This window comes from Aliidiomarina shirensis, assembly GCF_003987345.1.
In the GTDB taxonomy this organism is placed as follows: Bacteria; Pseudomonadota; Gammaproteobacteria; order Enterobacterales; family Alteromonadaceae; genus Aliidiomarina; species Aliidiomarina shirensis.
Genome location: NZ_PIPP01000001.1, coordinates 57,672 through 115,342, shown reverse-complemented (window position 1 = coordinate 115,342; position 57,671 = coordinate 57,672). Strand labels below are relative to the sequence as shown.

Annotated in this window: 50 protein-coding genes, 1 other RNA gene and 2 pseudogenes (1 of these 53 only partly in view); 27 read left to right on the top strand and 26 right to left on the bottom strand. The window is 46.4% G+C overall.

Features of this window, described 5'->3' with window-relative positions:
* The 3 genes in view from lpxK to CWE13_RS00480 are tightly spaced (at most 57 nt apart) and all read right to left on the bottom strand, a layout consistent with a single transcriptional unit that may run on beyond the window.
* A protein-coding gene (gene lpxK, locus CWE13_RS00490) for a tetraacyldisaccharide 4'-kinase (protein WP_126805390.1) crosses the window boundary here: on the bottom strand, positions 1–869 show its 5' portion. It extends 346 nt beyond the left edge of the window; only the first 869 of its 1,215 coding nucleotides appear in the window; the start codon lies at positions 867–869; the stop codon falls past the left edge of the window.
* Between the two features lie 25 nt (positions 870–894).
* Positions 895–2,637, bottom strand: a complete 1,743-nt coding sequence (gene msbA, locus CWE13_RS00485; RefSeq protein ID WP_126805389.1) for a lipid A export permease/ATP-binding protein MsbA — start codon at positions 2,635–2,637, stop codon at positions 895–897.
* A gap of 57 nt (positions 2,638–2,694) precedes the next feature.
* Positions 2,695–5,319, bottom strand: coding sequence for a DNA internalization-related competence protein ComEC/Rec2 (locus CWE13_RS00480; protein ID WP_126805388.1), 2,625 nt, complete (start codon positions 5,317–5,319; stop codon positions 2,695–2,697).
* Positions 5,320–5,401: 82 nt separating this feature from the next.
* Between CWE13_RS00480 and CWE13_RS00475 the strand changes: the two genes are divergently transcribed.
* Entirely contained in the window at positions 5,402–5,956 is a 555-nt protein-coding gene (locus CWE13_RS00475) for a DUF2062 domain-containing protein (RefSeq protein WP_241973607.1), read from the top strand.
* Between the two features lie 29 nt (positions 5,957–5,985).
* Here the strand turns inward: CWE13_RS00475 and CWE13_RS00470 are convergent, their stop codons facing one another.
* The 3 genes from CWE13_RS00470 to CWE13_RS00460 are packed head-to-tail and all read right to left on the bottom strand — an operon-like array spanning position 5,986 to position 9,165.
* Positions 5,986–7,224 (bottom strand): lipoprotein-releasing ABC transporter permease subunit, encoded by a 1,239-nt coding sequence (locus CWE13_RS00470; RefSeq protein WP_126805386.1) that lies wholly within the window; start codon positions 7,222–7,224, stop codon positions 5,986–5,988.
* Complete coding sequence (gene lolD / locus CWE13_RS00465; RefSeq protein ID WP_126805385.1) at positions 7,221–7,925, bottom strand: lipoprotein-releasing ABC transporter ATP-binding protein LolD; 705 nt, start codon at positions 7,923–7,925, stop codon at positions 7,221–7,223. Before lolD ends, CWE13_RS00470 begins: the two co-directional genes overlap by 4 nt.
* Positions 7,918–9,165: a lipoprotein-releasing ABC transporter permease subunit gene (locus CWE13_RS00460; RefSeq protein ID WP_126805384.1), complete on the bottom strand. Its 1,248-nt coding sequence runs from the start codon at positions 9,163–9,165 to the stop codon at positions 7,918–7,920. The genes lolD and CWE13_RS00460 overlap by 8 nt, the downstream gene beginning before the upstream one ends.
* 173 nt (positions 9,166–9,338) lie before the next feature.
* Between CWE13_RS00460 and mfd the strand changes: the two genes are divergently transcribed.
* Both mfd and CWE13_RS00450 read left to right on the top strand, forming a co-directional pair.
* The gene (mfd, locus tag CWE13_RS00455; RefSeq protein WP_126805383.1) at positions 9,339–12,815 is read left to right on the top strand and encodes a transcription-repair coupling factor; all 3,477 of its coding nucleotides are present in this window, start codon (positions 9,339–9,341) and stop codon (positions 12,813–12,815) included.
* Positions 12,816–12,834: 19 nt separating this feature from the next.
* Positions 12,835–14,031: a CsiV family protein gene (locus tag CWE13_RS00450; RefSeq protein WP_126805382.1), complete on the top strand. Its 1,197-nt coding sequence runs from the start codon at positions 12,835–12,837 to the stop codon at positions 14,029–14,031.
* Between the two features lie 95 nt (positions 14,032–14,126).
* Here the strand turns inward: CWE13_RS00450 and acnA are convergent, their stop codons facing one another.
* Positions 14,127–16,844 (bottom strand): aconitate hydratase AcnA, encoded by a 2,718-nt coding sequence (acnA, locus tag CWE13_RS00445; protein ID WP_126805381.1) that lies wholly within the window; start codon positions 16,842–16,844, stop codon positions 14,127–14,129.
* Between the two features lie 228 nt (positions 16,845–17,072).
* Here acnA and CWE13_RS00440 point away from each other — a divergent pair, with 228 nt between their 5' ends.
* Genes CWE13_RS00440 through CWE13_RS00430 form a run of 3 tightly spaced genes read left to right on the top strand, consistent with a single transcriptional unit; the run spans position 17,073 to position 20,193 of the window.
* Positions 17,073–18,440: an alkaline phosphatase family protein gene (locus tag CWE13_RS00440; RefSeq protein ID WP_241973606.1), complete on the top strand. Its 1,368-nt coding sequence runs from the start codon at positions 17,073–17,075 to the stop codon at positions 18,438–18,440.
* A 13-nt stretch (positions 18,441–18,453) separates the two neighbouring features.
* A complete protein-coding gene (gene tesB, locus CWE13_RS00435) occupies positions 18,454–19,314 on the top strand; it encodes an acyl-CoA thioesterase II (RefSeq protein ID WP_126805380.1) in 861 nt (286 codons plus the stop codon).
* A 3-nt stretch (positions 19,315–19,317) separates the two neighbouring features.
* Positions 19,318–20,193 carry a DUF1028 domain-containing protein gene (locus CWE13_RS00430; protein ID WP_126805379.1) on the top strand — a complete coding sequence of 292 codons (876 nt, stop codon included), beginning with the start codon at positions 19,318–19,320 and terminating at the stop codon, positions 20,191–20,193.
* On the opposite strand, the gene CWE13_RS00425 is transcribed toward CWE13_RS00430, so the two are convergent.
* Positions 20,149–21,144, bottom strand: a complete 996-nt coding sequence (locus tag CWE13_RS00425; RefSeq protein ID WP_126805378.1) for a hypothetical protein — start codon at positions 21,142–21,144, stop codon at positions 20,149–20,151. The genes CWE13_RS00430 and CWE13_RS00425 overlap by 45 nt on opposite strands.
* 107 nt (positions 21,145–21,251) lie before the next feature.
* On the opposite strand from CWE13_RS00425, the gene CWE13_RS00420 reads away from it, so the two are divergent.
* Entirely contained in the window at positions 21,252–22,235 is a 984-nt protein-coding gene (locus tag CWE13_RS00420; protein ID WP_126805377.1) for a phospholipase A, read from the top strand.
* Positions 22,236–22,269: 34 nt separating this feature from the next.
* On the opposite strand, the gene CWE13_RS00415 is transcribed toward CWE13_RS00420, so the two are convergent.
* From CWE13_RS00415 to ppiC, 3 genes are all read right to left on the bottom strand, one after another.
* The gene (locus tag CWE13_RS00415; protein ID WP_126805376.1) at positions 22,270–23,322 is read right to left on the bottom strand and encodes a threonine aldolase family protein; all 1,053 of its coding nucleotides are present in this window, start codon (positions 23,320–23,322) and stop codon (positions 22,270–22,272) included.
* A gap of 39 nt (positions 23,323–23,361) precedes the next feature.
* Positions 23,362–24,297, bottom strand: coding sequence for a M14 family metallopeptidase (locus CWE13_RS00410; RefSeq protein WP_126805375.1), 936 nt, complete (start codon positions 24,295–24,297; stop codon positions 23,362–23,364).
* 82 nt (positions 24,298–24,379) lie between these two features.
* Entirely contained in the window at positions 24,380–24,658 is a 279-nt protein-coding gene (gene ppiC / locus CWE13_RS00405; RefSeq protein WP_126805374.1) for a peptidylprolyl isomerase PpiC, read from the bottom strand.
* A 263-nt stretch (positions 24,659–24,921) separates the two neighbouring features.
* Here ppiC and CWE13_RS00400 point away from each other — a divergent pair, with 263 nt between their 5' ends.
* Positions 24,922–25,299, top strand: a complete 378-nt coding sequence (locus CWE13_RS00400) for a YebG family protein (protein WP_126805373.1) — start codon at positions 24,922–24,924, stop codon at positions 25,297–25,299.
* A gap of 20 nt (positions 25,300–25,319) precedes the next feature.
* Here CWE13_RS00400 and CWE13_RS00395 read toward each other — a convergent pair whose 3' ends face one another.
* The 3 genes from CWE13_RS00395 to CWE13_RS00385 form a co-directional block, all read right to left on the bottom strand.
* Positions 25,320–25,703, bottom strand: a complete 384-nt coding sequence (locus tag CWE13_RS00395) for a hypothetical protein (protein ID WP_126805372.1) — start codon at positions 25,701–25,703, stop codon at positions 25,320–25,322.
* Positions 25,693–25,923: a type II toxin-antitoxin system prevent-host-death family antitoxin gene (locus tag CWE13_RS00390; protein WP_007419624.1), complete on the bottom strand. Its 231-nt coding sequence runs from the start codon at positions 25,921–25,923 to the stop codon at positions 25,693–25,695. Before CWE13_RS00390 ends, CWE13_RS00395 begins: the two co-directional genes overlap by 11 nt.
* A 259-nt stretch (positions 25,924–26,182) precedes the next feature.
* Complete coding sequence (locus tag CWE13_RS00385) at positions 26,183–26,611, bottom strand: organic hydroperoxide resistance protein (protein WP_126805371.1); 429 nt, start codon at positions 26,609–26,611, stop codon at positions 26,183–26,185.
* A gap of 285 nt (positions 26,612–26,896) precedes the next feature.
* Here CWE13_RS00385 and elbB point away from each other — a divergent pair, with 285 nt between their 5' ends.
* Positions 26,897–27,547: an isoprenoid biosynthesis glyoxalase ElbB gene (gene elbB, locus CWE13_RS00380; RefSeq protein ID WP_126805370.1), complete on the top strand. Its 651-nt coding sequence runs from the start codon at positions 26,897–26,899 to the stop codon at positions 27,545–27,547.
* Between the two features lie 90 nt (positions 27,548–27,637).
* Positions 27,638–28,939: a GGDEF domain-containing protein gene (locus tag CWE13_RS00375; protein ID WP_126805369.1), complete on the top strand. Its 1,302-nt coding sequence runs from the start codon at positions 27,638–27,640 to the stop codon at positions 28,937–28,939.
* A gap of 9 nt (positions 28,940–28,948) precedes the next feature.
* Here CWE13_RS00375 and CWE13_RS00370 read toward each other — a convergent pair whose 3' ends face one another.
* Complete coding sequence (locus CWE13_RS00370; RefSeq protein ID WP_241973605.1) at positions 28,949–29,602, bottom strand: LysE/ArgO family amino acid transporter; 654 nt, start codon at positions 29,600–29,602, stop codon at positions 28,949–28,951.
* 53 nt (positions 29,603–29,655) lie between these two features.
* On the opposite strand from CWE13_RS00370, the gene CWE13_RS00365 reads away from it, so the two are divergent.
* Positions 29,656–30,276: a helix-turn-helix domain-containing protein gene (locus tag CWE13_RS00365; RefSeq protein ID WP_241973604.1), complete on the top strand. Its 621-nt coding sequence runs from the start codon at positions 29,656–29,658 to the stop codon at positions 30,274–30,276.
* 230 nt (positions 30,277–30,506) lie between these two features.
* Positions 30,507–31,490, top strand: a complete 984-nt coding sequence (locus CWE13_RS00360; RefSeq protein WP_126805368.1) for an ATP-grasp domain-containing protein — start codon at positions 30,507–30,509, stop codon at positions 31,488–31,490.
* Between the two features lie 7 nt (positions 31,491–31,497).
* On the opposite strand, the gene CWE13_RS00355 is transcribed toward CWE13_RS00360, so the two are convergent.
* The gene (locus tag CWE13_RS00355) at positions 31,498–32,391 is read right to left on the bottom strand and encodes a LysR family transcriptional regulator (RefSeq protein WP_126805367.1); all 894 of its coding nucleotides are present in this window, start codon (positions 32,389–32,391) and stop codon (positions 31,498–31,500) included.
* 157 nt (positions 32,392–32,548) lie between these two features.
* Here CWE13_RS00355 and CWE13_RS00350 point away from each other — a divergent pair, with 157 nt between their 5' ends.
* On the top strand, positions 32,549–33,529 hold the full coding sequence (locus CWE13_RS00350; RefSeq protein WP_126805366.1) for a sodium-dependent bicarbonate transport family permease: 981 nt from the start codon (positions 32,549–32,551) through the stop codon (positions 33,527–33,529).
* Between the two features lie 10 nt (positions 33,530–33,539).
* Here the strand turns inward: CWE13_RS00350 and CWE13_RS00345 are convergent, their stop codons facing one another.
* Positions 33,540–34,229: an aspartate/glutamate racemase family protein gene (locus CWE13_RS00345; RefSeq protein ID WP_126805365.1), complete on the bottom strand. Its 690-nt coding sequence runs from the start codon at positions 34,227–34,229 to the stop codon at positions 33,540–33,542.
* Positions 34,230–34,398: 169 nt separating this feature from the next.
* Between CWE13_RS00345 and CWE13_RS00340 the strand changes: the two genes are divergently transcribed.
* From CWE13_RS00340 to CWE13_RS00295, 10 genes are all read left to right on the top strand, one after another.
* On the top strand, positions 34,399–34,779 hold the full coding sequence (locus CWE13_RS00340; RefSeq protein ID WP_126805364.1) for a LexA family protein: 381 nt from the start codon (positions 34,399–34,401) through the stop codon (positions 34,777–34,779).
* Positions 34,780–34,990: 211 nt separating this feature from the next.
* Complete coding sequence (locus CWE13_RS00335; RefSeq protein WP_126805363.1) at positions 34,991–36,952, top strand: BbrUII/HgiDII family restriction enzyme; 1,962 nt, start codon at positions 34,991–34,993, stop codon at positions 36,950–36,952.
* 26 nt (positions 36,953–36,978) lie between these two features.
* On the top strand, positions 36,979–38,052 hold the full coding sequence (locus tag CWE13_RS00330; RefSeq protein ID WP_126805362.1) for a DNA cytosine methyltransferase: 1,074 nt from the start codon (positions 36,979–36,981) through the stop codon (positions 38,050–38,052).
* Positions 38,053–38,542: 490 nt separating this feature from the next.
* On the top strand, positions 38,543–38,728 hold the full coding sequence (locus CWE13_RS00325; RefSeq protein ID WP_126805361.1) for a hypothetical protein: 186 nt from the start codon (positions 38,543–38,545) through the stop codon (positions 38,726–38,728).
* Positions 38,729–38,813: 85 nt separating this feature from the next.
* Positions 38,814–39,278: a hypothetical protein gene (locus CWE13_RS00320; protein WP_126805360.1), complete on the top strand. Its 465-nt coding sequence runs from the start codon at positions 38,814–38,816 to the stop codon at positions 39,276–39,278.
* Positions 39,279–39,326: 48 nt separating this feature from the next.
* Complete coding sequence (locus tag CWE13_RS00315) at positions 39,327–39,899, top strand: Panacea domain-containing protein (RefSeq protein ID WP_126805359.1); 573 nt, start codon at positions 39,327–39,329, stop codon at positions 39,897–39,899.
* Positions 39,874–40,266, top strand: a complete 393-nt coding sequence (locus CWE13_RS00310) for a hypothetical protein (RefSeq protein ID WP_126805358.1) — start codon at positions 39,874–39,876, stop codon at positions 40,264–40,266. Before CWE13_RS00315 ends, CWE13_RS00310 begins: the two co-directional genes overlap by 26 nt.
* 391 nt (positions 40,267–40,657) lie before the next feature.
* A complete protein-coding gene (locus CWE13_RS00305; RefSeq protein WP_126805357.1) occupies positions 40,658–40,876 on the top strand; it encodes a helix-turn-helix transcriptional regulator in 219 nt (72 codons plus the stop codon).
* 105 nt (positions 40,877–40,981) lie between these two features.
* Complete coding sequence (locus tag CWE13_RS00300; RefSeq protein WP_126805356.1) at positions 40,982–41,770, top strand: hypothetical protein; 789 nt, start codon at positions 40,982–40,984, stop codon at positions 41,768–41,770.
* Positions 41,771–41,776: 6 nt separating this feature from the next.
* Positions 41,777–42,169: a HEPN domain-containing protein gene (locus CWE13_RS00295; RefSeq protein ID WP_126805355.1), complete on the top strand. Its 393-nt coding sequence runs from the start codon at positions 41,777–41,779 to the stop codon at positions 42,167–42,169.
* 9 nt (positions 42,170–42,178) lie between these two features.
* On the opposite strand, the gene CWE13_RS12545 is transcribed toward CWE13_RS00295, so the two are convergent.
* From CWE13_RS12545 to CWE13_RS00275, 6 genes and pseudogenes are all read right to left on the bottom strand, one after another.
* Positions 42,179–42,715, bottom strand: coding sequence for a tyrosine-type recombinase/integrase (locus CWE13_RS12545; protein WP_420837029.1), 537 nt, complete (start codon positions 42,713–42,715; stop codon positions 42,179–42,181).
* Positions 42,716–42,760: 45 nt separating this feature from the next.
* Positions 42,761–42,946 (bottom strand): annotated as a pseudogene (locus tag CWE13_RS12730) (phage integrase central domain-containing protein); the annotation flags it as partial.
* A 185-nt stretch (positions 42,947–43,131) separates the two neighbouring features.
* Positions 43,132–43,333 (bottom strand): annotated as a pseudogene (locus CWE13_RS12725) (Arm DNA-binding domain-containing protein); the annotation flags it as partial.
* Positions 43,334–43,684: 351 nt separating this feature from the next.
* Positions 43,685–44,043: a transfer-messenger RNA gene (gene ssrA, locus CWE13_RS00285) on the bottom strand.
* A gap of 165 nt (positions 44,044–44,208) precedes the next feature.
* Entirely contained in the window at positions 44,209–44,808 is a 600-nt protein-coding gene (gene wrbA, locus CWE13_RS00280; RefSeq protein WP_126805354.1) for an NAD(P)H:quinone oxidoreductase, read from the bottom strand.
* Between the two features lie 23 nt (positions 44,809–44,831).
* Complete coding sequence (locus CWE13_RS00275; protein ID WP_126805353.1) at positions 44,832–46,046, bottom strand: GNAT family N-acetyltransferase/peptidase C39 family protein; 1,215 nt, start codon at positions 46,044–46,046, stop codon at positions 44,832–44,834.
* Between the two features lie 190 nt (positions 46,047–46,236).
* On the opposite strand from CWE13_RS00275, the gene purM reads away from it, so the two are divergent.
* Positions 46,237–47,277, top strand: coding sequence for a phosphoribosylformylglycinamidine cyclo-ligase (purM, locus tag CWE13_RS00270; RefSeq protein ID WP_126805352.1), 1,041 nt, complete (start codon positions 46,237–46,239; stop codon positions 47,275–47,277).
* The gene (gene purN / locus CWE13_RS00265) at positions 47,277–47,942 is read left to right on the top strand and encodes a phosphoribosylglycinamide formyltransferase (RefSeq protein WP_126805351.1); all 666 of its coding nucleotides are present in this window, start codon (positions 47,277–47,279) and stop codon (positions 47,940–47,942) included. The genes purM and purN overlap by 1 nt, the downstream gene beginning before the upstream one ends.
* Before the next feature lie 93 nt (positions 47,943–48,035).
* Here purN and CWE13_RS00260 read toward each other — a convergent pair whose 3' ends face one another.
* Positions 48,036–49,058: a DUF3108 domain-containing protein gene (locus tag CWE13_RS00260; protein WP_126805350.1), complete on the bottom strand. Its 1,023-nt coding sequence runs from the start codon at positions 49,056–49,058 to the stop codon at positions 48,036–48,038.
* Positions 49,059–49,238: 180 nt separating this feature from the next.
* Between CWE13_RS00260 and fadE the strand changes: the two genes are divergently transcribed.
* On the top strand, positions 49,239–51,674 hold the full coding sequence (gene fadE, locus CWE13_RS00255) for an acyl-CoA dehydrogenase FadE (protein ID WP_126805349.1): 2,436 nt from the start codon (positions 49,239–49,241) through the stop codon (positions 51,672–51,674).
* Positions 51,675–51,996: 322 nt separating this feature from the next.
* On the opposite strand, the gene CWE13_RS00250 is transcribed toward fadE, so the two are convergent.
* Complete coding sequence (locus CWE13_RS00250) at positions 51,997–52,581, bottom strand: acyl-CoA thioesterase (protein ID WP_126805348.1); 585 nt, start codon at positions 52,579–52,581, stop codon at positions 51,997–51,999.
* On the bottom strand, positions 52,578–53,510 hold the full coding sequence (locus CWE13_RS00245) for an isopenicillin N synthase family dioxygenase (protein WP_126805347.1): 933 nt from the start codon (positions 53,508–53,510) through the stop codon (positions 52,578–52,580). The genes CWE13_RS00250 and CWE13_RS00245 overlap by 4 nt, the downstream gene beginning before the upstream one ends.
* 192 nt (positions 53,511–53,702) lie before the next feature.
* Here CWE13_RS00245 and CWE13_RS12670 point away from each other — a divergent pair, with 192 nt between their 5' ends.
* Positions 53,703–57,635, top strand: coding sequence for a S8 family serine peptidase (locus CWE13_RS12670; protein ID WP_126805346.1), 3,933 nt, complete (start codon positions 53,703–53,705; stop codon positions 57,633–57,635).
* Positions 57,636–57,671 lie beyond the last annotated feature (36 nt).

The following is a 57,671-nucleotide window of genomic DNA, read 5'->3' as shown; positions in this document are numbered from 1 at the left end:
TCAATTTCTTTATTATCGCTTACCCGGAACCAGCCGCTAGGTATAAGTTTCATCGCCACAATGTGTTCAGCACTTTTCGCAGCGGAAAGATGCAAACGTTTCCCGTAAGCTTTTACGTCACTGGCCTCAGCACCGTTCACAATCACCCAATCTACTTTGCGCAAACGCCGTGCACTTTCGCGCAAGGGGCCGGCCGGTAAACGCCAGCCATTACCTAACCCACGTTCACCATCAACTACAGCTAGCTCGATATCACGACCTAAAGCGTAGTGTTGTAAACCATCATCAGCAAGCAGAACATCACAATCATGTTGCTCTAATAAAAGCTTAGCGGCTTCTGTGCGCTTTGGCGCAACCGCTACCGGCACACCACTCAAACTAGCCAACATGACCGGTTCATCACCACATGCCTGCGGGTTACTATCGGCATTTACCAGCATCGGAAATGGGCCTTCGCCGCCATAGCCACGGCTAATAATTCCAGGCCGATATCCGGCTTTTTGCAATAAAGCCACTAACCCTAAAACGGTTGGCGTTTTCCCGGTGCCTCCCACCGTTACATTGCCAACAATAATAACTGGCACCGGCGGTTGCCAAGTGCGCTTTATTTTTAACCAAAACAATAAACGCCGCACACTAGCTAAAAAGCGAAACAACACGCTGAACGGAGTTAAAAACCACAACGGAAACGCCAATCGGTTTTTATACCAATAGCGCACTATTCGTTGTTCCGTTTTACTTTGCTTTTCTGTGTTTTTCTTCACGGGCTGCTTGGTAAATGTTGGTATTTTTTGTTGTTTGCCAGTTTGTCGTTTTTCAGAAGAACCCGCACCGTTCGATTCTGGCACGGGTTTAGCTTTACTGCTCATTCTTGGTGGTTTCCTTGCACTCTATCTAATCACCAAATTGCATATTATAAAGCTGCGCATACGCGCCTTCTTTATCGAGCAAATCAGCATGGGTACCGCGCTCCACAATCTTACCGTGGTCGAGCACAAGAATTTCATCGGCTTTTTCAATTGTTGATAAACGATGAGCAATCACCAGCGATGTGCGATCTTGTTGTAAGTTATCCAAAGCCTTTTGAATATGGCGCTCCGATTCGGTATCGAGCGCTGAAGTGGCTTCATCTAAAATCAACAATGGCGCATCTCGAAGTAACGCGCGGGCAATGGCAATTCGTTGCCGTTGGCCGCCTGAAAGCATTACTCCATTCTCACCAACAATAGTTTCTAAACCTTGCGGTAGTTCATTAATAAACTCTTCCGCATAGGCTAATTTTATCGCGCGCTGAATGTCGTCTTTACTCACTTCGCCGCGCCCGCCATAAGCGATGTTATTGGCAATAGTATCGTTAAATAACGTTACATTCTGCGAAACTACGGCAAATTGCCGGCGCAATGATTTTAATTCATATTCACGAATATCAACGCCATCGAGCTCAATCGATCCGGTTTCATAATCGTAAAAACGGGTTAGCAAATTTGAAATTGTTGATTTACCACTCCCCGAACGCCCAACGAGCGCTATGGTATTACCCGCTGGCACGGTGAAGCTTATGTTATTCAATGCCGGTGCATCGGCACTACCATATTTGAAAGTCAGATCTTTAATGGCTAATTCACCACGAACGCGGTCTGTTTTTAAAGTACCAGTATCTTTTTCCTGCTCTTCATCAAGCACTTTAAAAATACTGGCCGCAGCCGCTAAGCCCCGTTGAAAATCAGAATTCACGTTGGTGAGCTGCTTCAATGGCCGTAACAGCATAATCATGGCAGTGAGCAAACTAGTAAATGCGCCAGGCGTTAACTGCTCGATCATCGTTGGAAAGCTTGCGATAAATAACACCGCAGCCAAACTTAGCGAAGCAATAAACTGAATCACTGATGTACTCACTGTGCGAATATTTATCAATTTCATATTCTGCTGGCGAGTTGCATTGTTCACTGCCTGAAAACGCTTGGCTTCGTGCTCCTGCCCTTCAAACATTACAACAACTTGATGGCCATTAATCATTTGCTCTGAGGTCGTTGTAACATTACCCATAGCGGTTTGAATTTTACCGCTCACTTCTCGGAATTTTCGTGAAACAACCGATACAACCTTGCCAATTACGGGCCCAATTAAAAAGAATACCAACGAAAGCTGCCAGCTGTGATAAATCATTAAGCTCAGCAAGCCAATAACAAATGCACCTTCACGGATCATAGTGAGAATCGCGCGGCTTGTTGCTTCCGCAAGTTGTTGCGAATCGTAAGTAATTTTGGATATTAGATCGCCGGTAGACACTTTATCGTGATAAGAAACCGGCACACGCATCAAATGCTCGAATAGCTGCTGCCGCATTGTGGTTACAATATGAAAGCCCACGTAACTCAAAAAATACGTGGAAATAAAATTAAATACTCCGCGCAGAATAAAAATAAACGGCACGAAAATCGCAGCATAAACCAACACCGTTGAGTTACTAGCACCCAAGCCCTGATCAATTAAGGTTTTAATATGAGCAAGAAATAAGGTATCTACCCCTGCATAGCCAAGCATACCGATGATGGCAACAACAAAAGGCAACCGGTATGGCTTCAGGTAGGTGAGTAGCCTGCGAAAGTTCTTTTTGCGATTAATTTGCGAATCCATTGGAATCCATTTATTTACAAAGACGCCAGCATTGTAACCGGAATTTTATTCATTTTCCTAGTAATCCACTTCGTTCAGCAGCGTTGAGTACCAACGGGACCGTATTTGCTCACGAAATGTACGAATATTAAGGATTTTACCATTAAACGTGATGGAAATTTGACCAGCATAACCGGTATCGAGTAACGGAATATCCGCCGTGGCTAAACGTTCGATGACATCCGGATGTGGCATTTTGAAATGATTTCGGTAGCCTCGGCTTACGATTGCCACCTCCGGGTTCACGGCCGCTAGAAACTCCGACTGGCTTGATGTACGGGAACCATGGTGCGGTAACACCAATACATCACTTTTTAAGCTATCACCATAACGCCCCACCATCCGCAGCTCGGTTTGCCGTTGAATATCGCCGGTTAGCAAGATACTTTGCCCCTGATATTGCAGCTGCAACACACAGCTATCGTTGTTTGGCCCAAAAGATGGCCCGGGTAATGGCGCCAGGGCTTTTACCCGCACGCCTTGCCACAGCCATTGCTGCCCCCAAGCACAAGGCCAACTATCACCTTGCTGATATTGCTCAGGAAATTGCTGTGGCAACCATCCCCAATTTTCACCTTCCACCGTATGAAAACGCGAACGTTGAACAAATAGCTGTGGCCAGCTTGCACGTAAACTATTCACACCCCCGGTATGATCTTGGTGATCATGAGAGATAACCAACCATGCCGGCGTAAGCTGATGAAAGTTTAAAAATGGAATAAGCGTGGTTTCGCCAATATCACTGCCAAACCGAAAGCCGGGCCCCGCGTCAAAAATAAGCGCTTGCCGCTCGCGTTGCACAACAATAGCAGTACCCTGACCAACATCTAATACATGCACCGCAAACTCCTGTGCCGGCGCTGGTTTGAAAAACACATGAACCAAAGGCCAAGAGAACAATACAACCGCTATTCGTTGCATTAACGCTGCGGGCCAAAACCAAAGCAGTAGAAGTAGAATAAAAAGCCAACCAAAGCGTTGATCTAAGCTACTCCACCAGTGGTTTGGTAATTGCCTGCTGATATCTAATGCATAGAAAACCACGTGTAAAATCACATCGGTAATGTGCAGTAAGTTGGGCAACAGCTGATGCGTAACCCACTCCGTAGGAATCAATAAAAGCAACGCAACTATAACTAGGCATAGCGGTAAAATAAGTGCACTAAATATGGGGAGCACCACTATATTGGTAATTGGCGCTATCCAAGGAAAGCCTTGAAAATAGAGCACGGCGAACGGTGCCAGAGCCAGTGTAAGCACCATCTCTAACGCGAATAGCTGCGAAAAATAGTAGCCAAATTTCGAACTACGCTTGGGTCTAGCAATATGCTCTGCACTGTTCTCAAGTTTAGTGCTTGCTGGGCCCCGCCATTGCCAAACAAATATAGCCGTTACGGCGCCAACGCTGAGCCAAAATCCGGCATCTAACCATGCAAGCGGATCAAGTACGAGCACAACACCTATACAACGCAGCAATAGGCGCAACGGCGGTAACCGCCAAGCGAACCAGCGGCTCAAGCTAAAAATAGATACCAACAGAAATGCCCGTAACGTAGAAACAGCAAAACCCGCAAGCGCAGCATAGAACAAAGCTAATGCCAAAGCGATTAGTAGTGCATGTTTATCAATCGTGGGTTGCGGTGGCAGATGATAGTTCCCGCTGTTCGTGCGCGCATTCTGCTCTTGCTTGCGTCTATTGAGCACAGTGTAAATGCGAACAACACTCTCGGTTACGCGCCCATAAACCACGAACAAACTACCGAGCAATAGTCTGCCGAGCCACCACGATGTAGCAAACACCAAGGTAAGATGTAGCCCGGAAATAGCCATCACGTGAGCCAATCCAGTTTCTTGCAATAAACGCCAACGCCCGGTTTGAATCCATTGCCGCTCACCAATCATCAACGCCAGCATAATATCGCGGTAAAAAAGCGGTTGAGTGCTCAAAAATTGATATATTTGAAAGCGCACGCCGCCATTGGATTCATGTATCCTTTCGGCACTTTGCACTGAGCCTGTAAAATAAATGCCCTGGCGTAATAAATGGGCTTGAAAGTTATAGCCGCCCTGGTTTAAGCGCCCCGATATCGGCTTCATTCGTGCAGATATTTGCCAAATATCGTTCGGTTTTGGTAAATCGCCTTCTGGGTGATACCAATTTAGGCGCACTTTAATGCTATCACCAAGGCCATGTTGTGCACCCGAGATAACACCATCAAACCGCCAACGCCAGCCCTCATCTTGCGCTAACCCTATAATTTTTAATTGAAATTCTACCGGCTGCTCTGGCGCTATTAATGAATAACCAAGTGTTTCCTTGCTGTGCTCATAAACATTTTCAATATACTTACTGTTTACATTGAATATCGCCCAACAAATGCCGCACAATAGCCCACACGCAAAATATAAAATATTTGCTTTGGCTAGCAGATAAATCCCGCATTTTTTTATATAATTTGTAGGGTATTTGGAACGGCAATACAGTAACAAAGCAGGCGCAAGGATAGCCCCAACAACGATCATTCCTGCCACGAAGGGAAACCAGTGCGGCTGTAGCCATACAGCCGATGATGTAGCAGATGATGCTACAAAAAGTGCAGCGGGAATAAAGCCTAACAACCAGGCATCGGGGTAAGTTTTCATGTGTGATTTCAGCGTCCATGCTTGAAGTCAGGTGGTCACGGATACAGCAAATACTATGCCTAGAAAGTTCTTAAGACGGTTCATGCCTGATATTCATAAACTAAATGAATATGGCGTACTGAAACCTTTCGGAAAATTGGCGCACAATACGAATTTGTGGCATTTAAACCGGCGTTCTGCTGCCGGCGGGTTTGCCGTTGGCGTATTTTTCGCGTTTATGCCCGTTCCATTTCAAATGTTGCTGGCGGCAGCTGCAGCAATTCTATTTGCCGTCAACCTTCCGCTTGCGGTGGCTCTGGTATGGATCAGCAATCCACTTACCTTAACACCCATGCTGTATGCGTCTTATCGCATTGGTAGTTTTCTATTAAATCGTTCACCCCACCCGTTTCATTTCGAGCTTTCCTGGGCTTGGTTTGAATCAAGCATATATACGGTGGTGCCACCGCTTTTACTCGGTTCGCTGGTGCTTGGTAGTTTCGCAGCAGCAATTACTTACGTTCTTGTACGCCGAATCTGGCGGCAGGCCGTACAAGCAGCCTGGAATGAACGCATAAAACTTCGTAAAGCACGGTTCTTAAAGCTTAAGGAAGAACTTATCGAGCGCCAAAAACGCCTGAAAGATCAAGACGATTAGCGCCCGGCACATAACCTGAGACAAATAACCTACTGGCCCCGCAAAGCTTGCACTGGTGTAAGCTTTGCCGCCTGCCAAGCCGGATACAACGTCGCTAACACACTGGTTGCAATAGCAACGCCCGTTACCAACACAACATCGCGCACTAATACATCGCTTGGAATACTGCTGATAAAATACAGTTCCGCGGGCAATAGCGAAAAGCTTAATGCTTGCTCAAGCCAACCTAGCAAATCCGGTAATAACGCCGCTGCAATAGTACCTATCAAGCTCCCAAACAACGCGCCAATCACACCATTTAAGCTCCCTTGATACACAAAAGTTGCCACAATCAACTTCGGCGAGGCGCCCATGGTTCGCAATATCGCGATACTCGATTGCTTTTCGCGTACCACCATAATCAACGTCGAAACAATATTGAACGAGGCTACCGCAAGAACCAGTACCAAAACCAGATACATTATCGTACGCACAAGCTGAATATCGCGGTATAAATGCCCTTCAGTACGCGTCCAATCATGGATAAAGGCGTATTCTCGAACCTCACTTGCTACCTCGCGAGCAACTGCTGGGGCGGCATATACATTATGCAGTGCTAGGCGAACACTTGCGGCCTCGGTATCAATCCGAGCGGCTTTCTGGCCAGCAGCAAGGTGAATATACGCTTGTTGAAAATCCAATTCGCCACCCATGGCAAAAATACCAACCACTTCCGCATTTATGCGTTGCGGTGCGCTGAGCGCGTTACCTTGTTGCAACTGCGGAATGATTAAATTGATACGATCCCCTACACGCAGCTGCAAAGCATCGGCCAAACCTTTACCCAATAAAATACCATCGGGGTTCTCGATAAAATCTTGCCAGGCAGCCGCAGGCAAATACCGTGTAATGCCTGATACCGCTGGCTCTAAATTAGTATCAATAGCGCGCAATTGAATGCCTCGAAAACGCCCTGGTTCTTGCACCATAGCACTCAGTTTTATTGCCGGTGCGGCAGCCTTAACACCCGGATGTTGCTCGGCTACACGAACAATTTCGCGCCAATCTTGTAAACCACCTTGTGCGGCTTGATATTCCACATGTGGCACCATGGAAAGAAAATCGGTTTCCAGCGCCTTTTGAAACCCATTCATCACCGAAAGCAAAATAATCAAAATGGCGCAGGCCAAGCCGATACCAATCGTAGAAGAAGCCGAGATAAAGCTTAAGTAACGGGTTTTCTCCCGGCTTTTCCGGAATCGGCGCGCTAATAAAAAGGGTAAGTTCATGCACTACCCTCAAATGCGTTTTGCAACTTACCTAAGTGCAAATGCAACTGCCGCGGAAGTTTTTGCGCTAATTCAGTATCGTGTGTTACCACAATAAAAGCGGTACCAAATTGCTCGTTCAACTCCAACATTAAATCATAAATAACCGCGGCGGTTTCCTCATCTAGATTCCCGGTAGGTTCATCGGCAAGCACCAAAGCTGGGTCGTTCACCAATGCCCGAGCAATGGCAACACGCTGCCGTTCGCCCCCAGATAAGCGTGCCGGTTCATGGCTTAATCGATGCCCTAACCCTACGCGTTCCAGCAGTGCCTTGGCTTTTGCTTGTGCTTTTGCCATCGGCCAGCCCGCGATTAATAACGGCATCGCCACGTTCTCAACAGCATTAAATTCGCTTAGTAAATGATGGAATTGATAAATAAAGCCCACATGTTTATTCCGCCACTTCGCAATATCGTTGGGGTTTAACGCACTCGGCGTTACGCCTACCACAGAAATATGTCCTGCATCGGCATTATCTAAACCACCAAGAATATGCAACAACGTACTTTTGCCGGAACCTGATGAGCCTACAATAGCCAACAATTCGCCAGCACCGAGTTCAAGATCAATGTTTTCAAGCACGGTAACCCGTTGCTCGCCATCGGCGTAACTTTTCTCTAAGCCACGCACATGAACGATCGCTGTTGATTTATTATTCATAACGAAGAATCTCTGCTGGTTGCATTCGCGCAGCTCGCCACGCGGGATAAAGTGTAGCTAAGAAAGTAAGCATAATAGCGGCGCACAAAATCTGAAAAGTTTGCCAACCACTCATCACGATGGGCAACGCCATACCTTGGCTAAATACATCCACGCCAAATAAGCTAAGCATGGTATTTAAACTAAAACTAATGAATACACCGAGCAACAACCCAAGGAAGCTACCTACCACGCCACTGTACATCCCCTGCAGTAGTAGCGTTTGATAGAGTTTTTGCCGGGCTAAGCCCAATGTTTGCAATACGGCAATATCGCCACGCTTATCTTGAATTAGCATTACCAGCGCGGAAACGGCATTAAACGCGGCTACGGCAACAATGAGGCCGAGCATAATCATCATCATGCCCTTTTCCATTCGCACGGCAGCAAATAGCTGACCAAATCGCTGTTGCCAATTATCAATTACAAATTCGTTTCTATGTGCAGAATCTTGCATCTGTTGTTGCAAATTTTCAGTGATGATTCCGGCTGTAAACGCATCGTCAAGCCAAAGCCGAAGCCCGGTTACGTGAGAAGGCGGATAGCGGAATAAACGCGCTGCATCATCACCATGTAAAATCACCATTTGCGAATCTACATCGGCACCCACTTCAAAGGTGCCCGCCACGGTAAACTGGCGCTGCGAGGGCATCACCCCAAGTGGCGTATACTGTTGCCCCATGGCCGAAGTAATGCGCACACGATCACCTACTTGCACATCCAGTTGCCGTGCTAAAGGCCTACCCAAAAACACACGGTATTCCCCGGTGCGCAGCGAATTCAAGCTGCCTACTAAAATATGTTGATTCAAAATGCTATCGGCGGGTTCAGATTCCGGATAAATACCTTGCAGCATCACCGCTTGCATATGATTACGGCCCTGAACAAGCCCTTCCGATTGCACATAAGGGCTTACATGGTTCACACCGCGCGGCCATTCCCATGCCGCACGCTGCTGTTGCCAATTGGCCATTGCTTCGTTATTTTGCGGCGTGATGGTTACCTGCGGAACCACACCAAGAATGCGCGTTTTCAATTCATTTTCAAAGCCATTCATTACCGAGGTCACAATAATCAGTGCCATGACGCCCAACATAATACCCGCCATTACAAAATGGCTGATAAAGCGCGTAAACGAAGAGCGTGAGCGCGAACGGCTATAACGCAAAGCGAGAAATACCGACACCGGTAACTTGATCATGAAATGGTATTCATCCGTAAAAAAACTGTGGTATCGCAAGGATAATGTGAACCGGCTTTCGGTACAACCTGCCCGAGCGGCTCCGCTTCAGGTATAATAGCGCAAGTTTTTATGCATTCGCCCTTTTTTAGTTTTAGTACACCAGTGCGCAAGTGCGCGGGAATACTGTATTCATGAGCCAAATTTCGTTACTTCAACCCCCTTTTCCAGAGCAAGCCGGTAAAGAATTAACCTGGCGTCATCTTTCAGGAAGTAGCACTGCCCTTGCAGTTAGCCAATTACTTAAACAACAACCTCGGCAAATCCTTTTGGTTACTACCGATACCCCATCGGCGTATCGGTTTGCCCAAGAACTAAAATTTTATACTCCGGAATATGCCGATGAGATTCAGGTATTACCGGATTGGGAAACGCTCCCATACGATAATTTTTCGCCGCACCAAGATATTGTTTCCGAGCGTATTCGTGTTCTAGCTAAACTGCCCCAGCAACAGCACGGTATTCTCATTGTTGCTTTGAATACCTTAATGCATCGGTTGCCACCAGCAGCATTTATTGCCGGCCACAGCTTATTATTGAAAGCAGGCGAGAAACATTCGTTGGAATCACTGCGCATGCAGCTTGAACGCGCGGGTTATCGCCATGTAAACCAAGTTATGGAGCATGGTGAATACAGCGTTCGTGGCTCGATTGTTGATTTGTTCCCAATGGGCACCGAAGCACCTTACCGTATCGATTACTTCGATGATGATATCGATAGCATTCGGCAGTTTGATGTAGATAGCCAGCGCTCCGATGCGCCCATTAATGAAATAGCATTGCTTCCGGCACGCGAGTTTCCTACCACCCCCGATGGTATTGAGCTGTTTCGCCGCCAGTTTCGTGAACAATTTGAAGCGCTAACCGCAAAAGATTCCGTGTATCAGCAAGTATCGCAAGGCATTATGCCTGCGGGCATTGAATACTATGCACCGCTGTTTTTTAGCGAAACATCCACGTTATTTGATTACTTGCCCAGCGACACCTTGTTACTTACTCACGGTGATTTGCAGGGGCAATTGCGTAAACTTTGGCACGATTTAACGTTTCGTTTCGAAGATCGCCGTTGGGATAAGCAAAAACCAATTTTGCCACCCATGCAGTTATTTATGGCGGAAGAACAAATATTCCAAGCCTTTAAACAATATCCACGCATTCGCCTAGGGGTGATCGAAGGCCAGCGTTCACCTGGCCCGATCGATTTTAAAACCCGTCCGGTAAGCGATATTGTTATTGATGGCAAGCAAAAAGAACCATTGGCGAAAGTGCAGGCACACCTCAAAAAAGCCACCACGAAAGGTGAACGGGTTCTTTTCTGCGTAGAATCGGCAGGCCGCCGCGAAAGCATGTTACAACTGCTTGGCAAAGGGAATATCCACCCAACCGAGGTGGAATCCTTCTCTGAGTTTATCGAAAGCGAACACAACTTGGGCATTATGATTAGCCCACTCGAACACTCATTCTTTGCCGAAATCAGCCAAAATATAAGCCTTTGGTTAATTACGGAAACAGAACTACTCGGCCACCGCCCGCCACAGCGTAAGCGCCAGGATAAACGCAGTGCACAACAAGCCGATGCACTGATCAAGAACCTTGCAGAACTCTCTATTGGCCAACATGTAGTGCATATCGACCATGGTATTGGCCGCTATGAAGGCCTCACCAATCTTGATGCCGGTGGTATTGAAACCGAGTTTCTAACCCTTGAATACGATAACAACACCAAGCTTTTCGTACCGGTTTCTTCGCTGCATTTAATTAGCCGCTACAGCGGTGGCGATCAAGAGAAAGTAAAACTGAGTAAGCTCGGCAACGATAGCTGGGAGAAAGCGCGCAAACGCGCAGCTGAGAAAGTTCGTGATGTAGCCGCCGAATTACTCGAAGTATATGCTCAGCGCGAAGCTAAACCGGGTTATGCCTTTAGCATTAGCGAAGAAGATCATGAACGCTTTGCCGCCGGGTTCCCATTTAATGAAACCGACGATCAACTCGAAGCCATTAGCGCCGTGCTCGATGATATGCGTAAGCCAAGAGCCATGGATCGCCTCGTATGTGGTGATGTTGGCTTTGGTAAAACCGAAGTGGCCATGCGTGCAGCTTTTACTGCGGTAAATGATGGCAAACAGGTAGCCGTGCTGGTGCCCACCACCCTGCTTGCGCAGCAGCACTTTGATAACTTTCGCGATCGTTTCGCCGAGTGGCCGGTAAGCATTGAATTGCTCTCGCGTTTTCGCACCGGCAAACAAACTACGGAAGCACTGGCCAATTTAGCCTCTGGGAAAGTCGATATCGTTATCGGCACGCACAAATTGCTCCAGCCTGATATCAAATTCAAAGATTTAGGCTTGCTTGTAGTGGATGAAGAACACCGCTTTGGTGTGCGGCAAAAAGAGCAAATTAAGCGCCTGCGTTCAGATGTGGATATTCTTACGCTAACGGCTACGCCTATCCCGCGCACATTGAATATGGCCATGAACAACATTCGTGATCTTTCCATTATTGCCACACCGCCAGCACGGCGTTTAGCAGTGAAAACCTTCGTGCGGGAATACGATAAAGCCACAGTTCGCGAAGCCTTGCTGCGGGAAATACTACGCGGTGGCCAAGTGTATTTCCTGCACAATAATGTGGAAACCATTGAACGCACAGCCGAGCATCTCCGTGAGCTCGTGCCCGAAGCGCGTATTCAAACCGCGCATGGGCAAATGGGCGAACGCGAACTCGAAGCGATAATGTCTGATTTCTACCACCAGCGTTTTAACGTGCTGGTGTGTACTACTATTATCGAAACCGGTATCGATGTTCCCAGCGCCAACACCATTATTATGGATCGTGCTGATAATCTTGGCTTAGCGCAGTTACACCAATTGCGTGGGCGTGTTGGCCGTTCGCACCATCAAGCTTATGCTTATCTCCTTACACCACATCCTCGGCGGATGACTAAAGATGCCGTAAAGCGGCTTGAAGCCATTAGCCAATTAGAAGATCTTGGCGCAGGCTTTGTGTTAGCCACCCACGATTTAGAAATTCGTGGTGCCGGTGAGCTTTTAGGTGATGATCAGAGCGGGCAAATTGAGAGTATCGGTTTTAGCCTATATATGGATATGCTCGATGAGGCCGTACAAGCGTTGCGTGAAGGCAAGGAACCTTCACTTGATCAACTCCTCAAACATCGTACAGAAGTTGATTTACGCATTCCTGCATTGCTTCCCAATGATTATATTGGTGATGTGAATACGCGATTATCAATGTACAAACGCATCGCCGGTGCCGATTCCGAGCGCGAGCTGGATGAATTGCAAATTGAACTTATCGATCGCTTTGGTTTGCTGCCAGATGCTGCGAAGAATTTATTCCGGATTAGCCAAATACGCTTAATGGCGGATCCGCTTGGGGTTCGTAAAATTGAGGTAGGCCCGCTTGGTGGCCATATAGATTTTGCTGATCGCACGCCCGTTCAGCCAGAAACGATAATCGGTATGCTACAAAGTAATCCAGAACGGTTCGGCATGGAAGGCTCGCAGCGTTTGAAAATTCGTGAAGGGGTTGCCGATACCCAGGAGCGCATAAAACTGGTACAGTCGATTTTAATGACATTAGCTAACCGCTAAGTTTTGGAGAAGTGCATATATGAAATTTTCAACCCGCTGCGGTTTTTTCAGTATTGCAGCTATGTTCTTGAGCTTAAGTAGCCAAGCATTTGCTGAAGAAATTACCGATCGCGGTTACCGTTGGTTTGAAGTGGAAGTACTGGTTTTTCGCTACACGGATGTCGATGAAACAGATCCGGAACAATTCCCTCGGCAAGTGATTCCATTTAATGCAGCAGCAAGCCGCGATTTGTTAAATGAACGAATCCGCCTTGATCTGCGTGGCTATCTGAACGCGCTACCAACCTGCTCTGGTGCAAAAAGCTGGGTGCCCAGCCTGCGCCAAAGTATGCTCACGCCAAGTATGTTGCTTGATGAATATAGCGATTACTCAACGAATTCGTTTTTCTGCCGCCGCTTACCACACTTACCTCTGGTAGCAAGTTGGTATCAGGGCCAGCAAGAGATCTATTCAAGCGTACCTCACGCTATGCCTGTCATGATTAGTGGCCGTAAAAAAGGTACGCGCGAAGAACTATTAAAAGCTGAGGTGCCGTTCACCGTTCACATCGACAATTTCCGTTTTCAACAACTACGAAGAACATTTGAACGACGCCAAGACACTGAAGTTCTTTTACATACAGCGTGGCGGCAACCGGTTTTTAACCAACATGTAGGGCGGAAAATACGCTTATTTGCTGGCAAAAACTACAGCGACGAATTTGATTACGCCGGCTTTCCAATTGCATCATCGGCTCGCGATCAACTCATGCAAACGCTGCAGTTAGCGCGCACTGCACAAGAAGAAGGCGAAGAGGATATTTTTGCCAGCATCGATTTCGTATTTAACGCAATTGATAACAACGCGTTCGAATTTGTAGATTATCGCAATGCTGAAGATGATTTACCCATACGGCCCATTCAACAACCGGCCGGAACACCAGAAGATGTTTGGGAATTTGATGGGCTGCTCGATATCTACTTAATCGGCAACTACTTGCATATTAATACTGATTTTAGCTTACGCGAAGTAACCTTATTGAACCCTGCCGTGCGTTCGCCGGAAGAACAAATTCAGGATTTTATTAGTGAAAGTGATAACAGCCTCGAGTTCCTGCGAGCATATCCTTTGAAGCAGCTACGCCGGGTTATTTCGCACGAAACCCATTATTTTGATCACCCGAATTTTGGCATGGTGATCGAAATCCGCCGCACCGATCTTTCAGCTCGACGGTAACTGAAACAAGAACGCCATCTCAATTTCCAGCAATAAAAAAGCTCAGTGTTTAAACACACTGAGCTCTTTTCTAAGATGTATATTAAATATACGTATTACTCAGCCACAAGCTGCCGTAAAACATAATGTAGAATGCCACCACTTAAGAAGTAATGAACCTCATTTAAGGTGTCGATACGGCAAGTGAGGCTAAATTTCACCTCATCACCATTATCTTTCTTCGCTACGGCCTGAATTTCTTGCCCCGGTTTAATATCTTTATTTAAACCACTTAGCGATATGGTTTCACTGCCATCTAAGCCCAAGTTCTGTGCACTATCACCATCTTTAAATTGCAGCGGCAATACGCCCATCCCTACCAGGTTAGAACGGTGAATACGCTCATAGCTTTCAGCGATTACCGCCGAAACCCCCAGCAATCGCGTACCTTTCGCCGCCCAATCACGGCTAGAGCCTGTGCCATACTCTTTACCGGCAAGAACAACAAGCGGCGTTTTCTCTTCTTGGTAACGCATTGCTGCATCGTAAATCGACATTTCCTCACCTGAAGGCATGTGGCGCGTAACGCCACCTTCAGAGCCCTTCACCATAAGGTTCTTGATACGAATGTTGGCAAATGTGCCGCGCATCATGACTTCATGGTTACCGCGGCGCGAGCCATAAGAGTTGAAATCCTCAATCGCTACGCCCTGCTCCTGCAAATAGGCACCTGCCGGTGAATCTGGTTTAATGGCACCCGCCGGTGAGATATGGTCGGTAGTAATGGTATCGCCAAACAGAGCCAATACGCGGGCCGAATCGATATCTTTTGGTTCGGCAGCTGGCTTATCAATACCTTCAAAGAACGGGGGATTTGCTACATAGGTAGATTCATCTTTCCACTCATAGGTTAAGCTATCGGGAATTTCTAATGCCTGCCAATGCTCATCGCCATCGAATACTTCCGCATATTGCTTCCGGAACATATCACTTACTACTTTGGCAACTTCGGTTTTAATTTCTGCCGTGCTTGGCCAAATATCTTTCAAATAAACCGGGTTACCATCACTATCATTACCCAATGGATCTTTATTTAGATCCATTCGCGTGCTGCCTGCCAACGCAAAAGCAACCACTAAGGGTGGTGAAGCTAACCAGTTTGCTTTCACTTGCGGATGAATACGGCCCTCAAAGTTCCGGTTCCCTGAAAGCACCGACGATACAACTAAATCACCTTTATCAATTGCGGTAGCAACATCATCTGGTAATGGCCCTGAGTTACCGATACACGTAGTACAGCCGTAACCCACGAGATCAAAGCCAAGCTTATCCAGATAGGTATCCAGCCCTGCGGCTTCCAAGTAATCGGTAACCACTTTAGAGCCCGGCGCTAACGATGATTTAACCCACGGCTTACGTTGCAATCCTTTCTCAATAGCTTTTTTCGCCACTAAGCCCGCCGCCATCATCACGCTGGGGTTCGAGGTATTGGTACACGACGTTATCGCAGCGATAACAACATCACCATGGCTAAGTTTGTGCTCTGTACCTTCAATAGGAACCGTTGTATCGGTACTCAGATCGGCACGGCTTAATGATTCCTTACCGCCCATTTCCGGATCTTCAGCTACCTTTATTGATTCCAATAATAGGTTGAAACTCTCACCTAATTGGCTAAGTGAAACTTTATCTTGTGGCCGTGTAGGGCCCGCTAACGAAGGTTCAACTGTGTTCATGTCGAGCGAAAGTGTATCGGTGAATACCGGCTCATTCTTATCATCGCGCCACATACCTTGCGCTTTTGAGTACGCCTCCACCAGATCAATGGTTTCTTGATCGCGCCCTGATAATTCGAGATAGGTTAATGTTTCTTCATCCACCGGGAAGAAGCCACAGGTAGCACCGTATTCAGGCGACATGTTGGCGATCGTTGCACGATCTGCAAGCGGTAAACTCGCCAAACCAGGGCCATAAAACTCAACGAACTTACCCACAACACCTTTTTTCCGTAGCATCTGGGTAACGGTAAGCACCAAATCGGTAGCCGTAACGCCTTCTGGTAAAGCACCATCAAGGCGGAAACCAATAACTTCAGGAATCAGCATCGAAATCGGTTGGCCTAACATAGCAGCTTCGGCCTCGATACCACCTACACCCCAACCCAACACGCCAAGGCCGTTAATCATGGTAGTGTGCGAATCGGTACCCACTAGGGTATCGGGATACGCGAAGGTTTTTCCATCTTCTTCACTCGACCAAACAACCTTGGCCAAATATTCTAAATTTACCTGATGGCAAATACCGGTGCCCGGCGGCACTACACGGAAATTATTGAAGGCCTTCTGCCCCCAACGTAAAAATTCATAGCGCTCTTTATTGCGCTCCATTTCAATCTTCACGTTCTCTTCGAACGCTTCCGGCGTGGCAAATTTATCCACCATAACCGAGTGGTCAATAACTAAATCAACCGCTGATAACGGGTTTATTCTATCCGCTGGCAACCCAGCTTTCGCAACCGCATCACGCATAGCGGCTAAATCCACTACCGCAGGCACACCGGTGAAATCTTGCATCAGAACTCGTGCTGGCCGATATTCAATTTCTTTATCCGAGCTGCGTCGCTCAAGCCACGCCACCATCGCCTTAAAATCATCGGGCTTCACGGTGGTGCCATCTTCATTACGCAACAAGTTTTCAAGTAAAACTTTCAGAGAAACCGGCAATTTATCGATATCGCCTAATGCTTCAGCGGCCTTCGGTAAACTGTAGTAATGAAACGTTTTATCCCCTACCTGTAACGAGCTAAGGGTGTTCAAACTATCTTGCCCTGCCATAATGCATTCCTTCTTGGTGATATTACTTATCTTATAAGCTTGGGCTTTATTTCGAAAAATTCAAGCTATAACCACTATATACACCTTTAATAACGCAATACAATCAATACCGAGGTAAACATTCGGGAAGCTTTGATTCATGCAATTGTCACTGAATATCAGTATACTCATGAGCTTGAATTATTTGGCAGCAGCAAACCTAATAACGTTTCAGCAACGGTGGTATTCATGGCATTTGCACACTTATTTACAAAGCACACAAGCACGAAAACGAACGAAAATTCAGCGCTGATGAAAAAGGCGCAGATAAAAACCGGTTTCATAGCCGTTGTCAGTGCGTTGTGGGTTTCAGTTGCGCTATTCTCACAAACCGCTACGGCGCAAGAGAACGCAGAGAATCAGCCATGGCATGAACTAGAGCCAACGGTTATTCTGATTTCGATCGATGGCGCACGCCACGATTATCTCGATCGCTATTACGCGCCGAATTTAAACCGCCTTGCCAACGATGGTTTGCGCGCTGAACACCTGCAACCTGTTTTTCCAAGCAAAACCTTTCCGAACCACTATTCATTGGTAACCGGCTTGCATCCAGAAAAGCACGGCATTGTGGAAAACAGCATTTATGATCCAGAGTTTGATGCAGTGTTTCGCATGAGCTTAAAACATGAGGTATCTAACCCGCGCTGGTGGGGCGGCGAACCGATTTGGGTTACTGCAGAACAACAAGGCATGGTTGCTGGCACCTTCTTTTTCCCAGGTTCAGAAGCACCGATTAACGATACTCAAGCTACCTACTGGTTCCCTTATGATGGCGAAGTGAGTAACCGTAAGCGCGTTGATACCGTTATCGAATGGTTAGAGAAACCCCAGGCAGAACGCCCACAAATGATTACGTTATACTTTAGTGATGTGGATTCCGCTGGCCATGGCTATGGCCCAGGCTCACGCCAAGTAGGCGAAGCATTACGTAGTATCGATAATGAAATTGGTCATTTGATGGCACAACTTGAACAGCGCGGTTGGCTAAATAGTGTTGATATCATGATTACCGCCGACCATGGTATGGCGCGGGTTGATCAAACCAAGCACATGATTATCGACCAAGCCTATAGCTCTGAACGTGCCGAGCGTGCGCTGTACTCCCGCGAGCTCGCTCATATCTTTGCCAAAGAAGGTGAAATCGAGAACATTGTTGCGGAACTCGAAGCAAACCTTCCCCATGCGCAGGTGTTTACCAAAGAAACCATGCCCGCGCGCTTCCACTTCACCAATAATAAACGCATCGCTGATGTTCTCGTGTTGGCCGATCCGGGTTGGATCTTCGCTCGTGAATTTGCGCTTGAGAATATGCAAAGTGATGCCGATTTTTATCGCCCGCGTGGCAGCCATGGTTACGATAATGAGCACCCAGATATGCAAGGCATTTTCATTGCCCATGGCCCAAGCTTCAAACAGAAAAGTGAAGTAGGCCCGGTAAAAATGGTAGATTTATACAACGTTGTTGCCCGTATCTTAGATTTAGAGCCGGCAGAAAACGATGGCAACCCAGCGGTAGTACCAATGTTGTTAAGAGAACAAAATAACGAGCAGTAAACAAGGATTATGAATGAGTAAGGTATTGGACGACTTATTAAACTTATTGCACCTTGAGCCTATTGAGCAAGGAATTTACCGTGGCCAAAGCCAAGATCTTGGTTTCGCCGCAGTGTTTGGTGGCCAAGTGATGGGGCAAGCGCTTTCAGCCGCAAAAGAAACGGTTCCAGAAGAGCGCGCTGTGCACTCATTTCATAGCTATTTCCTACGCCCTGGCGATGCTTCTAAGCCCATTGTGTACGATGTCGAAAATATCCGCGATGGCAGAAGTTTCTCAACACGTCGCGTGAAAGCAATTCAGTTTGGTAAACCGATTTTTCACTTAACCGCTTCGTATCAAATACCGGAAAAAGGTGCCGATCATCAAAGCGCCATGCCGGAAGTTCCAGGCCCTGAAGGCCTACCTTCTGATTTAGATATTTATCGCGAACACGCCGAGCTTATTCCTGAGGCAATTCGCAGTAAATTCACCAGCGAAAAACCGATTTTGATGCGGTTTGTAACGGAATATAACCCGTTTAAACCGAAAGCCTGTGATCCGGTGCGCTACGTGTGGATTAAAGCCAACGGCACCCTGCCCGACGATCAGCGCATTCACCAATATTTATTGGCGTATGCTTCTGATTTTAATTTTCTCCCTACATCAATGCAGCCGCACGGTAAAACCTTTGCCGATCCGAAAATTCAAATGGCCACCATTGATCATGCTATGTGGTTTCACCGCCCATTTCGCATGGACGATTGGTTGTTGTATGCTATTGATAGCCCAAGCGCGCAAGGTGCACGTGGTTTAGTACGTGGGCAAATATTTAGCCGTGATGGCGTGTTAGTTGCATCAACTATGCAAGAGGGTTTGATTCGAGAAAGGGACTAAGCAATGATTGCCACCTATACACTAGCAGTACGAGATCCAGACACTGAAAGCCTTGGTATTATTACCGCTTCGAATTTCTTAGCGGTGGGCGCTTTAGTTCCATGGATCAACGCGCGAGCTGGTTTGGTGGTAAGCCAAAGCTTTGCTAACCCCGATGCAGCCGGTTCGGCATTAGAATCGCTGCGCGATGGCCGCAGCCCCGAGCAAGCGCTCGATGATTTCTTAATTGCCGATGATCTGGCGGCGGTGCGTCAGGTGGGCATTATGAATAGCGCCGGCGAAACACACTTATATACCGGCGCGAATTGCACCCCAGAAATGGAAAGTGTTACCGGTGATAATTTCTTTGTCCTCGGCAATATGCTAATTGCTGGCACTGCCGAAGCGGTGGCTGCAGCCTACAGTAAAGCTCGCCACGATGGTTTAGAAATGGGCACGGCAATGATTAAAGCCATGCTTGCAGGCCAGCAACATGGCGGTGATAAACGTGGCAAACTTGCAGCTGCCATGATTATTAAGCGGCCACATGGTGGTTACTTAGGTGGCTCAGACACCGTGGTTGATTTACGCGTTGATGCTGCCGCCCGGCCCTTGGCAGAGCTGCGTGATTTATACAGCGTATTTAAATTGTATAACCCGCAGTTATTCGATTTCCAAATGCTTGAACTCGCACAATTAACTGCCGCTGATTTGCGCGTAATTGATGACCTCTTGCTGCAACTCAGCCCTGATTCGCCAGTAACCCTAGAACAACCCGAGGCCGTGGCTGCGTTGCTGGAAAAACATAACCTAGCGAAGAACTTTGATGCCAAAAAGTTACAGGTAAGCTCGCTTTTACTCAGCGAGGCTACCGGCTTTCTTCGCCTTACGGCGTTGTGAACGATTTAATTTTTGGCCTTCAAAATCAGGCCAATTATCCACCTCAAAACGATCTTCATCACGTATAAAGCGCGTTACCATTTCCGGTAGCGGGCTTGCCGAAACGTCTTCCGGAATGCGATAACATTTTAATTCACTAAATTGCGCTTGCAGATCAGGCACCTCGCCCGCAGCTACCACATATAACTCACAGAAATCGCCGCGTTTCCGATCAATCCGAATTTTACGTTCACTGGTATGAACCTCAATCACTTGATCGTCGCCGATGACAATCGATGGATTATCGGTGCGTAATCCAATGGTAGGATTCTCTTTGATTTTAATCCGAAAGCGGCCTGGCACATAGTTATAAGGCAGTGGGAAAAATGAATCACCATTAAGCGTTAGCGGAAAGGTATTCATCGGATAAATCTTGCCCGAGGCATTTTCTCTGCATGTTTCGTAGGTGCGGATAAACGCAGTGAACTGCAAATTATAAAGGCTTAATGAAGAAGAAATATAAAAGTGAATATTTAAAAAACGTTCACCATTTTCTTCATCCACATCGCACATACTTCGAAATACAATGTTATCGCGCTTCAAAACGAAGAATTTGTAGATAATGATACCCAGAAACAACGAAGGCGAAAGCAACGATAAAGTAGCCAAAAACGCTCGGATATTCTGATACATAAAGCGATCCGGCAAGCTCCAATTCGGTTCCTTACCAAACAACTCCGTATAAATAGAGTAAATGTAGTTGATTGCTTGGCTACTATCCCCCGTAATGAGCACAAGGGCTGTTGCCAACAAAATCGCTATGGCTGCATTAATTACGATATAATCAATCGCTAGGCGAACAATTGAGCGCGAAGCGATATATTGCCGAAGCTTAAACTTTTTCTGCGGGTGTTTTACCTTGCGGCGAAACTTCGGTGTGCTTCCATGCTTTTGTTGTTGAGAAAAAGCCACGATAAGAATCCTTTAAATACTATGTTTATTTTTGTTTTTCTGGCATTTTATAAACTCTAACGAATTCACTAGTGAAGCGCCAGCACCAATACCACAAGGAAGACATCATGACACGCTACCAGCCCCCTACTTCAGGCCGCATAACCCAGTTTATACGGTATTCATGTATTTTTGCCGGCGCTCTATTTTTTGCCTTATCAGGCGCTGCTGCATACGCCGAAGAAACCGATAACACCGAGGTTGAAGAAGAGGAAGAACGCATTACGCCAAGTGATTTCATTAGTAAGTTTTGGGAACTTGATCAGAACGATAAGCGCGGCACCTTTGTGATTCGTACCTTTCAACCGAATTTCTTTTTACCTGCTCACTACTCAAGCTCTATTAATCGTCAGCCCACGAGCCCAAGCCGAGGTGATGCGCCGGAGCAACCGGATTACGATTCCACCGAAATAAAGCTGCAAATATCATTACGCACAAAGCTTTGGGAAAACCTATTTCTGCCGAATGCCGATTTGTGGGCAGCCTACACGCAAACATCATTGTGGCAGGCTTACGATAATAAAGATTCACGGCCATTTCGTAGCACCGATCATAACCCTGAAATTATTTATACCGTGCCAATTGCTGAACGGTTAGATGTGCTTCCGGGTAAACCGCGCTTGCGTATGGTTCAGGCGGGTTTTGCGCACCACTCGAATGGCCAGAGCGAGCCGCTTTCACGCAGCTGGAATTACACCTATGTGGGTGGCGTTGTTGAATATGGCGAATTTATGATTGAAAGTAAGTGGAAGCAACGCATTAATGAAACCAACGACGACGACGATAACCCAGATTTACTACGCTATCGTGGTAATGTTGAAACTCGCGTGTCTTGGTTACCGGGCCGGAGCACCGCGAGTATTACTTTAATTACCCGCGATTTCTCTACCGATCGTGGCTCGGTGCAGTTCGATTACACCTACCCACTTACAAAGCGCCCTGATGGTATTCGCGCTTATTTGCAGTTGTTTTCAGGTTACGGTGAAACCTTAATTGATTATAACCATCGGCAAAACCGCATTGGTATTGGCTTCTTACTATTAAACTTCTAGCCCGAATTAATACGGCGCACACAGGTATAAGCACTTAAAGCAACGCGAGTAGTTGCTTTAAGTGCGCTTGCCAAAACGCCACGGGTTTTGCCATCGCATTGCGCCCTACCGGAATTTCACAAATCTGCCAGCCATCGGCTTCAGCCCGGGGCGTTGGTAGCACTTCAACATGGTGTGCATCGCTATAGGCTTGAATTGCATGCAAGAGGCGCTGTTTATCGGCTTGAATATGCAAGTGAAACATCGCTACTTGCGGTTCCGCCGGGTTAATACGAATGTTTGGCATTTCAGCAAAAGCGCTTGCCAACTCCCGAGCGTAGTTCACCGCTTGCGGTATGCTGGCTAGGTTCTCTTGCAAACCAAGCTTTGCCGCCAGTAAATATGGATATTGCGAATACAGGTTGCCGCCTGCGCGGCGCGCCCAAATACGGGCTTCAGCAATGAAATCTTCATCGCCCACCAACATTGCCCCAGCAATACCCGCTAAATCTTTATAAAAACTTACATAAACCGAATCCGCTAAGCCCGCAATCTCAGCCAAACTGCGCTGATAATACTCTGGGCATTGCCACAAACGGGCGCCATCAAAGTGCACCGCGATATTGTGTTCACGCGCCCATGCCACTTGCTCGTTTAACGCTTCCCAGGTAGGCAACTGCCCACCTATTTCGCGCGCGGGCAATTCCCATATCATCGCCGCCATTGCCTGAGCGGGTAAAGCAGTAAAATCACCCAACTGCCACACCCGTTCAGGTGCACCAATTGCCAGCGCATCCAAACCCCACAGGTGTTGATAGCCGTGTTGCTCGTGCAGTAAAAGGTGCGATGTGGGATGCAAGCCAATATGCGAAAGTTTCCGCTGTTCGGAATAAATCTTCAGGGCTAACGGCTGTGCTAAAGTGCCGCTCGGAAGAAACAGCGCTGCCGGCTTACCCAGCATCGAGGCCACTTCTTGCTCGAGATCATTAATCAGCGCGCCCTTTCCATAACAATCGCGCTCGGGAACTTGTTCAGCCGCAAGCGCCAGCGCACGCAATGTTTCTGCCATACTTCGAGCAGGTTGCCGCAACATCGATATTCGCTCCATCCGCAACCTCCTCGGGTTGTATCGATTCAACGTGCGTAGTTACTCTAGGTGCGCCGCTACATAATTCAAACCACCAACAACTGCAGCAACCTGCGCCAAAATACACTCCTCTGGCGTTGCATTGGCGCTATCTGGGTAAACTTCGGTCGTGGTCACGTAATCAGCACCCGAAAGGCCCATACATAAGCCGTATTTCTTGCCTTCGTAGTTAATTACACCAAATTGCGCTACCGGCACACCAATCAATTTGCCATTATCATCGGCTTCAGCAATATGCGTTACCTGCGCTACCGAATCGAGCACCGCCTTTTGAAATGCCGCCGCTGGATGTTGGCTATCGCCCACCAAATAAAAACCATCGGGAATATTCCAGTTATCATTCACGATGCCATCACGAGCCGCAAGCGCTGGGCGAAATTCGCTATTATCGGTATCCGTGGTTTCATGCAAATCAATGTGCATTACAATCTTACCTTCCAACCCAGCTACATACGCCATAATTTGCGCGGCTTCCGGTGCTGGGCTTGGCTGCAAGAACGAGCGGTTTGGATCGGTAGTTTCCGGGTTCCAACGATTAATGGTTTCATAACCCCACGGGCTAATGCACGGTGCCACTAACACGTTAAATTGCTCGGTATATTTCAACGCTTCGGTTTGCAAAAAGCGCAAGGCACCATGCACACCACTAGTTTCATAACCATGAACCCCACCGGTAACGATTACCGTTGGTTTTTCCGCGCTCCAATGCTTCGATTTCACCAGCAGCAGCGGATAATCAGCAAAGCCATGTTCCGCATACGCAAGCTCACCGTATTGCTCAACATCAAAATCATTCGCTAACGATTCAATAACTGCTACTACATCATCAAAATAGGAGCGCTTTTGCGTTTGTTCATTCAGCCAAATGTTCTTCTCTTCGGCGCCCCAAGCCACGCCGGGCTTACCAATAGGGTACGTGTTTGATTCTGTTGTCATGTTATGTCCTAAAGTTGAGCTGCTCATTTCATGTGGGTGCAGCAAATTTATTATCGAGCGCGAAGGTGTTGCTTCAAAACCCTTAGCTGCGGTAAAGCGTTTTAATCAGATGAAACCCAAACTGCGTTTTAACCGGCCCATGCACTTGCAAAATCGGCTTTTTAAAAACCACATTATCAAAGGCTTTCACCATTTGGCCCGGCCGAAACTCACCTAAATCACCGCCCTTCTTGCCCGAAGGACAAATCGAGTGCTTCTTCGCCAGCTCATGAAAGTTCGCACCTTTCGCTAACTCAGCTTTCAGCCGTTCCGCTTCTTCCTTCGTTTCCACTAAAATATGTACCGCAGCTGCTTTCGCCATTTTATATCCTAATCACTAACCTATTCTGAGAGCCGCTAGCTCTAAAAAATCGGCTCTTGAAAAAACCTATTACAAAAAATTCGAGCCAGTATATCGCGAAGCAGTAGCTGTTGGAAAACCATTCAATCGCCTTTTTTATACTGCTTTGATTCACCCCAAAAAAGCCTCATTTCACCGTTATCTAGGCTTGCGATCACAACCGAATAACTGTATAAATAACCAGTATATAGTTTCTATTAAATACACCCCCACGAGGAATCCCAATGGCTGTAATTACGCAATACGTAGTTGTACGCAACGGAGAAGAAAAAATGACATTTACCAGCAAAGCCGAAGCCGATGCGCACGATAAAATGCTTGATATGGTTGATGAGTTAGTACCGTTGCTCGAAGGTTGTGAAGCGCTAAGTAGTGAGCAACAGGTTGAAGATATGGCGTTTTTCCTCGCTCGCGAGCGCGAACAAGTGTTGATAGCCTTGGGTGCGAAGAAACCAGCCAAGAAAAAAGCGCCTAAGCCTGCAACGCCAGCGGAGCCTTCAGAGGCGGTAGAGCCTTCAGCGGGGGTAGAGCCTTCAGCGGGGGTAGAGCCAGCAGCGCCTGCGGCAAAACCAAAACCAGTAACCACCGAAGAAACAAGCTAGCTTAACGTTTAGAATCGAATTTACATCAGTAAGTTAAGTTCGAACAACAGCTTCTGAATGCTTTGCCGAGAATCCATAACTAAGAGCAACTGCACTTCCTGCTCGTTATCAGTATCCTTTGGGCTATCGGCACTGCTATCGGCATTCCTTACAACATAGAACACAAGATTATGTTCATCGATAAGTAATTGCCGGTATTCAGTTAAACCAAGTTGAAAAAGCCGCTCACTGATGGGGCCGCAGAAAGTATTCAGAGTAAGCTGCTCGGTTATTTTTAACTTAATGTTTTCACTTACCGAGTTTGCCACCTTCTCACCAAACTGCTCTGATAGAAAGGCACGTAAACGCTGGAGCGAACGCTTAAACACCGGCGAAGCAACAATGTTGTATTGTTTAGGCGCCATCTTGTTCAAACGCTTCATCAATACTAAGTTTTTCAGTAGTTAATGATTTCTCAGAAAGCTTCATTAACTTTAAAAGCGCTAATGTTTCCTGCTGGAACGCATAATCAGCATAAGATTGAACTACAAAAGCAGGCTTCCCTTTTTTCGTAATCATCAATTCTTCCTGCAACTCCAAACTATTGGCGTTCTCTTTCAGATAAGTAATTGTTTCGGTTTTCATAGTAAGCGTCCTTTCCCCTTAAGCCGTGACTTTTAAACAGTAACCTGCAAATAGCGGGCTTTAAAAAGCCTTTTAAAAGGCTCTTCAGTATAAACTCAACAACTCAATTTCGCCAATGCCTGAACCAAACCTTCTTTTCTAAAAAAATCGGTAAATAACAGGCAAAGAAAAAGCCGAACTACTCGGTGTCATTTCACGGAGAGCAGTTCGGCTTTATGATTATGCAGCCGTTATTCAAACGGCATTTCAAAATCGGTTGTTAAACCACGTTCAGGCTTACATCAACGTTACCACGAGTAGCGTTGGAATACGGGCATACCTTATGCGCGGCTTCTACCAGCTTCTCAGCATCTGCACGATCCAAGCCCGGTAATGAAATATCCATCTTCACTGCAATGCCAAAGCCTTGCTCGATTGGGCCGAAGCTTACCGCAGCATCGATTTTAGCATCGTTCGGAACCTTAACATCAAGTTTGCCCGATACCGCTTTCATGGCGCCCATGAAGCACGCGGAGTAGCCCGCTGCAAACAATTGTTCAGGGTTGGTGCCCTGGCCATCATCGCCACCCATCGCTTTCGGGGTTGATAATGATACTTTCAAACGACCATCATCAGAGGCTGATTCGCCTGTACGGCCGCCTTTCGTGCTTACATTTGCGGTATAAACAACTTCTTTTAGCTTATCCATAGTATTCTCCTTGGTTGCAGGTGCATGTGCCTATACGCTGAATGCCTTTGAGAATGCATCCGCTTCTGGCTGCACGCACCTAAATCATTTACCTGCAAAATAACTATAACAGGTACAGCGCAGTTTTCCGATGTTAAGGCCGCTATAGTGCAAAACTTGGCGCTTAATTTACCCTCAGCACGTAAGCACCGGCTTGAAACTTCAAGAACATCCCCCATACTTTAATGAACAAGATAAAACCAACTCATCAAGCCAAACCAACCGAGGCCAAACAGGAGTATAAGCATGAAAAAAGTAGCTATTTTATTATCCGGTTCGGGCGTTTACGATGGTGCCGAAATTAACGAGGTGGTGCTAACTTTATTGCATATCGAGAAGCAAGGCGCGAGCTATGAGTGCTTTGCGCCCAATATCTCGCAACTACACCACATCAATCACTTAAATGGCGAAGAAACGCCGGAAACACGCAATGTATTGCAAGAATCAGCACGCATCGTGCGCGGCAACGTAAAACCTCTGGATGAACTCAATGAAGCTGATTTTGATGCACTTATCTTGCCAGGTGGCTTTGGTGTCGCGAAGAACTTCTGTAATTTTGCCTTAAACGGCGAAGATATGTCGGTGAATAAAGAAGTTCTTGCGATATGTAAGGCATTTGCCGAAGCTAATAAACCATCCGGTTATCTATGTATTGCCCCGGTGCTTATGCCGCATGTATTCGGCAAAGGCGTAAAAGCTACCGTAGGTAACGATAAAGATGTCGCCGAGGCCATTAACAACATGGGTGGCGAGCATGTGGAATGTCCGGTGAACGATATTGTGGTGGATAACACCCATAAAACAGCGAGCACACCGGCTTATATGTTGGCGCAATCAGTGAGTGAAGCTGAATCAGGCATCGAAAAGCTGGTAGCCCATGTGTTAAGCGTGGCTTAGGCTGCTAAACACTTTTTGCTGGTATTTTTTGATACCAATCAATGAATATTGATTCGTTATTGCGTAAAATACCAGCAAAAGGAACCTATTATGACCAACGACACTGATCTCGCCCCGAAAGTTTTGGGCCACCTCGAAAAGAAACTGAATCAAATTATTTCAGTAGCGCCCGGCGTTATTTTTCAATTTCAAATTGATGCTAATGGTGAGGTTAGCTTTCCGTTTGCCAGTCCAAGATTACTCGATGATTCAACCTCAAGCGCCGCGGTTCCGCCTGAAAGCGCAAAGGATGTATTCAAGCTTATCCACGCTGATGATATCGAACGCGTAGAAGATTCCATTGTTACCTCGAAAGTAAAATCACTCCCATGGCAGTGCGATTTTCGCGTGCATCATAGCGGCCGCGTGAAATGGGTTCGCGGTAGAGCCAACCAAGAACAAGGGCCTAACAATTCCACCGTATGGAATGGCATGCTGCTCGATATTACCGATTTGAAAACGGCGCAATTAAAACTCGAAGAATCCGAGCGGCGATTACATGAAGCGCAGGAGCTCGCATCGATTGGTAACTGGTATGCGAAAATGGAAACCGGTGAAGTGTATTGGTCTGATGTGGTATTTAAAATTTTTGGTTTAGAACAAGCGCACACAAGCCCTTCAATTGAGCTGGTGAATCGCCACATACACCCTGAAGATATAGAGCTACTGCGCGAAAGTGAAGAGCGCGCAAAAGAGCTTGGCAAAATAGATATCGAATATCGAATTGTGCGGCCGGATGGCACCATTGGTTGGGTACATTCAATTGGTGAGCTCAACCTATTAAACGGAACCTACCACGGTACTATCCAAGATATCACTGAGCGCAAACTTGCAGAGCGAGAGCTTCGCGAGCTTGCCACCACCGACCCACTTACCAAGCTGTATAATCGCCGCTTTTTCGTTGAACGCGCCGAAAGCACCATTAAGTTGTGTGATCGCCTCGAGAAGCCAATAGCCGTGGTTATGTTTGATCTCGATCGCTTCAAAGTAGTGAACGATACCTACGGCCATGCCACCGGCGATATTGTGTTGCAAGAAATAGCCCGGGAAGTGAAAGCCCAGCTTCGTTCGGAAGATGTTCTCGGCCGTATTGGTGGCGAGGAATTCGCCATTACCCTACCCGATACCACCTTGCTGCAAGGCGTTAAAGTAGCCGAAAAACTACGGCAGAAAATAGAAGAAATGGAGTTTGAATGCACAGTAACCAACGAGCGCTTCAAGCTCACCTGCAGCTTCGGCGTTACCGAAAGCCAAACGAAGCACGAAAAGCTCGATAAGCTACTATCGCTTGCCGATAATGCACTTTACGCCGCCAAGCGAAATGGCCGCAATCGGGTGGAAACCAAGGTGTAGCTTCTATATTTATGTCCACACGCCAATCAGCGTATACAATAATTTTGCAGCGATTAAAAACATTAAAAAGGCGATAAGGGTATTAATAATTTGCCATGCTCTAGGCTTATTAAGAACGTTCGAAAGTTTTTTCGCCACAAATACTAAACTATAGAACCATGTAGCGGAGGCGATTAAAGCTCCCGCTACGAACCATGGCTTTAGATTCTGCGAAAGGCTAGCCGTTACACCACCAATCAATACCACAGTATCAATGTAAACATGTGGGTTGAGAAATGTCATTGCCATTGCCATTAAAACCGTAGTTTTTAAACGGCTCGGCGAGCGCTCGCTTTGCTCCACAACTAAAGTTCCAGTGCCACGAATGGCTGAGCGTAACGCTACTGAACCGTACCATATTAAGAAAATGGTCCCCGTAATACTTAATAGAATCCCCAAAACACTATCAACGCTAACTAATGCTCCAACTCCGAAAACACCGGCGCCAATGAGTAAGAAATCACCAAGGAAACAGATAGTAGCTGCTGTGAAAGGATGGTTATTTGTGAGCCCTGTTTTCAACAAAAACGCATTTTGGCTCCCGATGGCAATTATTAAGCCTCCAGAAATGACCATTCCCATTACAAACGTACTTACAAGATCATACATATTCGCCTCAAACATTGACTACATCCATAAATCACATTGATAATACCAAGACCCTGATGATTCAATATATGGAAACAAAAGTCAATATAATGACCGGCAATAATGAAACAAATAACGAAACAATTAATGAATCAATTAGTTTAGCGGTTGCTGAACGCGTCAATAAGTTTCGAAAAGAGCACAAGCTTTCGCTTGACGAGCTATCGAAACGATCTGAAATCAGTAAAGGTATGCTGGTGCAAATTGAAAAAGGCCGCGCTAATCCAAGTATTGGGATCCTTTGTAAACTAGCGAATGCACTTGGTGTTTCTGTTGCTGATATCGTAGCTATCTCTGATGGACCTAACGTTAAAATAAACAAACCAAACGACATCCCGACACTTTGGCAGGGGGAACACGGCGGAACAGCACGCTTATTAGCAGGAACAAAAGGATCTGTAATGGTGGAGCTTTGGCGTTGGCATATGCTCCCCAACGAAACGTTTGCCTCTGATCCACACACAAAGGGCACGATTGAACTTATTCATGTTGAAAAGGGCTGCTTAACAATCATCATTGATAATGAAGTAATTAATTTGAATGAAAACTGTTCGCTCACAGCAACTATGGATGTACGCCACGCATATGAGAATCGTTCTAACGCACCGGTTAACTTCACGATGACAGTTTACGAGCGTGCTTCTCATTAGCGAGCCTGCTTTCCAAGTACAGCACATTACAAATTCGCGGTTAACGCCAGCAGCCAAAACTTATCAATGATGTTGGCGCAATCGAGTGGAAATCGAAGTGTAACGGTAGCGTTTACCCCTTAGAACCACACAATCTGATATATAACTTTTTCAATTTGATCCTCTCCTGCTCTTCGCGGTGTAATGCCTCTGAGAATGCATCTTTTTTGTTGGCATAGGCAGGGGTTCAAGTGCGCGATATTGTTATTATTCATGAAAACGACGAATGGTTAGTACCACTACGTGCAGAATTTGCCAAACGCGGCGTTAACGCACGCGAAATGTTTTTAGATACCGGCGTAGTGCCTTTTACTGAAGAACCCAGCGATGCGGTTTACTACAACCGTATGAGTGCCTCTTCGCATACGCGTGGCCACCGTTTCGCACCAGAGCTTACCCGTGCAGTGCTTACTTGGTTAGAAGGCTATCAGCGCACCGTAGTGAATAACACCGGGGTGCTTGCCCTTGAAGTATGCAAAATTTCCCAATATGCCGCACTACAACGAACAGGTTTACAAGTTCCGAAAACCCACGCAGTAGTAGGTATACAGCATGTGTTGCAGGCCGCCGAACAATTCAATCAATGGCCCCTAATTTTAAAACCGAACCGTGGCGGTAAAGGCCTTGGCGTGCAACGCTTCAATTCGTTAGCTGAATTGCAAACTTACGTGGAACGAACTGACCACGAAGAACCGCTCGATGGTATTTGGCTGCTACAAGAATATATTCAGCCGAAAGAACCTTTCATTACCCGCGCCGAATTCGTTGGCCGCAAGTTTTTATATACCGTGCAAGTAAATACCGAAGATGGCTTCGAGCTTTGCCCTGCCGATAATTGCAGCATCGAAGATAAGTTTTGCCCAACAGGAGCGGAGCCCGACCCGAGTGCGAGTGCGACTGAGAGTGCGAGTGCCAGCAGCGCCCAAGAAGCACACAAGTTTACGATTACCGAGCGCTTTAACAGCCACAGTATCATTAGCCAGCTTGAAGGCTTTTTAAGCGATAACGCTATTGATGTGGCCGGTATTGAATTCATTGAAAACGCCGAAGGCGAGCTCTTTGTTTACGATGTGAACACCAATACCAACTACAACCAAGCCGCTGAAGAACGTGCAGGTGGAGAACGCACCGGTATGGGTGCATTAGCTGATTACTTAATAAAAATAGCGAAATAAGCGCAGGCTACAAATTCGCGGTTAACGCCAGCACCCGGAACTTATCAATGATATTGGCATTACTGGAATCGTTGCGGCTCACCATGTACCACTGCCCCGGCAGTGGAAAGCCTTCGGTATTAACACGGGCAACCGCATCGCTGCCATGATCAATAATGTGCTCCGATAGCACCGCCAAACCCATTCCCGCAGCCACACTAATTCGAATCGCCTCGTTACTCTCGATTTGCGTGGTGTGGTTTAAATACAAACCGCGTCCGGCCAACCAGGTATCAAATACCATGCGTGTGGCCGAGCCCGGTTCACGCATTAAGAAAGGTTCATCTACCAACTGCTGGAAGCTTACTGGCTCGCATTGCTGCACCGCCCAATGATTCACCGGCGCAATAAGCTGCAAGCGATTCGCCATGAAAGGCTCCGCCTTTACCATGGAATCGCTCGGCGGGTGGCTGAAGATATAAATATCATCGGCATTATTGTTATAGCGCTGCAAAGTACTGCTGCGATTGCCAATACTCAGCTCCACACCAATATCCGGATATTGCCGATTAAATTTCGCTACCAATGGCGGAATCACATACTGCGCGGTATTCACCAGCGATATCTTTAATGTGCCGCGATCGCCCTCACGAATCGCCGAAATGGCCTGCGTGCATTCATGCATGCGCCGCATAATATCGCCACAAGCTCGATATAAATGCTCACCTGCGAGCGTGGGTATCATCTGCCGGCCTTCTTGCTGTAATAACTCAGCTGCACACACATCTTCTAACCGGCGAATTTGCGCTGAAATCGTAGGCTGGGTTAAATGCAGCTTGCGAGCCGCAGCCGAAATGCTCTTTTCTTCAACCACTTGCTGAAATACTTCAAGTAGCCGGAAATTTAACTGGCGCAATTGCATACACACTCCTGCGGAATTGTTCTGGGCGTCAGCTATAGATTATTACCTATATTTTAGTTTGCAATCAATTATTTTTATATATAGATAGAGTTCTGCATAATCCAGCGGTTGTTGCGAAAAGCACATTGCTCAAAGCAGCTTAATCAATGGAGGATCCATGCCAGATATCGTTGTCGCTTTTTTTGCACTCGGCTTAATTGCAGGGTTGGTGAAATCGGATTTAAAAGTTCCCGGACAAATCTACGAGATCCTCACCATTCTTCTCATGCTCAGCATTGGTATTAAAGGTGGTTTGGCACTGCATAGCAACGGCGATAGTATTGTGTGGAGCAACCTCTTCCTGATTATGGCCCTCGGCTTTCTGTCGCCCCCAATTCTCTTTCCGGTATTGCGCAAACTCGTGCGCCTGCCCCGCGTTGATGCTATTAGTATCGCCGCTCATTACGGTTCGGTAAGCGCCGGTACCTTTGCCGTAGCCTGGGCACTGGCGGAAAGCTATCAATTGCCACTCGCCGCCGATACCACACTCTATTTGGTAATTCTTGAACTGCCCGCCATTGTGCTCATGCTGGCGTTTTATCATTGGCGCGCGCAGAAAGATGTTGCGAATACTAGCGGTGCTGAGGGTGAGCAAACTACCGCAGCTTCTAACCCTCCGGCAAGTATGGGCGCCATTTGGCACGAAGCGCTCACGAGCCGAGGGGTAATCTTATTAATGGGCGGTGTGGTAATTGGGTGGTTATATGGCCCGAGTGGGCTGGCATCCATTGAAGGCTTGGTATTAAACGGGTTCTCCGCCCTGTTGGCGCTATTCTTGCTCGAAATGGGTATCACCACCGCTCGAATTTGTCGGCCGTTTCCATTCAAACTATGGCGCTTAGTGCTATTCGCCGCATTGGCACCACTCGTAATGCTCTGGCCCGGATTGTTGCTCGGATTCTACCTAGAATTGCCCACAGGCTCAGTTTTAGTGCTCAGCGCCCTAACCGCCAGCGCTTCTTACATAGCTGCACCAGCCGCTATTCGTGCCGCCATACCCAGCGCCGACATCGGCAAAGCCATGCTAGCTGCACTCGGCATCACCTTCCCGTTGAACGTGTTGGTGTATATACCGGTGTTGGCGGTTTTGTTGGGGTGATTCAGGTGCACTAGCTCAGGGCTTTAGATACTGCCGCTTCCGCATGCAGCTCGGCGGTATCAAATAAAGGAATAGAAGCATCGCCATCTTGTAGCAGCATGCCAATTTCGGTACAGCCTAAAATCACGCCTTCAGCACCGCGCGCTGCAAGGCCCTTTATTATCTTGAGGTAGGCTTGCTTTGATGCATCAAGAAACTGACCTTGGCAGAGCTCATCGAAAATAACACTATGAACTAGCTCCCGCTCTTCGGGCTCTGGAATAACGATTTCAACGCCTTGAGCCTGCAGCCGTGCCCGATAGAATTCCTGTTCCATGGTAAATTGCGTGCCCAACAGCCCAACTCGTTTAATGCTGCGTGCCTTAAGCGCTGCCGCAGTAACATCAATGATGTGTAACAAGGGCACAGAAACGGCCGCTGCTACCTCATCGGCAATTTTGTGCATGGTATTGGTGCCAATCAGAATAAAATCAGCACCGGCGCGCTCAAGCGCTTGCGCCGCATCACAGAGAATAGTCTCCGTAGCCGGCCAATCACCCGCATGCTGCAACTCAGCAATTTCAGCAAAATCGACACTCACCAACACCACCTTCGCCGAATGATGCCCACCCAAGCTCTGCTTCACTTTTTCATTCAACAGCCGGTAATACACCTGCGTAGATTCCCAGCTCATACCGCCGATAAGGCCAATGGTTTTCATTTTGGTGTGGCTCCAGCTCTGCAGAAATGGTGTTTAGAAACTATATCGTAATCTGGATTACGCTCCAATTTGCTTTTAAAAATTTGCCTCTTGAAGCAAGCTAATGCAGAAGAACCTAGCTAAAGCCGTGGGCGTAAATCATGTGACTTTTTCTCAATGGGAAAGTGACGTGACTAGCCTTAAAGGTATGTGCATCGGGCAGAATGCTAAAGCGCTGAGCATTACGCTCGACGAGTTTGCTTATGGTTCGTCTTCAAATGTTGAGTCAGACCCCGACTTGCGTGGCAAGGTGCCTTTAATTTCGTGGGTTCAGGCAGGGTATTGGTTGGGAATGGATGTTAGCCAGGCAGAAGCCCCAAAATATTATGCACACACAACAAGTGTGGGTCCTCGAGCATTTGCGCTCCGCATTCGGGGCTCCCGTATGACCCGTTACACTGGCGGCAAATCAATTCCAGAAGGTTCGATCGTTATCGTTGATCCGGATATCCCAGCTGAAAACGGTAAAGTAGGCATTGCTCCTTGGACGAAACCTCCGAGGCAACATTAAAGCAGCTGATTATCGATGGCGGCCAGAAGAGGCTTAAGCCGTTTAATCACTGATATCCCGTGACATCTGTGAATGGAAACTGTACATTTATCGGAATGGTAAAGCAGGTGATACAGAATTTCTAATCAAGCTAAATTTAATCTACTTCTAATGATTAACATCTCTGTCATTGCCTTAAGTATCAAACTTCACAATAAGGATCGTTTAGAAGATGAGTGATTTATATGAAATGACAGTGGACCTTAACGTCTTAGATCATCTAGGAATCAATTTGTATAGCAATATAGCGGCAGTAATTACCGAATCTGTCGCTAACGCTTGGGATGCAGATGCAGAGTTAATTGAAATAAATATCGATAAAGAAAATGACCTAATCACAATAAAAGATAATGGAATCGGCATGTCTATTTCAGACATGAATCAGAAATATTTAAGAGTTGGGTATCGAAGAAGAGTTGAAGATACAATTACCGGAGAGGTCACAGCAAAAGGTCGACCGGTTATGGGGAGAAAAGGGCTAGGCAAGCTATCTCTATTTTCAATTGCGAACTGTATAGAAGTCCAGTCAATCAAAGATGGGGAAGCTTCTGCGCACGGTTTAAAAATGAGTATTGCAGATATAAAAGATTCTGTTCGATTACGAGAAAGAAGTTATAAGCCAGTTTCACTGGAGGTTGATGCCCTTTCTGTAACTAAAGGTACACAAATCACTCTGGGCGAAATTAAGCGAACCCGCCTCGGTAAAAGCGTTCAAGCATTACGTCGAAGACTTGCAAGAAGATTCTCCGTTATTGGCGAAAAGTTCAATTTTAAGATTTTAATTAACGGACAGCCAGTAACCATGGAGGATAGAGGGGATTTATCGGCACTGCAGTTCCTATGGAAAATTGAGGGTAGTGAGGTTGATACAAGTGCCGCAACTAAAGTTAAGGAAACCGGTATTTTAGAGAATTCACTCCCCGGTTGGGAAAGTAATATCAAGGTTTCAGGATGGATTGGAACATCAAGGACTCCGAAAGAGTTGGATAGCGAGGAATTGGGAAACCTGAACGGAATAGTGGTTCTTTCTCGAGGAAGGCTCTTTCACGAAAATATTTTGGACCGTCTAAACGATGGACGATTATTTACTAAATACCTAACGGGTCAGATTGAAGCTGATTTCTTGGATGCTAACGATAAGCCAGATATTGCTACTAGCGATCGACAAAGAGTACAGGAAGATGATGAGCGCTACATTGCTTTGATTGCATTCCTGAAGTCAGCACTTAATAAGGTTGAGAGCAAATGGTCTGATTGGAGAAAAAAGCATGAGGTGGAGAAAGCAAAAGAGGAGTCCCCTGCTCTCAAGCAATGGTTAGACGGATTACCTTCTGGATTCAGAAAAAGCGCAGAAAGTTTAATCGCACAGATTAGCTCGATCCCTGTTGATAATGATGTTGATCAGAAATTAATGTTTAAACATGGTGTTATCGCGTTCGAAAGAATGAAACTTAGAGGTTCAACAGATGAATTTGGTCATAGCCTGACGAACCCACAACAGCTTCTTGAACTTTTGGGCGATCGCGATGCCCTTGAGGCTTCACTTTATCGCGACATTGTGAATTCACGCCTAGATGCTATTAAACAGTTTAATAATTTACTAGATCAAGACGCAAAAGAGAAAGTTCTGCAAGAATACTTATTCAATCATCTGTGGCTCTTAGATCCATCTTGGGAAAGAGCTTCAGGAAGCGAAGCAATTGAGTCTAAACTTATTGCTGAAGGTGTCATAATTGATGATTTAACCAAAAAAGAGGAGCTTGGAAGAGTTGATATCGCTTATAAGACTTCTGCGGGAAAACATTTAATTATCGAATTAAAACGGGCTGGAGCATCCGTCACTCTTCACGGGTTGAACGAGCAAGGAACAAAGTATTTTGATAAACTGAAAAAAATCTGTCGAAGCTTAGGAGATAAAAACCCAAACATTGAGGTTATATTCGTTTTAGGAAAAGAGATCCCCGAAGAAAGCTCCAATCCAGAAAGAATTAAGCACTCAATGAATGCTATATCTCCAGGAAGTAGAATCATGTACTACGACGGCTTGATCCATAGTGCTCAGAATTCATACGCCTCATATCTGGAAAAAAGTAAAGAACTGGATAAACTTGAATTGCTTGTTGACAACATTTAATTTTAGCAACGTAATAGTGGTGTGCGATGAAAATAACGGCGGTTGATTTGTTCTGTGGTGTTGGAGGTCTTACCCACGGCTTTGTAAAAGCGGGCGTAGAAGTTACCGCGGGATATGACCTAGATGAGGCTTGCCGGTATGCCTACGAAAAAAATAATTTTAGTACTTTCTATCAACGTGACATTTCAGAAGTATCTCCCAATGAGATTGCAACTCTTTTTCCGAAAAATAGTATTAAGCTTTTAGCTGGATGTGCGCCCTGTCAACCTTTTTCAAAGTATACACAAAAAAAGCCGAAGGACGACAGGTGGGGACTTCTTTATCATTTCAGTAGGCTGATCTCCGGAGTAAATCCCGATCTAGTAACAATGGAAAATGTTCCTGGAGTTTGCAAACACCGTGTTTATCAAGACTTTAAGGCTCATCTAATTGACAGCGGCTATTATGTGACCGACACCACTGTTTTTTGCCCAGACTACGGTCTCCCACAGAGACGGTTACGTCTCGTTTTGCTTGCCTCGAAATTAGGGCCCGTAGAGCTCATAAAGCCAACCCATACAGTTCGTGAATATCGCACTGTGAAAGACAGTATCAGCCATTTACCATCAATTCATGCTGGCCAAGGGTGTAAGCATGACCGGCTACATATTAGCGCAGGACTTTCTCAAAAAAACCTATCTAGAATCAAACACTCAAAACCCGGAGGAACATGGCGGGACTGGCCTGAAGAGCTACTGTCTACATGTCATACTAAAAAGTCTGGCCAAGGATATTCTAGTGTTTATGGTAGGATGGAGTGGTCACTCCCTAGCCCTACCATTACAACTCAATGTTATGGCTTTGGAAATGGAAGATTTGGACACCCGTCACAAGACAGAGCAATAAGTCTTCGCGAAGCAGCTATTCTTCAGTCATTTCCTGACGAATACGAATTCTTGAAAGATGATGACAAGTTGAGTATGAGCACTTTGGGTAGGCTCATTGGAAATGCTGTGCCTGTAGTCCTTGGCGAGGTCATCGCAAAGTCATTTCAACAGCACTTGAACGCCGTGAATTGCTCTAATTCTACCGTTATACAGAGCAATTTGTTATCAAACTGAGAACGATGCTAGATGATGTTGAATACCTTTCAAGTAAAGTAATTTCTAGTTAGTAAGGGGCGCACTTCTGCGCCCTAAATTTTGGGTTGATTAACACTTAAATAGTACCCTCGTCTTTTACCTTCCTTAGTTTTAAAATGATCTCTGATTATGTATCCAATAAAGTATTTAAAAGTGCTGCAAGAAACTCTACTTTTAACAACACCTAAAAATTTAAATGTGGCTTTTCAAATGGTTATGAAAAACCCAGAAAGACATTCATTATTTCGTCGGCTACCGTAGTTATGTGACTCACGCCTTCTGGAGAACTGTTTCACGAAGCGCTATTACCACATTTCTATTTTTGCGCTACCGGTTAATTTCGGCCTCGAACCCGAAAGTTCATCCAGTAGCCTGAATTTCAGATTGTGCTCTCATAGCGCTAGGGTTTGGCCACCCGAATATTGAAAACCGGTTTTCAGTCCCTCTAATTAAAATTAGGAACTGAATAATGAATAACGACGAAAAACAAATACTGATGTTGACGTACAAGGCAGATATAGATGGAAGAGCGGTAACGATAAAGCAGCTTTGGAATCCCAATTCTGATAATACAAGGGAACATCTAGCCGAAGCTGTTATGAGAAGCAGTAATGGTTTTATTAAGTTACACCTAGCAAAAACATGTGGAATGTAACCCGATATAGCGCCGGGGTTAGGATATTGACACCCCTACTCCGGCGATCAACAATGTATTAACATTATAGCTCAAGGAAGAATACATGAAAAAGTCGCTGTACTCTCTAGCTTTGCTCATAACAACAGCTGCAAGCCCCCTGACTGCGACTGCAAACGATGACTTTAAATACCCTGTCTATGTTTCTCATAGTGGAGATGATTCGGTCGGTAGTCGAGTCGCATTTAATGTGCGCAATCTTGTCCGGAGCAGTCCACACTTAAAGTTGTCTAATGACACTAATGAGCCACACTTTGGCTTCTACCTTATAAGTACGCCCTTAGACAGTGAATATGCCTCTTCTGCTTCTGCTTTTTCATTGGTGTTTACCTTCGACCCTGGCACTAATCGATACGCAGAAAGATTATTAACTGCTATGGTAGGTAGATGCGGCAGTAGCAGAGTTGCTAGCTGTGCTGAAGATTATGTGGCCAATTTGGATGAAGAGATTACTAAGTTCGAACGCTATTTTGGTAGCGATATACCATACTTATTCAAGGGTTATGATTGATTTTTGTACAGCAATCTGTATGATGCGCCCATCAAAGCAGGAGCTAAGATGATCATATCGAACGAGCGAAACAAGCTAATCAATGCTATTTGCTACTTTTCAGAAAATGTCGAAAAACTGGGAAAGACTAAGCTTTGCAAGCTTTTATACTTCCTAGACTTTCGCCACTTCAGAGATACAGGCCGTCCAGTCACCGGCCTTAATTACTATGCATGGCCAATGGGCCCAGTGCCCGCAGAGCTTTACAATGAAATCAATAATCCGAAAGAAGATTTAGCAGCGAGCATAGAATTTCGTGAAACTACGGCTTATCGCGGAAAAATGCTGACTGTAACTAAAAAATCCGACACCGATACTTCTATCTTCACTCGGCGAGAACTGAGTATGTTGCGTGAGCTCTCGGAGAAATACAAAACTGCAACCGCTGATGAAATGGTCGAAGAAACCCACCTGGAGAATCAGCCTTGGCATCAAGTTTTTGAAGTTGAGGGCAAACGCCAATCACTCATTCCGTACGAACTAGCTGTTAGAACTGCGGAGCATGAAATGGTTATGAGCGTCTCTAAGGATCGGCAAGAGCTTATGGAGAAGCTAAGTGGTACCAGGCAGCATATTCTTTGATCGCGATTTTCACTTTAATGACGGTGAATCAGGCGAAAAACTATTTGTAGCGCTAGGAAACCAGAACGGTATCCATCTAGTCGCTAAAACAACATCTAAACAGCATGGCCGTGGCACTACCTACGGCTGTCAAGCTGATCGCTTCTTCAATTTTTTCCTTCCTAAAGGCTGTTGCTATCTAAAAGAGTCAACTTGGGTTTGCTTAAATGAGTTTTACTTGTTCAATAGCGCCGAATTACTTCAAAAAAGATTCGGCGGCACCCTAAATGCAGTCTGTACGCTCGACGATGTTATCTTTCAACAACTTGTGGACTGCGCAAAATGCAGTGAAGATATATCGGAAGAACAACTTAACCTCATTAGTTAATGCCGCTACATGCGGCATCTAGCCCAATTTCTGACCTCAACAGCATTATACCAACGAGATAGCCACCACCCCACTATAACCCCAGCAAGACCTGAAACAACAAATCCACCTCCAGCCATAACCACTAATAAAATGGTAACAATTAGAACTACACCGAAAATAGTGTCACGCGCCATCGATTCGCTTCATTTCAACATGATAACGTTCACGTGCTGGGGCATTTCGCTAAAGCCAAGGAAATTCTAAATGACGTAGCTAGGCCTAGCTTTAATCAATCACTAAAAAGAATTAAACGAAGCTGCGACCGCGGTTGAAAGAATCAAAGAGCTCGACTGGGCTCATCTGAAATCAGTTAAATGATAAGAATTTTAAACTTTAAAATGTGAACGACATGAGCAATGAAAAACACCAGAAGCCACTGCGATTCCTCGATATGAAGGAAGTTATCGACCGAGTAAAGCTCTCCAATGCGACAATTTACAATCGCATAGCTGCAGGAGAGTTTCCACGGCAGATTAATTTATGTGGTAAACGGGTAGCGTGGCTGGAGTCTGAAATTGATGAGTGGATTACAACAAGAGTACAGTCATGTCAGTCAAGAGTAGTCTGATTGACAAAACTATAGAGGTTGACTATTCTTCTGCGCTAAATTAACTTAAATAAGCCATGCGTGCTAGCTTCACTCCTCCTAGATATGCCTAAACAAGGAATATAAATGTCGCTGAAACCAGCTGAGTCTAATGTCCAAGGATTGTTCAAGCAGATACAGGAACTTTTTAACCAAGAAGATCTTAACGAGTTTCGAGTCAGGCTTTTGAAGCGCGAGGTTGATAAACTTCCTTTAGTTGAGCACCAAGTAGCATTGAAAGCCTTGTTAGCTCTTGCGGAAGGTAAAATATTAGAGGCAAAAGTAGAATCCGACAAACTTCTCAGCTTCTCTTCAGTCGACCCGGCTTCAATTCAAAACGTTTGCTACTATTTATCCTCTGAGGGTGAATATTTGTCATCCATAGAGCTATCGGTTGATGCTGCCAAGCGTTTTCAAATGCCCGAAATATATTTTTTGGCCATTGAAAACTTGATGGATGCTTACAGATTAAGTGAGGCCAATATATTATTACAAAAGGTAGAGCCTATGGTATCTGGGTTGAGCGACGTTTCGAAACAGAGGTTTTCCGATTTTAGGCAGAAGAGCCATGCTCTCTTATTGATGCTTGAAGAAGCTGAAGTTGACGAAAATAGTTTGCTTGAGATGTATGACGTTGCAGCCTCGATCCCTGCTCAAAATAAAGTGTTGACCTATTATAGTTCAGTTATGAAGTGCCACGATTCCAAAGGTTTATTTATTACTTTAGGAGTTAGCCAATTAGTCGCGCACAAAGTTGCTGACTGGAACTTCGAACTTGCTGATAAATTGATGAAGCTTGAGTCTTTTGATTCGCGTTTAATATTTTTATTCGAAACAACCGAAGATAAAGTTCAACTTTCTGGCGCAGAGGAGTAATTAGGCATGGCAACCACCCCCTCTGACCTAATTCAGTTAGCGAACGAGTCCTTGAAGGCAAATTCTGAAGTTAGCTACAGGAACGCAGCCAGCCGTGCCTATTACGCACTATTCCATGAAGTTACATCCAGACTTACTAATTTGCCTGATCGCAAAGAATCAGGCACTCATGAATCTCTTATTACATACTTAAAAACTTGTAATTCTGGAGAGGAACCTTATGACATTAAAGAGTTAGAAAACATTGGTTACAAATTAGGACAATCAAAGCTGTACAGAGTCGAGGCTGACTATAAACTCGACGATTCTTTCCCTCAGGCAAAAGGACAGCGAGCCGTAGATTTCGCCAAAAAGGTTATGCAGCAAGCTCAATCATCTATGAAGCGCGCAGCTTGTTAGATAGCTCGACTATGCTTGCATCATTTCTGTTCTTTGGTCAAGGTGCATAGGCCTGTTGTAAGCCCTTGCGTTCGCATCTTTCACAGCATGCCCCAGTTGTTGTTCGATATATTCAACCCGGTACCCTAATACTTCATCTAAGATTGTACGTGCCATGGCACGAAATCCATGAGGCGTCATGGCCTCGTTATCATAACCAAGAGTTCTCAGTGCTGTTCGAACAGCATTATCAGACATTGGCCGGCTAAGCCCTCTAGAAAATGGGAAAATGTATTTTCCACTGCCGGTATGCGGATAAAGCTCCTCAAGTATTTTTAGCGCTTGATTTGAGAGCGGTATGATCAGTGGCTCCCCTATTTTCATCCTGCTAGCTGGTAGCTCAATACGTCGTTCATTCCAGTTTACTTCAGCCCATTCCATGTGACGAAGCTCACCTGGTCTGCAAAATAATAGCGGTGATAAGCGAAGTGCTGCTTTAACCAATGGAGTTCCTTGGTACCCTTGTATAGCGACTATAAGTTGCTTCGCTTCTTTAGGATCTGTAATGGCGGGGAAGTGACTCTTTCTTGGGCTTTTTAAAGCACCTCGTAAATCAGCGGCTACATCCCTATCCGCCCTACCAGTTGCTATGGCAAAGCGGAATATCTGACATGCAACCTGCTTTATACGGTGCGCCGTTTCAATAGCTCCCCGCTTTTCCACTCGACGCAGAACCGCAAGCAACTCGGGCGCGGTAACCTCGGAGATAACTCGTTTACCAATAGCTGGTACCAAATCTCTTTGATAGCTTGAGTAGTGCGATCAACGTGCATTGCACTTAGGCCTTCAAGTTTTGCATTCATGAATTCGTTGGCCACGGCCTCAAATGTGTTTTTCTCTGCGACTCGTTGGTTAATCTGCCGTGTTTGTTTTTCCATAGATGGATCTAGGCCATCAATGAGTAACTTTCGTGCGTCATCACGTGCTAGCCTTGCTTCCTTGAGCGATAATTCTGGATACACACCAATAGCGAGCAATTTTTCTTTGCCCGCATAGCGGTATTGTCATGCGCCAATACTTGCGCCCAGTAGAGGTTATTTGAAGAAATAAACCTTGCCCATCGTAAAGCTTAAAAGGTTTATCTGCTACTTTGGCATTATTAATCTGCGTAACGGTTAATGGCATCGTGATATTTTCCGGTATCCAATCTCTGTTAGAGATTGTCCGGAATTGGGGGGGTTCAACAAGCGAAATGGGGTATTGAATTCGCATGCAAAATGATGCGAAATATGGCAGGGTTTCGGCAATTCAATGAAACTGCTGTGCTACGCCGCCTATACTTAAGCGCCGTTTGGCGTTGGCAATTTCTAAAGTGGGGTATCAGTTTTCGGAATAGCCAGAGATACCCCCAAATGTACCCCAAAAAATAGCTAGATTTGGCTGTTCTGCATAAGACTACATTTTACTACAGGCAATAAAAAACCCAGCAATTACGCTGGGTTAGTAGACAATATTAGACTTGCCTAGTCTTTGATATGGTGGAGCTGGCGGGATTTGAACCCGCGTCCGCAATACCTACATCCTCGGTCCTACATGCTTAGTCAGTCTTTTAATTAATCATCAAGACGCCGACAGACAGGCTTCTATAATGACGAGCCCGATTAAGTTTAACGGTTCAGCTCCGGGCGAAGCATCCACGCGAGTCTACATTAGGGTTAGCCGTTCTGGTCCAGTCTCGCAGACAAAGCGCTGGGGAACGGGCTTAGCGGGTTATTAAGCCGCTAGAGCGTAGTTGTCGTCGTTTGCAACTATAAAGTTGAGGCTTTTTACGAGGCCAGCCTCACCTCGGCATGCACCTTGGGTTTCATGTATCCCGTCGAATCCGGATCAGCCCCAAAGGTTTTGTAATCACCGTTTTACTTGCTTAACGCAATCTCTCAGTGCTTACCTTACTAAGACATTATACCTGAGTATAAGTTCGTGGGCTACAAACCCTTTACGAATAAAGCGCTTATAAAGCGTTAGCCGCCCACTTTTCATACAACAAGCCGCTTCTTTTACTACGCAGAAAGCTTCTTCGCTATCTTGGCAATATGCTCACCCTGGAAACGCGCACCATCCAATTCATTTTCAGAAGGAAAACGCGAACCATCACCCTTGGCCATAGTAGTCGCACCATAAGGCGAGCCGCCGGTAATTTCATCCATGTTCATTTGCCCGGCAAAGCTATACGGCAAACCTACCACTACAAAACCTAAGTGCAGGAGTACGGTATGGAAGTTCAACAATGTTGATTCTTGGCCACCATGTTGGGTTGCGGTTGAGGTAAACACGCCCCCTGCTTTGCCAATTAAATCGCCGTTGGCCCACATGCCACCGCACTGATCGAGGAAGTTCTTCATTTGTGAAGCCATCATGCCGAAGCGTGTTGGCGTGCCAAAAATAACCGCATCGTATTCTTTCAAATCATTGGGCTTGGCGATTTCGGCGCTTTGATCCATTTTATAGCCCGAGCTTTTCGCTACTTCTTCTGGAACGAGCTCCGGTACGCGCTTGATATCAACATCAGCTCCACCGGCGCGTGCGCCTTCTGCCACGGCTTGCGCCATTTTCTCAATGTGTCCATAACTTGAATAATAAAGTACTAGAACCTTAGCCATTACAACTCCTGTTTTATCACTGTTTATTGAGCATCGTTGCTCAATACCACCGCTGCCCGCAACCGCGAACTACCATAAGCAAATGCTTTTTCAAAAATGGTACGCGGAATCGGCAGATATTGACGTTCTGTTATCGTTTGCCAAGGTAACAAATCATCGTCTGGGTCGTTTATATAAATGTATTCTTCGTCCATTGCGGTGATTAACACCCAATGCGGCGCTTTTGAGCTATCAAATTGATACGTGCTTATTAATGCAATAATCAATTTTCCGGCATTTAGATCATCATCAAGCTGCGCCAAACTGTAATCGAGGTTATGTATCGCAACTCCAGCTTGCTGTAACGCATAAATATCCGCCTCTTGCACCCGGCTCATTACTTCGCGTTTGCTATCGCTGCGCACGGAATCAAGCAACACTGGCCCTGCTTGGCTCACCCATAACTCGGCTTTTAACCCACGGCGCAACGCAGCGCGCGCTAAACCATGAGGGCCGCAACCACCGTGGCCGGATGTCATATAAATAGTAGTGGCCTCGCGCCATATTTCAAGTTCTTCATGGGGCGGCGAATACACCGGTTTACCAAACCACGCTAAGGCCATAATCAAGCTGGTGGGCCCACAGGTAAAAGGTGTGGTTTGCGTAAGATGCGGCACCAAATGCGGCACGTTGGCCGAATCGAAGAAATGCAGCTGTTTTTGCAGCACAATGGCATCGGAATGATCATCGTAATAATCTTCCCGCAAGCCCAAATGCACAAAACCGAACTGATCAAAAAATTGTAGGCCTTGGTTATTATCAGCTTTGGTTTCGGTGCGTAAGAATAAACAATGCTCTTCTTTGCCGCGCTCAATGCAATATTGCATAAGTTGTTTGCCGTACCCCAAACCTTGCAGCTCGGGATCTACCGCAAACGAATACAACCGGCACAAGCGCGTGGCTTGGCGGAACAACAGAATGGCGTAGCCTAGAATGGGGTTGTGGCTGGTTTGCTCGCTCGCGCTCTGGGCAGGCTGCGCCCGGCGAATCACCACAAAATCGCCCTGATCGTGTTGAATAAAGCGCTTAAAACTGCGTTTACTCATGGCATCGTAAGGAAAACAAAGCTGATCAATGCGCAGCAGATCGGGCACATCCTGCAATTGCGCAGGCATAATCACTACATTGTTATCACCAGCTGGAGTAGCTGTTACCACTTTATCAGCCTTCGCCAATGCCTTATTTACCGCGCCTTTCACTGTACATCCTTACCTAACATCTTTCTTAGCAAATGCAAAAAATAGGTGCCTATTTAGCGCCCTTTTTATCCTACAAACAAGATGCACCATAAAAAATTTATAATAAGCATTCAAGCTAAGGCCCAGTGCTGTTAAAATGCGCATCCAACACATTGCACACTGGTTGGCAACAGCCGCAAGAGGACCTCCCGTGAACAAAGATAAACCTTCACTCAGTTACAAAGATGCTGGCGTTGATATTGATGCTGGTAACGCTCTGGTACAACGTATTAAGCATGTTACTCGCCGCACTACTCGCCCTGAAGTAATGGGTAGCATTGGTGGGTTTGGCGCGTTGTGCGAAATTCCTGAAGGTTATAAAAAGCCGGTATTGGTTTCTGGAACCGATGGTGTGGGCACCAAATTGCGGTTGGCAATCGACCTGAAAAAACACGATACCGTGGGTATCGATTTAGTGGCCATGTGTGTAAATGATTTAATTGTGCAAGGCGCTGAGCCGTTATTCTTCCTGGATTATTACGCCACCGGCAAACTCGATATCGATGTTGCTGCTGATGTGGTTGCCGGTATTGGTGAAGGGTGTATGCAATCAGGCTGTGCGCTTATCGGTGGTGAAACTGCTGAAATGCCAGGTATGTATGAAGAAGGCGATTACGATTTAGCCGGCTTCTGTGTAGGTGTGGTAGAAAAAGACGACATCATTGATGGTAGCAAAGTAGCGGCTGGCGATGCCTTAATTGCTGTAGCTTCAAGTGGCCCGCATTCAAACGGCTATTCATTGATTCGCAAAGTAATTGAAGTAAGCGGCGCCGATTTAAACGAAGCGTTTCATGGTAAACCATTAGCTGATCATTTAATGGCGCCAACACGCATTTATGTGAAGCCAACTCTTGAACTTATCAAGCAAGTAGATGTGCACGCGATTTCGCACATTACCGGCGGCGGCTTCCAAGAAAATATTCCCCGGGTATTGCCAGAACATTGCAAAGCAGTGGTTCAGCGCGATAGCTGGCAGTGGCCGGTAATTTTTAGCTGGTTACAAGAAAACGGCAACATTGAGCGCAATGAAATGTTCCGCACCTTTAACTGTGGCGTAGGCTTGGTTATTGCTGTGCCGGCTGATGCCGCTGAGAAAGCCGTTAAGCTTCTGAACGATGCCGGCGAAAGCGCATGGGTTATCGGTGCTGTAGCTGATCGCAATGGCGATGAAGAACAGGTTGAATTCGCCTAATGCCTGCAGCTATCGCAAACCCGATGAAAAAACGCATTGTGGTGCTAATTTCTGGCACCGGCAGCAATATGCTGAATATTGCTGAGCATTGCCAGGATAACAAGATCAACGCTGATGTGGTGGCGGTGATTGCCAACCGCGCTGATGCCGCTGGTTTAGCGAAAGCGGCTGACCTTGGTATTGCCACTGAATTTGTGCCGCATACCAGTTTTGCTGATCGCGAAGATTATGATCAAGCGTTAGTGGAGCGTGTGCAAAGCTATCAGCCCGATCTGATTATTCTTGCCGGTTTTATGCGCGTGCTTACCCCAGTGTTTGTATCCGCCTTTGCCGATCGCATTATGAACATTCACCCTTCGTTGCTTCCTAAATACAAAGGCATGCACACGCACCAGCGCGCCCTTGATGCCGGAGACACAGAACATGGTGTCAGTGTCCATTTTGTTACTGAAGAGCTTGATGGCGGCCCGGTAATTTTGCAATCACGGATACCGATTTTCCCGGAAGATACGGCTGAAGATCTGCAAGAACGTGTACACGAGCAAGAATATCGCATTTACCCACTGGTGATTCGTTGGTTCTGTGCTGATCGCCTGAAGCTCACTGAAGAAGGTGCGGTGCTCGATGGTGCCCTGCTCGGCGCAGAAGGTTATGCGCCTGAGTAAATGCCGCACGAGAATGCTTAGCAAAACTCACATAAAAAAAGCACCGCAAGGTGCTTTTTTTGTTTAAACGCTTTTGCCAGAGAACGCGTGGCCTCAACCACCCTCGTAAAACTGCAAATCTGTAAGCACTAAACGCAACTGCTCTTTGCCTTCTTCGATTTGTTGCATGCCTACTAGAGTGTAGTTCAAGCTTGGGGCAAACCAAAAATAGGTTTGCCGGCGATTGTGATCACGCACCCGCTCTACTTTGATCACTGGCATAGCTTCACCGCGCACCTGCATGGTTTCTTCGCCGGTAATCGCAAACTCATAACTTTCGTTGCGGCCATCTTCATCAATTAACTCATACGCAAAGGTTTGCGCCTCGGCAATAGCCACATCGATTTGCAGTTGATGCAACACCGCATTGGCATCAAGCAAGTGTTCACGCCATTCCGCAGTTACTTCTTCGCCATCGAGGGTTTTTAATGTTTTTTCAGCGCGTTGGAAGCGCACACGATAATCTTGATCAGAGCCGGTACCACGGCGCGCGTATTCATACGTAATTGGCTCTACGTAATAGCCGTTCATTTGAAACAAGCTATCGTTGTAGCGTCTATCGGAAAGGAACAGAATCGAAGCGCGGGTGTTGGTTTGATAACGCCACTCGCCCGCTGCGTTTACGGTAAGTTCGCGCTCCGCCGTGCCATGTGTGCGGCCGCGGCGATTTAGATCATAAGTGGCTTTATAGGGTTGGGTTATTTGCGTGGCGGTTTCAATCCACTCTAAGCTTACCGCCGTATTCTTTGTAGTAAGTTCAGTTGTAGCAGGTTCAGTTGTTGTGAGTTCACTGGCTGCACGTTCCGATTCACCAGCAGCAGCCGGTTGCGAAACAAGCATGCCACCGGCAATTAATAATCCGAAAAGCATGGTTCTTGTAATAAAACTGCTCCCCACAACAGCGTAAGCTATTCGTGCACGCATGCAGGCTCTGTGAAGAGCCGCTTTTGCACTTACGTTTGCAATTACGGCAAGATGGCGCACAGGAATTGCTGGCACTTGCGTTAGCGTGTTCGTTGACGCATTAACGAAAGGGTTAATGCGTTCGGAGCGTTGCAGAAAATACATCAATTGCATAACCCGCCTGTTTATCAGGATAAATAATTGCGAATGGTGAATAACACTTTTTCAGACCAAAAATCAGGCTACAAGTTCATTTACAGTTAGGCTATCGAGTTTACACAGGGCTTGCAAATTAACTTGAATTGCACTACTTTAGAAGATTACTGGTCTGACCTCAAACCTCAGGAGATACAAATGAGTGTGGCTATTTGGTGTATTGCTACCTTAATTATTTTAGGTGCCTTACTTTATCATCGCGCATCACTGCGCACGTTTACGCTAGGTACTATTTTAATGCTCGCAATCGGTACCTTTACCGGTTTGTTTGCATGGGTTCCTTGGGTTATTGCTGCGGTTATTTTGTTGCCGTTTAACCTTCCTTTTATTCGCAAGAACATTTTGGCGAAGCGTATTCTTACGGTATACCGCAAAATCATGCCAGAAATGTCGCAAACCGAGCGCGATGCGCTTGAAGCCGGCACGGTATGGTGGGATGGCGAAATTTTCCGTGGTACACCAAACTGGAAAAAAATGCACAGCATTCCAGCGCCGAAGCTTTCTGCTGAAGAGCAATCATTTTTAGACAACCAGTGCGATGAAGTTTGCGCCATGTTGGATGATTGGAAAGCAACGCACGAGCTTGCCGATATGCCAGAAAACGTTTGGCAATATCTGAAAGATGAAAAATTCTTCGCCATGATCATCAAGAAAGAATATGGCGGTTTAGAGTTCTCAGCCTATGCGCAATCACGCATTTTACAAAAGCTTGCCGGCCACTCTACTATTTTGGCCAGCACCGTAGGTGTGCCTAACTCGTTAGGCCCAGGCGAGCTATTGCAGCATTACGGCACCAAAGAACAGCAAGATTATTATCTTCCACGCTTGGCAAACGGCCAGGAAATTCCGTGTTTCGCATTAACAAGCCCGGAAGCTGGCTCTGATGCGGGCTCAATTCCGGATACCGGTGTTGTGTGTAAAGGCGAATGGGAAGGTAAAGAAGTTCTTGGTTTACGCCTTAACTTCAACAAGCGCTATATCACGCTTGCGCCAGTAGCCACGGTTGTTGGTTTGGCGTTTAAAATGCACGATCCAGATGGCTTGATTGGTGATACTAAAGATATCGGTATTACCTGTGCGTTATTGCCGCGCGATATCGAAGGCATGACCATTGGCCGCCGCCACTTACCATTAAATGTTCCGTTCCATAACGGCCCTATTCAAGGTAAAGATGTATTTATTCCAATGGATTTCATCATTGGTGGCCAAGCAATGGCTGGTAAAGGCTGGCGCATGCTGATGGAATGTTTATCAGTGGGCCGGGTTATTACCCTACCTTCGAACAGTGCCGGTGGTGCGAAATCACTTGCGTTGGTTACCGGTGCTTATTCGCGCATTCGCCGCCAGTTCAAATTACCTATCGGTAAAATGGAAGGTGTTGAAGAAGCCATGGCACGTATCGGTGGTAACGCCTACTTGATGGACGCGGTAACCAAGTTCTCTACTACTGGTTTAGATCTTGGTGAGAAACCTTCGGTTATCTCAGCAATTTCTAAATACCACATGACTGAGAAACTGCGCCAAGTAATGAACGATGCTATGGATGTGCACGGTGGTAAGGGTATCTGTTTAGGCCCAAATAACTACCTAGGCCGTGGCTATCAAGGCACGCCGGTAGCCATTACCGTTGAAGGCGCGAACATTCTTACCCGTAGCTTAATGATTTATGGCCAAGGCGCTATTCGCTGTCATCCGTTTGTATTAGAAGAAATGGAAGCGGCGGGAATCAAAGGCAAAGAAGGTTTAGATCGTTTTGATAAAGCCCTTTTCGGCCATATCGGTTTCGTGTTCAGCAATTTTGTGCGTTCCCTTTGGTTTGGTTTCGGCGGTGCGCGCTTTACGTCAGCGCCAGCTACCGATAGCACAGCGAAATACTATCGCTTAATGACACGCTTCAGCTCGAACCTCGCGTTCATGTCGGATGTTGCCATGGGTGTGTTAGGTGGCGAATTGAAACGCCGTGAGCGTATCTCTGCGCGCCTAGGCGATATGTTGAGCTACCTCTTCATCGGTTCAGCCATTCTGAAGCGTTTTGAAGATGATGGCCGCCCGGCGGAAGATTTACCGTTAGTGCATTGGGCTATGCAAGATACCCTACGTAAGCTACAAGAAAGCCAGTTAGAAATGCTGGAAAACTTCGGCACCGTAGGCAGCTTGTTAAAAGGTATGATGTATCCGTTTGGCCGTGTTGTGAAAGCACCTAGCGATAAGTTAGGCCACAAAATCTCACGTATCCTTATGGAACCAAACGCTGCACGTACGCGTTTAGGTGAAGGTCAGTTCCTTTCACCAAAAGGCCCATTTGGTTACCTTGAAGAAGTTTTAGTGGATATCATTGCGGTTGAACCACTGCATGCGAAAGTGGAAAAAGCAGCAGGCGAACGCCTATCCTTTACCCGCTTACATGAAGTTGGCATACGCGGTAAAGAGTTGGGTGTGCTTACGGATGAAGAAGTTGAACTCTTCAAGCGCGCTGAAGAAGGCCGTTTGCGTGTCATCAACGTAGATGATTTCGCACCTGAAGATCTACTAGCGGGCCCTGCGGCTCACGAATGGGGCCGTAACAACGCCTAATTCTTAGCTAGTAATTAGCATAAATAAAAACACCGCACGCTTTACCCTTACAAGTAAATGCCTGCGGTGTTTTTTTATGCGCTAAACACCTTGATTAATTTAAAATAACCCCAAGTAAAGATTCAGTAAACCAAGTTCTTACCCGCGTAAAATACGCTACATTAAAGATGCCGATTGCAACACATCGTGCAAACCCTGATTCACTTGTTAGAGCTGGCCGAATCTTTTGTGGGAGTGAAGGCCATCAGTTGCATGAGCAACTATCCCCCCAAGGCTCGATAAGTGATTTGCGCGCCCCAGTATCTTTGCTGGGGCGTTTTTTTTATCTATCTTCGAGCGAACGTTGAATTTCTTTCTCTTTACGCGCTGTGGCGGAGAGTGAATCGAGTGTTTCTCGCCACTTCTCAACCCATTCCGGTAACGCTGGTGATTCCAGTAGTTCTTCGCTTTTCGCGTTACCTGTTGCCTCAATGAGATCTACCGGCTTCAAACCACCGTGTTTCTTGCTCCAGAACATACCACGGACAACAATTAAGCCGGCAACGCGATCGTTTTTATCCAATATTTTGTGCTCTAGAAACGCCCACTTATCATCCCAACCGAGCAATCGCGTTTCTACATAAAAACGATCAAACGCTTTTAACTGCCGAATAAAACGCGCATTTACATCGCCGATTACCGGAATAAATCCTTTTTTGCGCGCCACACCCCAAGCACCACTGCGAAAGAACCAATCTACCCTGCCTAAATCAGCAAAGGTTAAAAAACGGCCATTGTTCACATGCATGTTGAGATCAAGATCGTTTGGGTATACCCGAGAACAAACACGGAGCGTATCAAACGCTCCGCATTGTGGTTCTTTGCGTCGGCTGAGGAGTATCCAAAATAGCCGAATTAATAAATTCACTTCACCAACCCAATTTCGCGTAAACGTTCCATTAAATAATCATCAGCGGTAATCGGTTCTTGCCGCTTCGGATTTTCAGCGGTAACGCATTGCGGTAACGCATCAATAACCACATCAGGATTAAAATGTAAGAAAAACGGAATGGAATACCGTGATTTTTGATTATGTGGCGCCGGTGGGTTTACTACCCGGTGCGTAGTTGAAGGTAGAACACCATTCGTTAAACGCTGAAGCATATCGCCCACGTTACAGATAATTGCGCCTTCCAAAATCGTTACCGGAATCCAATCGCCTGATTTCGATAATACTTCTAGCCCTGGCTCCCGCGAACCGATCAGCAAAGTAATTACGTTGATATCTTCGTGGGCAGCTGCACGCACTGAAGGCGTACCCTCTTCTACGATTGGTGGGTAATGTAGGGGCCGTAAAATTGAATTGCCTTCATTTACTCGCGAACGGAAATAATCACGCGGCTGGCCTAAGTACACAGCAATACCTTCCAGCACTTGATTACCTAATTCGTCCAGCGCATTGAATAGCTCTGTAGTAGTTTCTTTGAACGAAGGTAACTCTTGCGGCCATACATTCGGCGTTAACTGCGGATACTTTGCATTATCAGCAACTTCCCGGCCTACGTGCCAAAACTCTTTCAAATCCACATGCTTGGCATCTTTCGCAATTTCAGTGCCAAAAGGCGTATAGCCGCGCGCGCCACCCATGCCCGGCTTGTGATATTGCTTTTTCACATCTTCCGGAAGCGCAAACAAATCTCGCGTGGCATCGAGCGCTGCATGAATAGTTTCATCCGGAATGCCGTGATTGGTTAATGCAACAAAGCCGTTCACTTCGTAACCTTCGCCAATGGACTTTACAAAACTATTAAAATCGTCTGCATGCGCCGACATGTCTACATGTGGAATTGATTGCATTTTATATTTCCTACACCGCTGGTATGAGTCTCATTGATCCTGTTAACATTTTGTTACATATTCTGTAACAGAGATACTTAGGGTCGAATCAGAATTAGTTTACTATCGAATGTGTCCGCGTTTTCAGTAGAACCATTATCTCATAATTCTTTAGTAGCGCGGAAGAGTTACCCAAACAACAGGATAATTATAATGAAAAATAGCTTCATTCCCAACTTGCGACCTAACTTGCGACTTAGTTTAGTTGCAGGTGCGGTGCTTTCAGTTGCTTCCGCTGGTGTTTACGCCAATGGCCTTGAGCAAGTGAAAGTTGACGATCGTCTTACACCGCTGAACCAACATACTGCACAAGTTGAAAAGATCAAAGGCACTGCAGAAAATCGTGCCCGTGAAGAAAACTACTACATTGTGGAACTCGAGCATTCGCCAGTAGCCACATATTCAGGTGGCGTTCCAGGTTACGCTGCAACAACGCGCAGTTCAGGGCAAACTTCTCGTGTAGATGTTAGCACTGCCGCCGCAAACGATTATCGAAGCTTTTTGGTGAGTGAACAAACTGCATTCGTTAATCAGCTCCAATCTGTTATTCCACAAGCCCAGCTCGTGCAGAGCATGCAAGGCTTAATGAATGCCGTTATTGTTGAGCTACCAAATTCAAGCAAAGCGATGTCTGAGCTTGCCGCCGTACCGGGTGTTAAACGCGTTTATAAAAATGAGCGCCATTACGCCAGTATGGACGCTTCGAATAGCCTTATTAACGCAGCAGCCGCATGGGACATCGTAAGCGGCCGTGAAAATGCCGGTACTGATATTCGCGTAGCGGTAATTGATAGTGGTATTTTGCCAGATCACCCAATGTTTGCTGCCAATGGCCACGTTCGCCCTGCCGGCTTACCAAACGATGATTACTGTGCAACAACAGAGCCTGCGTTCTGTAACGATAAACTTATCATCGCCCGCTCTTATCCGAACGCTAATTTACCTCTGCACCCTCAAGAAGTAACCACACCACACGATGTAAGTGGCCACGGTACTCACGTAGCGGGCACTAGTGTAGGTAACTTAGTGAGCACAGAGCACGAGCAAGTTGCGTTGAGCTTCTCAGGTGTTGCACCAGGTGCTTCACTAATGGCTTATAAAGCACTGTTTGTTGGCCCTGATGGCCGTTCTTCAGGTTTTAGCTCGCAACTAATGGGCGCACTTGAAGATGCATTTTATGATGGCGCACATGTAATTAATAACTCATGGGGCGGCGCCGGTGGTGCACACCCTTCAACTAGCCCTTACCCGAACATGTTTGCCGCTTTAGAAGCTGCAGGCGTAGTTGTGGTTTCTGCTGCCGGTAATGATGGTCCAGCAGAGCGCACGATTGGTTGCCCAGCATGTGCCGAGTCAGGCCTTGCCGTAGCCAACACACAAACTGGCCGTACTTTCGGTGCGCCACTCAGTGTTTCTGGCCTCGAATTAGTAGCCAGTGTAGGTAACGGCGATTTCAGCATAGAAACGCCGGTAACGGGCCCATTTGCTCCGATTGGCGAAGTAGTTGAAGAAAACTTGCTTGCGTGTGAAAGCTTCACCGATAGCAGCGTTTTTGATGGCCATATCATTATGGTTGATCGCGGCGAGTGTAACTTTGAAACGAAAGCGAACAACCTGCAAGATGCCGGTGCCATTGGTATGATTGTTGCTAATAACGAGATCGGTATTATCAACATGAACATGGCCGCCGCTACACTGCCAAGTGTATCGATTACGCAAACGGATGGTGAAGATGTAGCTGAAGCTTGGGTAGACGGTGATACCGCTACCTTGAATGATGCTCAGCAAATCATTAATTCTGCGAACGTTGATATTATGGCTACCGGTAGCTCACGTGGCCCGAATGCCGATACCTCGTTCTTGAAACCAGATATCGCAGCACCCGGTACTAATATTCTTTCTGCATACCCAACTGAAAGTGGATATGGCGCCATTAGCGGTACCAGTATGGCTAGCCCACATGTTGCTGGTGCAGCAGCGATTATTCGCCAGCTTCGCCCTTCACTGAATCCGTATCAAGTGAAATCAGTGTTGATGACATCGAGCAACCCTGCTGTGCGTATGCAAAATGGCGCTGATCAGGCGAGCCCGTTTGATATGGGTGCTGGCCGGTTAGATATTGAAGCGGCACTGAGCACAGCTGTTGCATTTGATACCGCATCATTATCAGGCACTTCGTGTGCGCCGGTATGTTCGTTCGAACGCACGGTAACGAACTTGATGTCAGAAACCACAGATTGGGCGGTAGAGTTTGTTCCTTTCGATCCAAATCTGGATATTTCGGTAAGCATGAGTGAAATCACTTTAGAAGGTGGTGCATCATCAACTTTCGAAATTGAAATTGATACTACTTACGCTGGCGATGGCTGGCAGTTTGGGCACCTTGTGTTCAACGATTTAAGTGGTAACTATGCCGATGCTATCGTTCCATTTGCGGTACAAGCGGTAAAATCAGATAACGATGATTTAGTTTCTGCTGCAGTTACTTCAGGCCCAATCGTTACGGGTGAAGAAGCAACCTTGCGGGCTCAGATCAATCGCGAAAATCTTGATGGCGAGATTGTGGTTACCGTTGAAGTGCCAGAAACCGCTGAGCTAATTGCGGATAGCATTGATCCAGTACTCATGAATGCTGAAGAAACGAGCTTAGAAGTTGCAGCTGACGGCCGTTCATTTACATGGACAGGTGCGTTTGTTGATGGCGAAGCAAGCACAGAACTGCGCACCGGTGGCTCGTTACCTGTAAATTCAGGTGTATCACTGCGCGACTTACTTACCTCAGCGCCAACACAAGCACCTTGTTCAGATGTTTGTGATGACAACGTGTTTAACTTTGATATTAGCGATGAAGGCGGTTTCATATACAACGGTGTGCAATACACAACGTTGAATATTAGCCCGAACGGTTATATCACTGCCGGCACGCAAACGCATGCGGGTGGTTGGGCGCCACAACAAATGCCATCTGAAACGCCTCCAAACAACGTAATTGCGCCTTTATGGGCTGATTTCGTGGTTGGTGGCGCTGCAGAGGGTGCTATGGAGTTCGCCGTTGTTGCTGTAGGCGACGATAGTTGGTTTATCTGGGAATGGTTCGATGTTCGCACCGTTGATAACGCAGATGACCGCTATACGTTCTCTGTGTGGATGAAGCTTGGAACCGATGAAGTTTACTTCAACTATATCGACGTTCCTGCAACCATCACAGATGAGTACACCGTAGGCTTCGAAGATAGCACTGGTACTGTAGGCTTAACCTACGATGGTACGCTTAGCAATGAGCTACTATTGAAAGCCGAGCTGATTCCTGGTGATTCAATCGTAACCTTAAACTACGATGTAACAACTGGTTTAATGGGCGTTGCACCAACGCTTACTGCTGAAGGCGCACCGAACGACGATATCGCTATCGATTTCAGTGAATTGTTTACGCCAGCTTCAAACCGTGGTTTGAGCAACGTAACACTTGAAAACGACGGCGTTGTGTATGAAGCCTATACACCATTGGTGGTTGAAGAAGGTGACGTGCTTTCTGCTGCAGTAGTGGGGCAAGCTGACCACGGAACAGCGTCTATCGAAGATGGGCAATTGGTATTTACGCCAGCATCTGGCCGTAGCGGTGATTTCACCTTTACTTACCGTGTTGAAGACGATGCAGGCCGCTTTACTATGCCGGGCGAAGTAACCGTTACCGTTACTAACTCTGCACCCGTTGCTGCAGCATCAGCTTCTGTTACTACTATTGAAGCCGGTAAAGAAGGAACCTTGAACGCTTCTGGTAGCTCAGATCCAGATGGTGATCCACTGAGCTATAGTTGGGTGCAAACAGATGGCCCTACAGCGGAGATAAGTAATGCTAGTTCGGCGAGCGCGAGCTTTATTGCACCACGCTCAAACACCGATACTACGCTTACCTTCCAAGTAACGGTTAGCGATGGCGAGTTAAATGATACGGCAACCGTATCAGTAGACCTGCAACGCTATTCAAGCAAGAAATGGTACGAAGGTAGCTTCGGCGCCCTAATCGTACTACTTGGCTTGCCGTTAGTATGGATACGCCGCCGCCAACATGCCAAAAGCATGTAACTTGCTGGTGATAATGTAAAAACTTCATGAAGTTGA

Bases quoted from the DNA above. Each gene is read 5' to 3' on its own strand.
- mfd (WP_126805383.1), top strand. From the start codon at position 9,339: ATGAGCCAAATTTCGTTACTTCAACCCCCTTTTCCAGAGCAAGCCGGT.
- CWE13_RS00370 (WP_241973605.1), bottom strand. From the start codon at position 29,602: ATGTTTGAGGCGAATATGTATGATCTTGTAAGTACGTTTGTAATGGGA.
- CWE13_RS00395 (WP_126805372.1), bottom strand. From the start codon at position 25,703: ATGGCGCCTAAACAATACAACATTGTTGCTTCGCCGGTGTTTAAGCGT.
- CWE13_RS00390 (WP_007419624.1), bottom strand. From the start codon at position 25,923: ATGAAAACCGAAACAATTACTTATCTGAAAGAGAACGCCAATAGTTTG.
- CWE13_RS00335 (WP_126805363.1), top strand. From the start codon at position 34,991: ATGAGTGATTTATATGAAATGACAGTGGACCTTAACGTCTTAGATCAT.
- purN (WP_126805351.1), top strand. From the start codon at position 47,277: ATGCCTGCAGCTATCGCAAACCCGATGAAAAAACGCATTGTGGTGCTA.
- CWE13_RS00385 (WP_126805371.1), bottom strand. From the start codon at position 26,611: ATGGATAAGCTAAAAGAAGTTGTTTATACCGCAAATGTAAGCACGAAA.
- CWE13_RS00430 (WP_126805379.1), top strand. From the start codon at position 19,318: ATGATTGCCACCTATACACTAGCAGTACGAGATCCAGACACTGAAAGC.
- acnA (WP_126805381.1), bottom strand. From the start codon at position 16,844: ATGGCAGGGCAAGATAGTTTGAACACCCTTAGCTCGTTACAGGTAGGG.
- CWE13_RS12670 (WP_126805346.1), top strand. From the start codon at position 53,703: ATGAAAAATAGCTTCATTCCCAACTTGCGACCTAACTTGCGACTTAGT.
- CWE13_RS00400 (WP_126805373.1), top strand. From the start codon at position 24,922: ATGGCTGTAATTACGCAATACGTAGTTGTACGCAACGGAGAAGAAAAA.
- CWE13_RS00325 (WP_126805361.1), top strand. From the start codon at position 38,543: ATGAATAACGACGAAAAACAAATACTGATGTTGACGTACAAGGCAGAT.
- CWE13_RS00480 (WP_126805388.1), bottom strand. From the start codon at position 5,319: ATGAAAACTTACCCCGATGCCTGGTTGTTAGGCTTTATTCCCGCTGCA.
- CWE13_RS00245 (WP_126805347.1), bottom strand. From the start codon at position 53,510: ATGCAATCAATTCCACATGTAGACATGTCGGCGCATGCAGACGATTTT.
- CWE13_RS00410 (WP_126805375.1), bottom strand. From the start codon at position 24,297: ATGACAACAGAATCAAACACGTACCCTATTGGTAAGCCCGGCGTGGCT.
- CWE13_RS00345 (WP_126805365.1), bottom strand. From the start codon at position 34,229: ATGAAAACCATTGGCCTTATCGGCGGTATGAGCTGGGAATCTACGCAG.
- CWE13_RS00305 (WP_126805357.1), top strand. From the start codon at position 40,658: ATGAGCAATGAAAAACACCAGAAGCCACTGCGATTCCTCGATATGAAG.
- ppiC (WP_126805374.1), bottom strand. From the start codon at position 24,658: ATGGCGAAAGCAGCTGCGGTACATATTTTAGTGGAAACGAAGGAAGAA.
- CWE13_RS00295 (WP_126805355.1), top strand. From the start codon at position 41,777: ATGGCAACCACCCCCTCTGACCTAATTCAGTTAGCGAACGAGTCCTTG.
- CWE13_RS00415 (WP_126805376.1), bottom strand. From the start codon at position 23,322: ATGGAGCGAATATCGATGTTGCGGCAACCTGCTCGAAGTATGGCAGAA.
- CWE13_RS00260 (WP_126805350.1), bottom strand. From the start codon at position 49,058: ATGCAATTGATGTATTTTCTGCAACGCTCCGAACGCATTAACCCTTTC.
- CWE13_RS00470 (WP_126805386.1), bottom strand. From the start codon at position 7,224: ATGAACTTACCCTTTTTATTAGCGCGCCGATTCCGGAAAAGCCGGGAG.
- msbA (WP_126805389.1), bottom strand. From the start codon at position 2,637: ATGGATTCGCAAATTAATCGCAAAAAGAACTTTCGCAGGCTACTCACC.
- CWE13_RS00355 (WP_126805367.1), bottom strand. From the start codon at position 32,391: ATGCAATTGCGCCAGTTAAATTTCCGGCTACTTGAAGTATTTCAGCAA.
- wrbA (WP_126805354.1), bottom strand. From the start codon at position 44,808: ATGGCTAAGGTTCTAGTACTTTATTATTCAAGTTATGGACACATTGAG.
- CWE13_RS00450 (WP_126805382.1), top strand. From the start codon at position 12,835: ATGAAATTTTCAACCCGCTGCGGTTTTTTCAGTATTGCAGCTATGTTC.
- CWE13_RS00350 (WP_126805366.1), top strand. From the start codon at position 32,549: ATGCCAGATATCGTTGTCGCTTTTTTTGCACTCGGCTTAATTGCAGGG.
- CWE13_RS00420 (WP_126805377.1), top strand. From the start codon at position 21,252: ATGACACGCTACCAGCCCCCTACTTCAGGCCGCATAACCCAGTTTATA.
- lolD (WP_126805385.1), bottom strand. From the start codon at position 7,925: ATGAATAATAAATCAACAGCGATCGTTCATGTGCGTGGCTTAGAGAAA.
- elbB (WP_126805370.1), top strand. From the start codon at position 26,897: ATGAAAAAAGTAGCTATTTTATTATCCGGTTCGGGCGTTTACGATGGT.
- CWE13_RS00365 (WP_241973604.1), top strand. From the start codon at position 29,656: ATGGAAACAAAAGTCAATATAATGACCGGCAATAATGAAACAAATAAC.
- CWE13_RS00460 (WP_126805384.1), bottom strand. From the start codon at position 9,165: ATGATCAAGTTACCGGTGTCGGTATTTCTCGCTTTGCGTTATAGCCGT.
- CWE13_RS00375 (WP_126805369.1), top strand. From the start codon at position 27,638: ATGACCAACGACACTGATCTCGCCCCGAAAGTTTTGGGCCACCTCGAA.
- tesB (WP_126805380.1), top strand. From the start codon at position 18,454: ATGAGTAAGGTATTGGACGACTTATTAAACTTATTGCACCTTGAGCCT.
- CWE13_RS00300 (WP_126805356.1), top strand. From the start codon at position 40,982: ATGTCGCTGAAACCAGCTGAGTCTAATGTCCAAGGATTGTTCAAGCAG.
- CWE13_RS00330 (WP_126805362.1), top strand. From the start codon at position 36,979: ATGAAAATAACGGCGGTTGATTTGTTCTGTGGTGTTGGAGGTCTTACC.
- CWE13_RS00440 (WP_241973606.1), top strand. From the start codon at position 17,073: ATGGCATTTGCACACTTATTTACAAAGCACACAAGCACGAAAACGAAC.
- fadE (WP_126805349.1), top strand. From the start codon at position 49,239: ATGAGTGTGGCTATTTGGTGTATTGCTACCTTAATTATTTTAGGTGCC.
- CWE13_RS00315 (WP_126805359.1), top strand. From the start codon at position 39,327: ATGATCATATCGAACGAGCGAAACAAGCTAATCAATGCTATTTGCTAC.
- CWE13_RS00475 (WP_241973607.1), top strand. From the start codon at position 5,402: ATGCCTGATATTCATAAACTAAATGAATATGGCGTACTGAAACCTTTC.
- CWE13_RS00320 (WP_126805360.1), top strand. From the start codon at position 38,814: ATGAAAAAGTCGCTGTACTCTCTAGCTTTGCTCATAACAACAGCTGCA.